Origin of the sequence: Mesorhizobium sp. M7A.F.Ca.US.002.01.1.1 (assembly GCF_004022955.1) — a bacterium.
GTDB lineage: Bacteria > Pseudomonadota > Alphaproteobacteria > Rhizobiales > Rhizobiaceae > Mesorhizobium > Mesorhizobium ciceri.
Map to the genome: position 1 here is coordinate 1 of NZ_RZQE01000005.1, position 54,552 is coordinate 54,552.

Genomic DNA, 54,552 nt, shown 5'->3' on the forward strand with positions numbered 1-54,552 from the left:
GCGGCGGCCTTGACCGCATCCTGCACCTTCTCGAAGGCGCGCACCTCGATCTGGCGCACGCGCTCGCGGCTGATGTCGAATTCGGACGAAAGCTCTTCCAGCGTCAGCGGCTCCTCGGCGAGGCGACGGGCCTCGAAGATGCGCCGCTCGCGCTCGTTGAGCACGGCAAGAGCGCCCGACAGCATGCCGCGCCGGTTTTCCAGCTCGTCCTGCTCGATCAGCATCTCTTCCTGGCTTTCGTGGTCGTCGACCAGCCAGTCCTGCCACTCGCCGGACTCACCTTCGCTCGCCCGGATCGGGGCATTGAGCGAGGCATCGCCCGACAGGCGGCGGTTCATCGACACCACTTCGGCTTCGGAAACGTTCAGCCTGGTGGCGATCTCGGCGATCTGATCGGGCTTCAAGTCGCCGTCGTCGAGCGCCTGGATCTTGCCCTTCACCTTGCGCAGGTTGAAGAACAGGCGCTTCTGGTTGGCGGTCGTGCCCATCTTGACCAGGCTCCACGAGCGCAGGATGTACTCCTGGATCGAGGCCTTGATCCACCACATGGCATAGGTCGCGAGGCGGAAGCCGCGCTCGGGTTCGAATTTCTTGACGGCCTGCATCAGGCCGACATTGCCTTCCGAGATCACTTCGCCGATCGGCAGGCCATAGCCGCGATAGCCCATGGCGATCTTGGCGACGAGCCTGAGGTGGCTGGTGACGAGCTTGTGCGCAGCGGAGGTGTCTTCATGCTCGGCATAACGCTTGGCGAGCATGTACTCTTCCTGCGGCTGCAGCATGGGAAAGCGGCGGATTTCTTCCAGGTAGCGGCTGAGGCCGCCTTCGCCGGAAACGATACTGGGTAATGACTGGGCCATGATAGCGCCCCCTCTCTATTGGAGTGATGCCCCCGAAACGCGGCGGGCATGTGACGCGAGCACCAAAAGGCTCGCCCGCGACATCGGATCTTATACAGGAACAAAACCAGAAAAGACAGGCATTTGTTCAACACGAAACAGTGTGTCACGGTGAAGTGAACAATGCCAGTCAGGTTTTTTGATGGCTTGTCGGTGACGGGTTCAGAGTTTGCGGAAGCCGCCGACGAGTTCCTCCATGTCCCTCGGTAACGGCGCCTCGAACCTCATCGTTAAATGGGTAGTGGGGTGGCGAAATGCAAGGAGCCAGGCATGCAAAGCTTGCCGGGGAAATACCTTGACCTGGCTTTTCAGCGGTTCCGGCAGCCGGTTGGCCTTGGTGCGGAAGGCCTGGCCATAATCGGGGTCGCCGATCACCGGATGACCGATATGCGCCATGTGGACACGGATCTGGTGGGTGCGGCCGGTCTCAAGCCGACATTCGACCATGCTGGCGGTGGCGAACTCCTGTTGGCTCTCGCCGAAGCGCTCCTGCACGGCAAAGTGGGTGACCGCATGGCGGGCGTCGTCGCGTCCTTCCGGCACCACGGCACGGCGCACGCGGTCGGCGGCGCGGCCGAGAGGCGCGTCGACCCTTCCGGTCGGCCTCTGCGGTATGCCCCAGACCAGCGCCAGATAGGCACGTTCGAGATCGCCGGTGAGGCCGTGATCGGCGAAAGCCTCGGAGAGTGACTTGTGGGCGCGGTCAGTCTTGGCGACCACCATGACGCCGCTGGTCTCCTTGTCGAGGCGGTGAACGATGCCTGGCCGCCGCACGCCGCCAATGCCGGAAAGGCTGTCGCCGCAATGATGGATCAGCGCGTTGACCAGCGTACCGGTCCAGTTGCCCGCTCCGGGATGCACGACAAGCCCGGCCGGCTTGTTGATGACAATCAGCTCGTCGTCCTCATAAAGCACATCGAGTGCGATGTTCTCGCCCTGCGGCTCCGCCGGCTCCGGCTCCGGCATGGTAACCGACACGCTTTCGCCCGGCGCCATCTTGCGCTTGGTCTCATCGATCAGCTTGCCGTCGACCCAGACCGCGCCCTGCCTGATCAGCATCTGCACGCGGCTGCGTGACATGTCCGGACCAAGCCTTGCCGCCAGCCACTGGTCGAGGCGCTGACCGGCCGCGTCCGCATCCGCCACCAGCACGGTCGGTACCGCCTCTATCAATTCAGGGGCCTCTTCGTTATGAGCGCTCATTGAAAAACCGTTCCGGAACTGTTTGCCATGGCCAGCCCGATCGCCGAAGAAGACCAGGATAAGCCGCTCGACCCCGAGGTCGAAAAGGTGCGCAGGAAACTCGTCCGCTTCGTCGGGATCAATCTCGGCCTGCTGTTCCTCGCCCTTATGGTGGTGATCGGCGCCCTTGTCTACAAAGCGCGCAATGCACCGCCGGCGAACCCGCCGCTGGCCGGGGATATCCAGACACCCGCCGGCGAACCGGTCAGCGGCGACATCGTGCTGCCGGTCGGGGCCAAGGTGGTCAGCCAGTCGCTGTCCGGCAACCGTGTCTCGATCGACGCCGAGCTTGCCGACGGCAGCCGGACGATCTTCGTCTACGACATCACCGAGCGACGCCTGATCGGCCGCTTTGCGATCCGCAACAAGTGACCGAGCCGCAACGATGAACGGCAGCAGGCCCATGAGCAAGCCTCGGGGATGAGCGGGTTCGCCGAACATCGTCGCGTCGCCACGGTCGCCCTGGTCGTCGCCAATTATGACGAGGCGATTGCCTGGTATGTCGAGAGGCTGGGTTTCCTGCTCGTCGAAAATGTCGATCTCGGCGGCGGCAAGCGCTGGGTCACAGTGGCGCCGGCCAACGGGCAGGGCGCCAGGCTGCTGCTGGCCGAGGCTTCCGACGAGGCGCAAAGCAAAAGTATCGGCGATCAGACCGGCGGGCGTGTCTTCCTGTTCCTGGAAACCGACGACTTTGCCCGCGACCACGCGGCGATGCTGGAGAAAGGCGTCGAATTCCGCGAAGCACCGCGCTTCGAGCCCTACGGCACGGTGGCGGTTTTCGCCGATCTGCATGGCAATCTCTGGGATCTGATCGAACCGAAACGATAGGCTGACGGCCGGCTTTTCCTCGACCGGGGAAAGCGGCCTAACCCCAGTTGCTTTTTCCCAGCGCTCAGCCTATATCGCCGGTTCTTGAACGCGCCCATCGTCTAGCGGTCAGGACACCGCCCTCTCACGGCGGGAACAGGGGTTCGATTCCCCTTGGGCGTACCAACGAAATCAAGCACTTAGAAGAAGCCCCGCGGTTTCGTTGCTGAAATCGTTGATCTTCGGCCGCCTGTGCGGCCGTTCACGTTTCCGTGATCGAGAGCGATTCAGGAAATCCAGCCACCCCGCTTGCAGCGCAATCCGTAGCCTTATGCATTCTCCAGCCGCGCACGCGCGTGGATGCGAGTATTATCAAACCCTTGTGCCAAAATGTATGTCAAATTTAGACGACATACATATTTGGCAGATTGGACAATATATCCATTGAATGGACAGAATGTCTTGTAAAGCGCCATAAGTAACTCAGAATGCTTTGTATTGCATCGATTTATTCTTGTGTGTATGTTTAATGAATGCCAATTGCACAGGAGGCAATCTTGCCGAACGGAAGAAATTCAAAGACAGGCCTCGGCGTCACGTCCGCGGCTCTGACGATCGATGAGACCGCCGACTATCTGCGCATCTGCCGATCGACGGTTTACAAGCTTTTCCGCGAGGGCCAGTTGAAGCCTGCCAAAGTCGGCGGGCGAACGCTCGTGCGCAGGGTCGACGCCGATGCCTTCCTCGAACGCTGCGTGGCTTAGTTGGCAGCCGCGCCAGTATCCCGAGCGGAACGCCGCCGCGCCGTGAAGGCTGCGTTCCGCATGAGCGCGCCTGTGATCGCGCAGCTCAGGCCAATGACCATCGATGAGATGGTGCCCGGCGAAGTGTACGACCCCGGCTATTCAATTTTCGTGATCGAGACGCTGCCCGTGTTCGGGGCGAGCGGCCGAGAAAAGTTCGGGTTCCAGTGCCAGGTTTGGCTTCCACCAGAGCACCGAGAGCCGACCGTTGCCAACACGAAGATTGCGATGGGCGTGCTGCGCAACATCGATCCGAACGCGCGGAAAATGATCGACAAGATTGCCGCTCTGTCGCGCGACCCGCGCTCGCGCCGAGAAGCTGTGCGTATCGGGATGAGGGAGGAATATATCCCGCCCGATCGTGCCGCTCCGTTCTTAAGCCGTTCTCAACTCCGCGCCTCGCCGGCAGGCTGACGCTACCAAGACGACCAAGCGACAAAGGATATGAAATGGAAAGGCCGGCCGCGTCTGTCAACGCGCACCGGCCAGAAAGAAGTCGCGCTGTGTCTATACAAGAAAAGCCCCCGGCTGTCCAATCATCTGGCATCGCGGAAGCGATCTTGAAGATCCGTCCTGCCAAGGTTGTTGAGCTATTTCCCGAAGCTGCGGCGCCGCGCCTGCAGCGCGAACTGGCCTTCTCCGTGATGGAAAGCGCCGGAGCCCTCACGAAGTCATTCAGCATCGACGCCGCTGGAAAGCCGATCAGTTCCCGTAGCCCTGGGATGGCAACCGGCATGGTCCGGCGCGTTTCTCTGGCCGGCACTGCGCCGCAGATCGTTGCGGCCTTTTCGACGGTCCTGGCCTCTCTGAAGTCGACCGAAGCCCTGGTCTTGGTCCCGCCGCCTGATGGCAAGGAATCAGCGACCGTCGTCACGGAAGCAATGCTCCCCGAAGTTCCTGATGCGATTAGTCGCGGCAAGGCCTTCTTTGCGCACCAGGCAACCACGTCGGTGCTCGGGCTCGACTTCGATGTGAAGGACTGGCCGGAGGACATCATACAGCGCGTGCGCGATACGCCAGGTGAAATCACCGGCGCGCTTGCCAGCGTGTTTGCCGCTTTCGCCGACGTCTGCACGGTGATGCGGCCATCATCCTCCACCGGTGTTCGCAACAAGGCTGGCGGCCAGTCGACCGGCGCCAATTCGGGGCAGCACCGCTATGTGTTCGTTTTGGACGGTTCCGATATTGCAGCATTTGCCGATCGCTTGTTCGACCGGCTGATTTTGGCAGGGTACGGCTTCCCGTTCATCACCAAGAGCGGCGCAGTGTCCGTGCGAACGCTCATCGACAAGATCGCAACCAAAGGCCCAGAACGGCTGTGGTACGAAGCCGACGCCATTCTCGATGACAGCCGGCTGGCCTACTCGCCGGGCGCGCGGGATCCGCGGATCATCAATCCCGACGGCGGTTTCTGCGATACCCGCCATCTCCCGCCTCTGTCGGATCTCGAGCAGTCGCAACTGGCGGGCCGCATCGAAGCTATCAAGCTTTCATGCGCCGACCGGGCAGCCGCGATCTCGGCCGCATATCGGCAGACCGAGGTCGCGAAGCATACCGCGAAAGGGCGGAGCCATGCCGACGCCGAAGACATCGTCGCGGCGGCCGTTGAACGGTCAGAACTGAAAGGCGGATTTGAAATCCGGCTCGATGATGGCCGCTGGGTGACGGTCGACGAGATCCTGGCCGACAAGGCGGCGTTTCACCGCAAGACATGCGCGGACCCGATCGAGCCGGAGTACGGCGGCGGCCGAAACAAGGCGATCATCTACACCGACGGCTCATACCCGCACATCGCCAGCCAGGCGCACGGCGGCGCCGATTACAAGTTGGTCGAAGACTTCGCCACCAAGTATCACGAGAAGATCGTTTCAACGGGCCTGCATGTCGTCACGGGCCTCATCAATCCGAAGTCGCTTCCTGTCCGGGAAATGCTGATCGAGCCACGGCTGCCGATCGGTGACGTCACGCAATGCGTCGGTGAACCTGGCATCAGCAAGTCGACGTTCGCGATCCGCGACGCACTGATCATCGCCACCGGCCGGCGCGAGTTGCTGCGCGGTGCCAACGGGCACGGTTTTGAAGAGCTTCACCGCACCGGGTCGGTCATCATCTACAATGCCGAGGACAAGCTCGACGAAATGCAGCGGCGGCTTTCCGCCTACCAGCAATATCTTCGGCTCGAGCCCGCGGACATGAAGCACGCAATCATCCTGTGGTCTGGCGTCGATGACGAAACGCTGACGATTATGCACCGGCCGGACACGCGGAAGCCGCTGGTGCGCGCCGACGGCGCCAAGCTGTTGGAAAGCCGGATCAGGGAATATCAGCCGGTGCTGGTCATCCTGGATCCGCAAATCAGCCTGATGGCTGGCGGCGTCGAGAACAGCAACGACGATATGAACGCCCTCCTGCAGGAGATCGCGAACATCGCCGCCCGCAACCGGGTAGCGATCGAGATCATCCATCACACATCGAAGGGCAGCCGAGACCAGCGCGGCGACATGGGCGCCGGCCGCGGCGCGTTCGCGACCGTGGGCAAGGTTCGCAGCGCGTTCACGCTCTGCAACGTCACCGGGACCGACGACGAGAAGGATTGGGGTGTCTCTGCGGCCGACCATATGCTGCGGCTCGACTATGCCAAGGTTAGCCACAGCAAGAAGCCGACAACCCCGATCGTCATGCAGCGCATCGCCGTGCCGGTGAACAACGGCAGCGGGCTCCCGCGTGGCGTAGCCAGCGCTCTTTTCGATGAGGATCCGGCAGAACGTCTGAAAGCTGAAGGGGACTTTGCGCCTGTGCTCGAGCTGGTCGACATTAAAAGCCGGATGAAGGTTACGTCGGCGCGCGAGGTTGACGAAGAGAAGGCCCGCGACATCGCCCGCATTGTCGATGCGATCATGGGCGAATTCGACGAATGCGAACTTCCGGGGATCATCGAGACCGTTGCGGAAAAGTTGCGCCAAGACGGTCTTACGACCGCGAAACATCGCCCCGCGATCACCGGGCTCGTCTCAACATCCCTGCACGGTGACGGCAAGTCAATCGAGCGCGGCGGACAAACTGTCCGTATACGGGCGTTCAAAAAAGCCGGGCACTCGACCGCGCCTTGGTTCTTAAGCCGGGAAATCAGCTTGCCGGTGGTGGAGAGCGAAAATGCTTGACGGGCTTGTCGGTCAGCTTGTCGGCGACAAGCAAAAAACAACGCAGAATCATGGGCTTGCCGTGTATGTCGGTCGAGCTTGTCGGCTTGTCGGTCGAAAACAAGCGACAAGCTCGAAAAAAACTCAATGTTTTCAGTGCTTGTCGGCTTGTCGGTCTTGTCGCTACTACGTAGGGGCTGTCGGACCGACAAGCCCGACCCCCAACGTAGACGGCCGGGTTAGCTGGATACCTCACGAACGCCTATTCAGGAAACGGCCGTGAGAGGCGCCGGCAGCAACAAGCGGCCCGGTGGGTGGCGCGGCAGCGCAGCGCAGATAGCCGTCGGCCGCGCCGCTATCATCAAATGGAACCGCACCCGTCATCTGCAGCCGAAATGTGGTGCCGCCAGGAAGCGAGACGGCGAGCCTTGCCAAAACCTCGGGATGGCCAACGGACGCTGCCACAAACACGGCGGCAAGACGCCAAAGGGAGACAACTGGCATCGGCCACTCTGGCCGCATCGGGATGCACCCGGCGCCAACACGAAGCTGAACCGTAAACTCAACGATCTCCAGCGGACAGCGGTAAAGCGCGAGAAGCGGGTGGCCCGAATGTCTCCGGAAGAGCGTGCCGCGCATGAGCAGTGGCAGCGAACCCACAAGCCTGGCAGCGCGGCCGCGCGCGAACGTCAACGGGAATATCGTCGGCAGGCCAAAGAGACACGCTTGCTGCTGTCGACCGAACCGTCACCACTTTCGCCAGAAGCCCAGGCCCTTCAGGCCGAGATCGACGAATTGAAAGCCGAACTGCTCGAATTGGAGTACAAGAAAGGGGTTTTCGCATGAGCAAGAAAGACGAGGAACGCGAAGCCTTCGCGCGTGTGAGCCACAAGCTGAAGACGATCGGCATCGAAGTCGCGGTCGATTCCTTGATCGCGGTAGCTGGCGACCCGAAGGCCCCGGCTCCGGCTCGCTCGACCGCCGGGACGTCGTTGCTGCGCGCCGCCGGCATGATCTCGACGGGCAGCAAGGACGCCACTCGGTCCGACAAGTCCCCGGCCGAGATGTCCCCGGAAGAACTGGACGAAGCCCTTACGGCGCTGCGCCAGGATCTCGCAGGTCGGCGATCTGGAGAGGATGCCGACGGCGTCTTCAATTGACCCGCTAGATGTGCAAATCGCTATCGTCGCCGGTCGGTCGCCACTCAGTCGAAATCTTCTCGACCGCGTCGAGTAGATCAGCGGCCGTATGGTGCCCGTAAACCCGTTCAATCATCTGGACCGAATTCCCAAGGATCTTCGCGACCTTCCAAAGGCTCACGCCGTTTCGCACCATGTTTGTTGCGCATGTGTGGCGGAAGGTGTGCGGCCCAATCCCGGTGGCTGGCGGCTTGGTGCCAGCAGGCACCGCAACCGGGTTTCCTATGAAAAGCCCTGCTTTCATTGCGATGTGCTGGATTGGCGCCCAAACGCCACCTCCGTTGTCGAGAACCAGGTTGCTAATCCGCTCCCGAAAGGCCCTCAGCAGCACACGCCGTAGAAGCGACGATATAGGGACCGCCGCGCGCCGCTTCTTTGTCCTGCGGCGTCCAGGCACGTCGAAATAGATGACCCCGATTTTGAAATCGACGCGGTCCCAACTCAAATCCAGAATCGCTTGCTTTCTCGCGCCGGTTTCCAGCGCGATATAGGCGAACCGTTCGACGCGGCTTAGGCGGGGCGTATCGCCGAATTGGCTGGACCGGGTCCGGTTCCTGGCCGCAGTGGCGAAGAACGCTTTCAGTTCGTAGTCTCTCAACCATCGTTCGCGCGGCATGCTCGCCGGTGGCAGATCGAAGGCCGGCACATCTTCGGGCGGGATCAGCCTTCGTTTCCGGTTTGCGCAAAATCGAATGGCGGCAAGCAAAAGCGCAAGTTCGCGGCGCATAGTTGCGGTGGCCGACGGCTTGCCGATCGCGCCACTGGTACGCGCCGCCACATATTCGTCGACCAGATTTTGGTCGACCTTGCCCACCGGGACTTTGCCGAATTTCTGGCCGAGATTTTTCCAGTTGTAATCCTGGGTTTCAGGGTGCGCGGCATAAACGGCGGTATGCCGTGCGGTGTAGATCGCCCATGCGTCTGCACAGGTGAATCTCTTCAAAGGGGCGTTCATGTGGGGGCTCCGTTTCACAACGGGCCGAGTGCCACAATAAGACGAGTCTCTGCAATAGGCGTTGAGCGATATAGTCAAAGTACAAAATGACGTTTGACTTTCTTTACCAAAATAATAACAGCGCCACTGTTGACATGTGTCGTTGAAGTGCTATGTATGGTGACGGTTTGAAACACCGTTTTACAGCTATCTCCAAAGATAGTCATAGTCCGGGGGTCACGCGCGCATGTCCAAGGCGCGAGCCCAAAGGTGCGTGAAGGCCGAGCTGTCGGTCGTTTCACCCCCGGACGCAGACGCCAGTTGAAACCTGGCAGAAGGACAGCACATGACAAACGAATTTAGGTCGCTCGAGGTAACGGCATTCTGGATCGCCAGTTCAGCACTCCGCAAGGCGATTAGGTGCGGGGAAGCGGGCGTCGAAGCGCTCGAGCAGGTGGTCGAAAACCACGCCAGGTATGGCGTGCAGCCGGCGATCAAGGCTCGCGCGAAAGAGCTTCTCGGTGAAAGAAGACGCTCGAGCAAGGCCGGATGACCATCAAAGCCGTAGAAGACGAAGGGGCGCCAGGGCGCCCCTTTTTCGTGTCTGGAAGTCTGTTTTCGGGCGATTTTGGCCACTTGCTTGCAAGACGCTACCAAGCGCCATGGCTAAGCGCCTGAAAACGTTCGCCTGCTAACTGTGTAAGTAACACTGTGGCCGCACTTCCGCCTGCCTCAAAGCACAATCAAAAAAACGCCAAGTGGGGTGCGCAAGGTCGTCGCGGGCGCGCCGTTCAGGCATGGGCGGTGTCCGTTCGTGCCGCGCTGGCGACCGCCAGCAACGACCGACCGCCACCCCGGCAGCACCATGGCCGGGGCCGGGGCCACCCCCCGGTATAGTCCGGTGCGCGCGGCGGAAACCTCGGCGGACATCGCTAGGAATTTGCGCCGCCGTGGAACTTTTGGACGTTCGACCAACCACATAGTCGCTGGCGTTTCAATCGGAGTTTTGATAGGTTAGCTAGGCCGGAAAAACTGCGGAACTCGGGCTGCCGCTCCATCGCCGACTGAACAGTCGGTCCCTCTCAACGAACCTCTTTCGCGCCTGAACGGCGCTGTGGTTCTTGAAGTCTGGAGCGCCCCATGCCAGCCGACGCGAAACAAGATCGCCTGCCCGCTGCCGGCCCCTGGACGAAGTATCAGTCGCGCGATATTCCGCCGGGTTTTCGTATCGTGCAGCAGCCCCCCGCCAACGTTTTCGATCAGTTCGACCCTCCCGCGGCTAACGTCTTCGACCAGTCTGATACTCCAGCAGGGAAACAGGGCCCGTGGACCAGATACGAATCAAGCGAAATCCCGTCCGGCTTTCGGGTCGTGCAGCAGCCACCGCCGGCCTCTGATCCTTGGTCAGCGTTTCCTGACGCGCCACCCGTGAAAAGGCCGCCGGCCAGTCCCGTCGGGCCGTTTCCCGGCATGCTGCAGCCGGGCAACATCGATCTGGAGCACCGACCGATCGCCAAGAACGCCGACGGCTCGTACAGCACGGTTCGATCGATGTCGTTTGGCGACGACAGCGGGAAAGAAATTCTCGTCCCGACCGTCTCGCCGGACGGCAAGATACTGCCCGACCAAGCCGCGATCGACGCCCACGGCAAGACTGGTCAGACGCTCGGCGTGTTCGACACTCCCGCGCATGCCGACATGTACGCGGGCGCGCTCCACAAGAGCCAGGAACAGTTCTACGGCGCGCAGCCGAAGAAGCCGCGGTTTGCGGGCGTGCCGGCGGACGCCGCGCCGGGCGCCGGTGGCCCGTGGGCTGCGTTTCCAGACACGAGCCCAGCGGCGCCGATCTCAACCGGGCTGGACGTCGCCGAATCCGCAGCGTCAGGCGTTCCGCGCGGCATGGCCGAGACTGCCATGGCGCCGATTACTCTCAATCGCTTGGGCGAAGATGTCGGCGGCTGGCTGTTTGACAAGGCCGAAGGGCCGGTTCGTTCCATGCTCGGCATGGACCCGGCAACGCCCGGTCCCGAGCGCGACCGCTTCAAGGACATGCTCATCAACCCGCTCACCGGCGCCGTGAACTTCGCCATTCAAAAGGCCACGGGCGATAACGACGCCGATATCAGGAGCGGCGTCTATGGCGCCCAGGATAAGACTCGCGAGATTATGGACGCCGTGCTGCATAAGCCGCAGACGACGCCTGGCAAATTCGTAGGCACGATCGCTGAATTCGCGGCTCCTGGTGGCATTCCTAGCCGAGCCGTTCGCGCTGCGCCCGGTGCTGCCAGCAAAGCCGGTCGCTACCTCGAGGAAGCGCTTGGTAACGTCGTCGCGCCGGCGCTCGCGTCGGAAGCGTCGGGCCAGGCGACTGAAGGCACACAATATGAAGGACTGTCGCGTTTTCTCGGCGCACTGTTCGGCAACGCGGGGGCCGCAGCCAGTCGCGCCCACAACGCGCCGGAAGCAGTTATCCGCCGGGCCACGGAAGGCACTACTGAGGCTGAGTGGCAAGCCGCTCGGCAACTCCAAGACAACAGCCTCGGTATCGATTTATCGAGCCCGGAGTCTTTGGCCCAGGCGCGCGGCGGTGCCAGCAAGTTGCGCGATATTCTGCGTGTCGTCGAAGGGTCCACGACCGGCGGAAATATCACGGCGCCTTTCTTTGCGGCTCGCCCTGCCCAGGTCGACAGCGCCGTCGGCGGCGTGCTGGACCTGATCGCACCGCAGCATCCCCAGCCGTCTATTCTTGGGCCGCGTGCTGCGGAGGCTGCTGGCGCAGTGGTCGATCAGACCCGACAAGGTATCAACGCGCAGACGCGGCCGCTCTACCAGGCCGCAGAACAGCAGCTTATCCCCCACTCCGATTTCGCACCGATCGAAGCTGACCCGCGATTCGCCGCGGCGCTCGAGCGGCTGCGCGGGAATGCCGAGTTGGCGCCCGATTACGCGGGCATGCCGGACAATTCGATTGCTGTTGTCGACGCGGTGACCAAAGACATGGCTGCCCGCGGTGAAGCGCTGTCGAATTCGGCCAACCCGCTTTACGGTCCGGAACTCGCCGGTCGCCAGCGTACCGGTGCCGCCGATGCGCGCAACGTAGCCACACAGCGGTCGCCCGAGTACGCCCAAGCGCTCGCCGAGCAGGAACGGCTGCGACGCACTGATTTGAACCCGCTTGTACAAGGCCCGGTCGGACGTCTGGCTGCGGCCAAGGACACGGTCACCGCCGGCAATGCCCTTCTGCCGCAGAACCCGCTCTCAGGCTCGGCACCGGAAGCCGCGGACGCCGTCCAGCGCCTTGTGCGGCAAGATCCCGAAACGACGACCGCTCTCGTTCGCCAGAACCTGGCGGACCGGTATTCAACCGCGCAGACCGAGACACAGGGTGGTAGTCGGGAATCGGCCGGTGCGAAGTTCCATCGCAGTGTGGCCGGCAACGACCAACGCCAGGCGGTGCTCGACGCGGTGCTGCGCAATCTGCCCGGCGGGCAAGCTGGCGCCGCCATGCCTGAATTGCTCGACGTGCTGCAGGCGACGATGCGGCGCGATGCGCCCGGCAGCAGCACAGCCGCCAATCAGTTGATACACGGTGATTTAGGCGCGAGGTCGCCCATCGGTACGGTCATCGACCTCACCAAGTCGCTCGGCGCCAGCTTCCTGACGCAAGCCGGCGATGCGGCGAAGCGGGCGCAATTGCGAGGCAACCTGGCGCATTTGGGCGATATCCTGACAGGGCCGGAGGCGGTCCAGCGCACGCGCGCAGCTCGCGATCGGCGGCCGACGGTCAGCTATCCCGAAGCGGGGCTGCGCACGCTCTTCGAAAGCGGGCAGACGCTTCAGGATCCGCGAGGCGCGCGCTGATGTTGCGCCTTCCGTTGCTCAATACGCTTCAGACGTCGGCGGCTTCGCGCATCTTCCCTCGCGTCCCCGAACATCGAAAACACGACGTTCGCTAGGCCGACGCAAATCAGGATGCCAACAATAGCCAGAATGATTTCCAACTTCTTCTCCTGAAAGACTGCATAGCATGGCACTGCATCAATAAGCTACGGTCCCTGAAAGTGAGCATCGTTTCCAGCCTTCGACGCGTACGGATCGCCCCCTGTGAGTGCGTCAGGAACAGCGCCGCGGCGGGCTCTGCCCACAAGAAACTCAGTCGATAACGCCTTAGGACATCATCACTCTGGCCTGGCTGTGCAACGAAGACTTGTCCAATCGCCAAATAGACCAAGGTACCGTCCTGGCAAAATCCGAAGTCGGCAGTGCGATCGGTCGGCGATCGCCGACTCTTTCGCAGAGATGGCGCCGCCTGAATCAAGCCCAAGTTCAAAAAGTGGGGGCGTCTGGATCATTATCGTTGCCCTTATGGAATCCACCAAGTAGTTGTTGCGTAGTGGAGGCTGAATACATCATGCAAATAGAATCACTGGCCGGATCACGGCTCGCTACGTGATCGTGCTTCGTCGACGAAAGCTATCATTGGACCGCGGCTTCCTGCCGGGCCGGTTATTATCCGTGCTCGAAGCGTCTTCGCTGGTCTATGCGGTGGGCAAATTGGCTCAAATTGGATCCGATCCTTTGGCCGAGCTTCGAGGAGACAGCTCGTCTTGGGGGTTGAGACATCCGTGAACCGCCTGATCAACGTGACCATCCGTGTTGAACGAAAGCCTTAAGCCGGTGCCGGAAGCCAGATGCGGCCTTCCAGGCAGCTCTGATGTCAGGATAAAGTTTAGAAGGGGTCTAACTATCCCTAGGCCAATTACGCTGCGAGGAATGGCCCTAGCGCACGATGGCATAATGGGTGCTGTCGCGATGCTACTAGCATTTGTGTTGCGACTGGATTTTGATGGCTTCCTGCTGAATTGGCCGGTATTGCTTGGAGCAGCTACCCTCTTCGGAGTCATGGTCAGTACGGCGGGGTTCTTGCTGGGACTAAACCGTGGAATATGGCGCTATGCGTCGCTTCCTGACTTGGTAGCGATCGCTGGCGCCACTAGCGTGGCCATCGCGCTCTTTATTGTCGCTGAGTTCCTTCTGATTCGGCTGAATGCGATCCCACGCTCTTCTGTTGTCATAGCCTGGGCGTTCACCGTCGTGCTGTTGGCCGGACCTCGCGCTGCGTATCGAGTTTACCGCAATCACCATGACAGCAAACGAAGAAGAAAGGCCGAACCTGCCGGGGGAAGAAACGTGCTCTTGATCGGAGCTACCGACAATGCGGAAGCTTTCCTGAGGGCTATAAAGGAAAGGGATCGTACCTCATTTGAGGTGCTGGCAATCATTGACGAGAGAGGACGAAGAACAGGCCGATCTATCCGCGGAGTTCCAGTTATGGGGCCTTTGGAACGGCTACCCCAGATTCTCTCCCGGTTTGAGGCTCGGGGGCGCCGCCCAGAGGCGATAATCCTCACGCGATCACGTGATGATTATGAACGTCATGCCAGCATTGAAGCGCTGGTCGAAATTGCCGCAACTCAGAAGCTAGAAATCCTTCGGCTGCCAAATCTGCTCGATATGCAAAGCATCGATGCGGAGATCGAACTGCGGCCTATCAAGCTGGAGGACCTCCTGCAACGAGCCCCCGTCCGACTGGACGTGCCCAAGATCCAGTCGATGATTCAGGGTAAGACCATCATGATTACAGGGGCCGGTGGCTCCATTGGATCTGAGTTGGCACGACAGATTGCTGACCTGATGCCCGGAAGCCTAATTCTTCTCGATGCCAGCGAATTCGCGCTCTACACAATCAAGTCCGAGCTGTCTCAGAGATGGCAAAATATCGATATCCAAGCCGCTCTTTGCAACGTGCGGGAAAAAGAGGCAGTGCGCACGATCGTTGAACGCTTCAAACCTGATGTGCTGTTCCATGCTGCGGCACTGAAGCATGTGCCGATGGTTGAGGCTCAGCCGCTCGAAGGCATTTTCACCAATGCAATCGGAACACGAAATGTCGCCGATGCGGCGCTCAGTGCAAATGTATCCAGGATGATCATGGTGTCGACCGACAAGGCGGTAAATCCCGCCAATGTTATGGGGGCAACCAAGCGAATGGCGGAGATGTATTGTCAGGCGTTGGACCTCGCCCCGGAGGTCATCGGCACGCGATTCATCACAGTTCGGTTTGGGAACGTCTTGGGCTCAGCTGGCTCTGTGGTCCCTCTTTTCGAACAGCAGATCAAGGCTGGTGGTCCTGTGACCGTTACTCATGCCGACATGGAACGTTTCTTCATGACGATTCCCGAGGCCTGTCTGCTCGTACTGCAGGCGGCGGCATACACACCCGCGCCACATCACGAGCGAGGCCGGATTTTCGTGCTCGATATGGGTCCTCCTGTGAAAATCGTAGACTTGGCGCGAAATCTGATCCGTCTCTCGGGGCGCCGTCCGGACGAGGATATCCAGATCACCTACACGGGGCTTCGGCCCGGTGAAAAACTCTTTGAGGAACTATTTGACAGCAACGAGACATTGAGTGAGACCGGCGCTCAAGGCATTTTGGCCGCATCGTCGCGGTCGATCGAACGTGAAGTGATCGTGCGCATTTTTGATGAAATGCAGTGCGTAGTCGGCGCCCGAGATCTGCAAGGCGCCTTGAAGCTTCTCAAGTCGACTGTTCCGGAGTTCACTCCCGATTGTGAAGATCACCTCCTGATGAGCACAAAGCGCTCGGCAATGTCATGAACCTTGCGTCCGCGGCTTGGTCCGGCGCCGCCTCACCGGTCCTAAACCAGAACCTGCGAGTGCTGGTGGTGAGTCAGCATTTTTGGCCAGAGACCTTCAGAATAAACGAGGTAGTCGAGTCGCTCCGCTCGTGTGGTTGCGACGTTGAGGTTTTGGCTGGTCAGCCCAACTATCCGCATGGCCAAATATTTGAAGGATACCGAGCTCTTGGCGCCGGCACGCAAATTCACCCCTCCGGGTACTTGATACACCGGGTGCCGGTAGCGACGCGAGGCAGAGGCGGGGGGTTACGCCGAGTGTTGAATTACCTCTCATTCGTCGCGTCTGGGAGTATCATTGGTCCATATCTAACGCGATCCAAGCGATACGACATTGTGTTCGTATACGCGAACTCCCCAATCCTGCAAGGCTTGGTAGGGGCCGCTTTCAGGCAGTTTAAAGGTGCCGCACATGTGATTTGGGTGCAGGACCTGTGGCCCGACAATCTGGAAGAAACCGGGTTTGTTCGCAGTCGGCAGGTGCTTGCTGCTGTCGAGACAGTCACTCGCTTCATCTACCAACGTTCGGACCTTATTCTGGCCCAGTCACGCGGTTTCATCGCAAAGATCCGCAACGTCGCAGGCGATGCCGTACCAATTGCGTATCACCCCAATCCAGGCGACCTTGATCTGACAGAGCACATAAGCGCCACAGTTTCGCCCTTGGATCTTTCGCGCGGGTTCAACGTCGTATTCGCGGGCAATCTGGGGTCAGCTCAGGCGCTGGAAACGATACTAGATGCGGCAACAAGCATCAAAGATCCCGAAGTCAAGATCGTGCTTGTCGGGAGTGGGAGCCGCTCGGAGTGGCTCCGAGCCGAAATCGAGCGACTTGCTCTCACAAACGTCATGCTGGTGGGTCGTTTTTCGCCAGAGAAGATGCCGGGGATCTTTTCACAGGCCTCTGCCCTGCTTGTTACACTTAACAGAGCCAAGGGTTTAGCTTTGACCGTGCCGAGCAAAATTCCGACATATTTGGCGGCAGGACGTCCTATCCTGGCGTGCCTTGATGGCGAGGCGGCCGATATAATACGGGATGCCAAAGCTGGCCTAACTGTGCCTGCCGAAGACAGCATCGCCCTCGCCCAAGCAATCATGCAATTGAAGGGTCTTCCAGCTGAAGCCAGGGAGGCGATGGGTACGGCAGGACGCGCGTTTTTTAATCAGCATTTTGCACCTGGGCCTCTCGCGCTCGAGCTAGTCGAACATTTTCGGCGGGCTTTAAGGGAGCGACGAGCATCACGGAGATAGCGAGAGATACGATGGCTCAATCGACGCACCCCAGAATCCTTGTCCTCGGTGCCTCGGGCATGCTGGGCAATGCAGTTTTCAGATTCTTTGCGAACAGCGAAGGCTACGTAGTTTTTGGCTCCACCCGTTCAAATAATCTGCATCCTGTTTTTCCAGAAAGCCGGGCGACGCTGATCGACACCGGTGACGTCGAGAATTTTGATGGACTAAGCAAGATTTTCGCGGTGGCAAACCCGGATGTGGTCATAAATTGCATTGGGCTTGTCAAGCAGATGTCATCTGTGAATGACCCTCTCGCCGCAATTCCAATTAATGCAGTTTTGCCGCATCGGCTGGCACGCCTCTGCGCAGTCGCGAGGGCTCGTCTCGTTCATATCAGTACCGATTGTGTCTTTGACGGTGCGGCCGGCAACTACAGCGAAAGTGCCCGGCCCAATGCTGATGATTTATACGGGCGGAGCAAGCTGCTGGGCGAAGTGGTTTGTGAGAACGCGATAACCCTTCGGACTTCGATAATCGGCCGGGAGTTGAACACTTCACACGGCTTGGTCGACTGGTTTTTGAGCCAACAAGCTGACGTTAAAGGATTCACCCGAGCCATATTTTCCGGACTGCCTACCGTGGAACTCGCCAGGATCATTCGCGATTTCGTCCTGCCAAATATCAAACTCACCGGCATGTACCATGTGTCGTCAGATCCAATCAGCAAATATGATCTCCTCAGAATCATAGCCGAAATCTACGGCAAAAAGACCCAAATCGTCCCGGACGACCAGTTGGTGATTGACCGGTCATTAAATTCATCTCGTTTCCAGAACGCTACCGGCTACCGCCCTCCCGACTGGCCCGTTCTAATCCGATCCATGTATGACTTTGGCTAAAACATCCTCGAGCGAGACGTTAATGTTTTCCAACAAGACCCTTTTGATTACTGGGGGCACCGGCTCTTTTGGCAACGCTGTGCTGGCTCGATTCCTCAAAACGGACTTCGCAGAAATCCGTATCTTTAGCCGGGACGAAAAAAAGCAGGAGGATATGCGCCTGTCGTTGCCGGACGATCGCTTAAAATTTTATATTGGTGATGTCCGCGATTATCACGCTGTCGACGATGCAGTTCGCGGAGCCGACTACATCTTCCACGCTGCGGCGCTCAAGCAAGTGCCGTCTTGCGAATTTTACCCAATGGAGGCGATCAAAACGAATGTTCTCGGCGCTGAAAACGTGCTTCGCGCCGCGATCAGCCATCGCGTGCAGCGTTGCGTGGTGCTTAGCACTGACAAGGCGGTATATCCTGTGAACGCAATGGGTATGTCAAAGGCGATGATGGAAAAAGTCATGATTGCGAAATCGCGGGTCAGCGATTCTGTTCGCACCGTCGTCTGCGCCACCCGTTACGGCAACGTTATGGCGTCCCGCGGCTCAGTGATTCCCCTCTTCCTTGACCAGCTGCTACGCGGAAAGCCCCTGACATTAACCGATCCCAACATGACGCGCTTCTTGATGTCGCTCGATGAATCAGTCGACCTAGTGCTCTATGCATTCGAGCACGCACGGTCGGGCGATATATTTGTCCAGAAGGCACCCGCTTCTACCGTGGGGGTTCTGGCTGAGGCAATGCAGGTACTCTTCGAACGGGCCAATCCGGTGAAAATCATTGGGACTCGTCACGGTGAGAAGCTTTTCGAAACTCTAGTGTCGCGCGAGGAAATGGTGCGCGCGGAGGATCTAGGCAACTATTACCGGGTTCCAGCCGATTCTCGGGATCTGAACTACGATAAATATTTCGTTGAAGGCGAGCGAAGGGTTTCAGAGCTGGAGGATTACACGTCTCACAATACCGTTCGCCTCGGGATCGATCAGGTCAAGGAATTGCTATCGCAGTTGGACATCGTGAAAGAGGCCCTCCGTGCTTAAGGTCATGACCATTGTTGGGACGCGGCCAGAGATTATTCGGCTGTCCAGGGTCATTGAAAAGTTCGATGCCAATTTCGATCACGTGCTCGTTCATACTGGCCAGAACTATGATTATGAGCTGAATGAGGTTTTCTTTTCGCAGTTGGGCATTCGGCCGCCCGACGTCTTCCTCCAAGCGGCAGGAGATTCTGCCGCGGAGACAATCGGGAAAATTATCATCGCGGCTGATCAAGCGCTGGAGACGCATCGCCCCGACGCATTGCTGATATTGGGTGACACGAATAGCTGTTTGGCGGCGATTGCCGCCAAACGGCGGAAGGTGCCCATATTCCACATGGAGGCCGGAAATCGTTGCTTCGATTTCCGTGTTCCAGAGGAGATTAACCGCCGAATTGTGGATCATACCGCGGATGTCAATCTGACCTATAGCCAGATTGCTCGTGACTACCTACTGCGAGAGGGACTCCCGCCCGACCAGGTGATTGTTACCGGAAGTCCGATGCGCGAGGTGCTTGAGCATTACCGAAGTGCAATCGAAACCTCGGCGGTAGTTGCCAATCTTGGTTTGACGGCGGAAAGATTCTTCGTAGTCAGTGCTCATCGCGAGGAGAACGTGGATTCGCCCGAGCGGCTAAGGAAGCTGCTTGACGTCCTCAATGGGGTTGCCGAACGATATCAGGAGCCGGTCGTCGTTTCGACCCATCCTCGCACGAGAAAAAGATTGGACGCGCTTCGCGCTAGATGCCATGAAAATGTCAGGTTTGAAAAACCGTTTGGGTTCTTCGACTATATCAGGCTCCAGTGTTCGGCTCGAGCCGTGCTTTCGGATAGCGGCACGATAACTGAGGAAAGCGCGATCCTGAATTTTCCCGCCCTTAATCTCCGCGAGGTACATGAGCGCCCGGAAGGCTTCGAAGAGACCTCAGTGATGATGGTTGGCTTGGACATTGAGCGCGTTTTTGACGGGCTTAAGGTCTTGGAGCGTCAGTCACGGGGCGAGATGCGGAGCTTGCGATTGCCGAGCGACTATAGCAGCGTCAATGTGTCCGAAAAAGTGCTGCGGATCGTCCTAAGCTACACTGATTTTATAAACAGGCGAGTTTGGCGAAAAAGCGAGGGTAAGAACCTTCCCGCCTAGCGCATATGCAGCCCTTGCCAGCGGATATAGGACAGGCGGCGCGTTTTTACGTCAACTCGACCGCGGGTCAAGTAGCCCTCATCCGCACGGTCAGCCGATTCGACAGAGCGTCTCGAACAGGATTCGCAGGTCGCGCCAGAACGACGCGGTCCTAAGATAGTATGCGTCTACTTCGGCTAGAAGTGCCGGATTCGACATGTCGATACCCTTGGCTTGGGCCAGACCGGTCAGGCCAGGAAGCGCTGCCAATACCCCTAGCCGTTTCCTGCACTCGATCAGAGTGATCTGGTTCGGAAGGCAGGGGCGCGGCCCGACCAAGCTCATTTCACCCTTCAGCACGTTCAGCAATTGTGGCAGTTCATCGAGCTTGGACTTACGCAGGAGCATTCCGACCGATGTCACGGCGTTAGCGGGAACCTCATGCGAGGGTAAGGACGGGGTTCCCTCGTACATAGTCCTCAACTTATGACAGCGAAACAGAATGCCATTCCGGCCGATTCTGACTTGGGAAAAAAATGCCGGCCCCGGCGAGGAAGCCCGGATCGCAAAGGTAGCGAGCAACAAAAGAGGCGCGGTAGCCACTAGCAATAACGCCGCAGAGGCGAGATCGAAAACCCGTTTGCGTGAAGTCATGACACCCTGTTCCCGACACTCTGCGGACATCGACGCGCACACACTTCGCAAGCACGCCGCCACGACGAGTCACCGCTCACCCACTTATTCTCTCTGGCGGTAACAAGCCTTAGACATCGGCGGTCACTTGGCCACGACGGCTAGCAAGCCAATTTACGATGTACCAGACGGCACCGAGGAAAAGGACCGAAAGGGCGAGTTCAATCGCATATATGAACAAGGTCCAGGGGAAACCCATTTGGACAAGCAGGTATGCTAACGACACGCCGGTCACCGCTGCAGAGGCTACATTTCGAGTAGTCCGCGCAGCCATCCATTCGACTGAGTGGCCAACTATTGTTAGAAGGAACATGAATACCGAAACCACGACTAACGATCCGGACAGGCTGGCCACGCCAATTGGGCCGGGCAACGTGAGAAAAGTATAATATTGGACCTTGCCGTACCGGTCACCGGACATCTTTTGGTAAATTGCTTGGGCGCCAGCGGCCGGATCTTCTCTGATGACCTTCACGAAAAGATCGGTTCCGAGACGGTCAACATTTGCGGCAGATGTCATCGTCCCTTCAAGCCCAACCCAGCGCATAATCGCGAGGTTGCGGAGTTGCCGATAAAGACCGTCGAGAGCGAATCGGTCACCTCTGACTGCCTCGACTTTGTCCATCATCGTCGTAGCCGAGGGCGTCGGGGGCTCGCTTGGTGCTTGTGAAGCCGGAGGAAGGGGAGACGGCTCTAGACTCTCGGGCTTTACTCGCTCTCTAAGTTGGCCCGAAACCGATGGGACTTCTAAACCAGTCGAGGATTCCGGCGCGGCCGGGTTTTGAGTTCTTTCGATGCCTGTTGGCTGCTGTGATGCAGTTTGCGTTTGCGCGGCGCTAATCGAAAAATCGAAAGTGCGTTCGAGACTAACTACTGCAAGCGAGCCTGCGAAAACAAGCGCACCGAATCCCATAGCAACAGCGATTGCAATCCAACCACTCACATCGCGATGCCGTAGGACAATCACCGCGAACGCGGCGAGGACATAAAGAAGGAGCTGGATACGGCTGCCCATCGAGACTGATGCGAGCAGGCCGAGGAAGACAGCAACGTAGATCAACACTGAATACGACCAGTTGCGTAATTCAACCAGCCACAGCGTCAAGGTCAGGCCTCCCAAGAGAGCACCCCATGCGATCACGAAGGCCGCGACCGCATACAGGCGAGGGTTGATGTCAATGCCGAGGGGGTAACCGATGCGCAAAATATGAAATGAGTAGTTGGCCCAATAGAGTCCGCTGGAAACGGCGATCAATAGCCCGAACGCCAAAATGATCCATTTCGACACCAGAGGAGGCGCTACTGCTACCCGCACCTCTTTAAACGCGGGATAAAGCGCAGCAATCAACCCAGCCGCACACACCCCCGAAAAGCCGCTTGCCGCGAAGGCAAGCGCTTGATCCCACTCAGTGGTGAACGTGCTGATAGGTTCGATGAGCGCGACGCCAAAGACGAAGTTAGCGATCGCCTTTGCAATGAATCCTACAAACAGAAATGACGACAGGAGAAACACGAAAAAGGAGGATGGACGCCAAAGCGAGATGAAGACGGCAACGCAGCCCGAGGCATAAAACCAGAGAACTGCCAGTTTTGAGTGACCGGGATAGGTCATCAGAAGGGCGGTGCCCATTGCGGCAACAAGAAGCGCTGATGCAAGGGCGAGTAAACTTCTACCCACATTCATCCCGAAAGGTTTGGGAGTTTGAGATTTGCTCATGTCGACCCCTATAGTCCAAACCTTGCGGCGACCCAACAGCGAGATGTCGCGTTCGTGAACTGAAACCATGCAGACACGCGAATCGCCTGTTGTCCCCTACGATACACGCAGCCATCAGTGCAATTAGTTGCGTGAGAAACAATCCCCATGATATAGCCCGAGGACTTGCGAATTGGCTTGTTCCATGTTTCCAGGGCGGCTCTTTCGATACTCCTTCCTTTTCGAAGAACGCCCGAATGAACTACGAGCAATGTGACAAAGTTTCTCGCGTAGTAGTGCTCGGGGGAACGGGTTTCGTAGGGGAGGCTCTGGCCCGACAGCTGGCCAATACGGCCCTGCCGCCCAGCCGATTCATTGTGCATCGTTCGCAACCAGAATGGCTCGATGTTGTCGGCGTTGAGGTCAAAAAAGTCGACCTGAGCGACTCTGCAGAGGTGCTGGCCGCTTTGAGGGGCCACGACATCCTTATCAACTTATTGCGCCCCGACGGCACCGGTTGGTACCCTACCTTGATGCGAAGCTTGCAGCCGACGTTTCGGGAAACCGGCATTTCCCGCTGTCTTCATGCCAGCAGCATCGACGTCTACGCAGGGGTGCTAGAGCGTCAAATCGACGAAGGCACTTTACCTTGCCCCTTGTCAGCTTATGAGCAAGAGCACCTCATAGCGGAGGAAATTCTGACAGGCTCGTTCAGTGAGACGATTGTGTTGCGACTGGGGGCTATTTTCGGATCTGGCGGACGCAATCTCGTCAGCTTGGCCGAGGAGATGAAGCAGGCTCCATCATGGAAGATTGCGCTCCGCCGTGTTCTTTACGGCGAAAGACGCATGCACCTCGTGAGTGTGGAGACTGTCGCACAGGCACTTGTCAAACTGGCGTTCGACCGGAAAATCCATGGCTCACAGATCGTCCTAGTTACCGATGATTCCGATCCGAATAACAATTTCGCGTTTGTCCAGGATCGCTTCGCCCAGGCATTCGGCCGAGAATTCCCGAAATTTGGACCAACCTCACCAAGATTCTTTCTTAGATTCTTGTTACGTTTGAGGGGGCTTCCGGCGCAGGCTATTGACCGGCGCTTCTCTGCAATCAGGGCCACGGAATTAGGGCTAGTCTCTGAGGCGTTCACCAGCAGGCTGGACAATTACGCCAGTGATCTTGCTAGGGTGACTCGGAAGTCGGGCGCATGAATATCCTCCTGACTACAGTTTCACTCGATTCCCAAAAAGGAGGAGGCACAGCAGAGCGAACAAGGCGGCTTGCTACCCATCTGACGCAAAGAGGACATCGTTGCGAGATCGTCACTATGCAAGGCGGGGATCTCGTCAAGCGACTGCACGGTAGGAATATGCATGTTTATGTCACGGGTGCGATGCGTCTCCGCTTCTCGATTCCGACAATCAATCCGCTTAGGCTAATGCGCAGCGTTCGAAACGCAGATGTCATCCATATTCTCGGGTACTGGAACTTCCTGTCGGTCGCTACGGCGTTTCTCGCGCGATGGCTGGGGAAGCCTTATACTTTCAGCGCTGCGGGGGAGTTCGTCGGTCTCAATCATCCTAGGCCGATCCCGTATCTCTTCCACATCGCCTTTGGAAAGCGGATGGTCCGGAATGCGGCGACGCTGATTGCGGTCACCCCCCTGGAGCGCCGTCAGATACTGGAGCGGTTCAAATCGCCAGAAGACAATGTCATCGTGGTTCCAAACGGGGTTGAAGAACAACCTTTAGCAGCTGAAGAGATGGAGACTGGACCAAGTGGGCCGTATGTCCTTTTCGTCGGCCGACTAGCCGAAGTGAAAGGCCCCGATCTTCTTGTAAGCGCGTTTGAGAAGATGAGCCAGGAATATCCGGATATCGGGTTGGTAGTAGCAGGTCCAGACTTTGGCATGCGCCGATCGTTGGAATCCTTTGTTAATGCGCACCACCTCGCCGACCGGGTTGTCTTCACGGGGCATCTAAGCGAGAGCGCACGGAGCGAGGCATATAGACGCGCGCTTTTCCTGGTCGTGCCTTCCCGAGCTGAGGCGATGTCACTCGTAGCGCTGGAAGCTGGTATCGTTGGCACGCCTGTTCTTCTCACTGACCAGTGTGGGTTTGATGAAGTTGAGACGGTGGGTGGTGGATACGTCGTACCGGCTACTGTTGAGGGCTTGTATGGAGGGCTTCACTCGATGCTGGCCGAGCGTGGTGATCTACCGTCGAAGGGACGAGCGCTTAGATCTTTTATAGTGGAGACTTTTGCCTGGCCTTCGATTGTAGACAAGCTGATTTCTCGCTTTGAAGAATTAATCGCAAAAAGGGAGGCTCCCGCAAACGTCGTCGTAGATGCGCCACCAAAGCAACCGGCGATCAAGGTACTATCGACGACGATCAAGCGCAACGGAGAGGACTGTTGATAAGAGGTCCCCAAGTATCGCTCGTGGTCCCAGCATATAATGCGACAGACTACATCGCGGAAACAATCGAAAGCCTCTTGGCCCAAGATTATCCAAATTTGGACGTCATAGTTGTAGACGACGGTTCAACTGACGGCACAAGCGATCTCGTCTCCAACTACGGTCCTAAAATTAAATTGCACCGTCAAGTGAACGCTGGCCAGAGTGCGGCTATGACCACAGGATGGGCAATGAGCACTGGGGATATCCTCGGATATCTAAGCGCAGACGATCGTCTGCGCCCAACAGCTGTTCGGCGCTGCGTGGAGGAATTGTCGGCTCGCACTGATGTAGTTTTGGTTTATCCCGACTTCGACATTATCGACGAGCATTCAACTCTCAGGTCGACCTTGCAGCCCCCGGAGTTTTCGCGTCGTGCTCTCTATGCACACCTGCACTGCCTGCCGGGCCCTGGGGCCTTTTTTCGACGTGAGGCCTATGAACGGGCTGGTTACTGGCGAGAGGACCTTCGGCAGATTCCCGACCTCGACTTTTTCCTGCGCTTGGCATTGGAAGGTAATTTTTACCATGTGAAAGAGGTTCTCGCGGAATTTCGCATGCACAGCGCGTCGACCACCTACCGAGCTGTGCCATTTGAACGCGGAGAAGAACCGCAGCGCATGATCGAGACGTTCTTTCGACGGAAGGATCTTCCCGATGAACTCCGCAAATGGGAGCGTGAGACTAGGGCGCACGCTAATTTACTGTCGGCTGCGATCCATGGGCGTTCGGGACGAGTAGCGGTTGCCGTTCAACGATTATTAGCAGCGGCCGGGCACCCGCGGACACTGCTATCTCGCAAAGCAGTAAACCACGCTCTCCTGATAGCCCGGTGCGCGTTTGCCCCAGTATCGGTGCGTATGCGGGAAAGGCGGAATCCAGCCAACAGAGACTAGTTCCATGTCTCGGGATCGAGGGACAAAAGGTTGGCATCCTGTCCAAGGTGCTCGCATAGACCTGCGACTGCGAGGTTATGGTCACTGCGTTGGCTAAGGCCAGACACCGCAATCGCTCCGATCACGCCCACCCCTTTGACCCGGATTGGAAAAGCCCCGCCGGCTAGAACGAAATCCTGTGGATCCAGACCGTATCCGGGAGGGAAAGTGCGATCCTCACGTTGCTGCTGTAGGGCTAAGAGATAGCTGCTCTTGTGAAAGAGCTTGACTACGTTAAGCTTGCGCCGCGCCCATTCACCATTCGACGCCGTTGATGTCGGAAGCGCGGCGTAGAATAATTGACGATCCCAGAGCCGAATGTCGATAACGATCCCGGCCTGTTCGCGCACTGCGATGGAACGAAGCGCGCAGCCTAGCTTAAAGGCTGCTGTTTCTTCAAAAGATTCGAAGACGAGCACGGATTCCTGTTGAGCGAGTTTCCGGACATCACTCGCATCCCCCTCTGAAGCCGAACTGCCCGTCATCTCTCCCGTCTTATCCGTCATGTCGAACTGTCCGCGTGCTTTTGCAATGGTGCCAAGGAGTCGGAATACAGGCGGTTAATGGGTCTAGGCAGCGCGTAAGACGTGCGGCCACGCGGCCTTATCGGCGAGTTCCTCGCTAATAGCTTCCGCCGTTGCCAATAGAGGCACTGGGTTTCTGATTTGATGTGCAAAATATCCATCCAATCATCCTACGCCCTGTCAAATACTCGGGATGGTGCTAGACGTCTAGGATGAATGGGCCTTTGAACGGAGTAGCAATTATCTGCCAATGACTGATCATACATTTTTCGCGATTTTGTTTGTGGGAAGACAGGGGTCCAGCTATCTCCAGGCTTTGCTTGACTCTCACCCAGATGCAACGTGCGAAGGCGAGCTATTCTCACCGACGGCTCGCTTAATCGCCGACTTGGTCAGGCGGCGCACGGTATCTTTCAGAAACTCCCGTCAGAAGGACGTGGCTAGCTATCTTGAGAAGATGCTCCACAAAAAGGGTAGCAGGGTCACCGGTTTCAAAATGCCCTACCTGTCTCTGCTCGAGCATACCGACGCGGTAGAAGCATTCAAGAGATTCGGATACAAGATTGTCCGCCTGTCACGCGACAACCTGTTGGATCAATATATTTCGTACAGACTTGCGGCTTTAAATAATTCCTGGAGATCGGATTACGGGCCGACAAAAATAAATGTTTTTTACGCAGATCCAACGGATGTATTGACCGCATTTGAGAAATGGACAAGCGACAACTCCGCTTTGCACCGGATAGCGAGCGAATTCCCTAATTTGCATTTAACATATGAACAGCTGGTCGACGGCTCTGGCGTATTGCGCTGCCTCGAATTTCTGAATTTGCGCGATGCGCCTCTCGAAAGCCGTTTCAAAAGGCAGAGAGCCGGCGCCCAATCTGAGATCATCTCGAACTACGCCGAACTGAAGGGTCACTTTATCCAGACAGAGTGGGCGCGCCATTTTCTGGACTAACCCTGGTTCCAATTCACTGCAATTGGGCGCCCAATCATGCAGACGCCACAATTACTCCCAACTGTTCGTCCCTTTGTCCCCGGGATAGCCGAGCGCCTCCCAATGAGCGACCCCATCTCCGTTGATCTTCCGGTCGCTTCCGCGCCCTCGATATGGCGTGCTAGTGGCGCCGCTGCCGCCGGCCGCGTTGGCATATTGGCTGCAGGTCTTGCGAGCTCCTTGCTCCTTCCTCTTGCCTTGCCTCCAGACAAAGTCGGCATCTATTTCATTGCTCAGATCCTCACCTCAGGATTTGCGATCCTGGTTCAATTGGGCCTCACATTCACCGTGCCGGCGCTTGTCTCGGCCGCGACCGCGAAAGGAGACTTTGGACGAGCGCGGGATCTTATAGTTAGGATTCAGGGACTGGTTGTCTCTTTCGGCCTCATCACAGCGCTGGCATTCTGGCTTGCAGAACATTGGATAGGAAGCGGCGGAGGCAACGAATGGGGAGAAATTTTGCCAATAGTCGCCGTGGCCATTCCCTGCGCAGCTTTGGGGTCTGTCCAAGTCGAACTGCTTCGAGCGGTTCACTCGATTCGGAGTTCGGCTTTTCTCATGGCGTTCCCCAGTGCCATTGTGGCCCTCTTCCTCGCGTTTGCCCTCGTGACACATAGCAGTGTCACACTTCATCAAGTCCTATTGTGTAGTTTAGTCGGCTTCGCGATGGCAGCGGGTTTCGGCGCTTTTAGCATTTTTGTGATGTCGCGCCGCTGGACTGAGCCAGCAAAGGTAGAGACAAACTTAAGAGCGATTATCCTTCGGACTCTGCCGAATCTCGCGACAACCTTGATGTTGTTCGGTCTATCTCAGGTCGACATGGTTCTGCTGACGCTCTTCACCAGCTTCTCAGAAGTTGCGCAATATGGTGTCGCTTTGAGGATTTCGACGGTACTGATCATGCCGCTCAGCATCGCAAATTCCGCCTTTGCCCCTTCTGCGGTACAGCATTGGACGCTGGGTGACCGCGTGGGACTTCAGCGATCTCTCAGGACATTGGTCTGTGTTTCGACGATCCTGACCTGCCTAATGTATTTTGGGTTGGTGACTCTTGGCTATGCCGCTGTTCAGATTTGGAACCCACACTATGAAAGTTCTTTATGGATAGCACTAATCTTAGGCTGCGGCCAAGTTTGCCATGTTCTCGGCGGATCGTCAGGAGTTTTGTTGATGGTGTTAGGCGACGAAAAGTTTGCTTTTCGCATTACCTTGGGTACCGGCCTCGCAACCGTCGTATTGTGTACGGCTGGCGTTCTGATGGGGGGCCCGCTTTTACTCGCGTCGGCCGCGGCGGTTTGCAATGCGCTTCAGGTAGGTTTCTTCTCAGCGCGGGCCCGCAAGATATTCGATGTCGATCCAACAATCTTGTCGATCGTTAAAAGTAAGTAGCACGGGAAGCTGACTTAGCTAGTTCGGCTGGTCCTTGCTGGACTTGAATCTGTGAGCACCGGCGTCGCCCACGAGGCCACTGAGAGCCAAGAGGCCAACCAAGACCATAATAAACGCCGCCCCGGCAAACAACATTACCCAGTACATATGAGCCCCCACCATTGGATATCCCAGCCAAGGCCGATCCGCAAGAGGTTCCTAATGTAGGTAGTGGTTAGACGGTTCTCCGGCGACTGCGTTGCTCGCCGTGCCCAGCCTGTGGGTAAGGTGACACCCCTAAGCGTTGCATGACGGAGATACGAAGCCCCAGCTTCGCTCTACGCGTTCCTAGTGAGATTGCGCTTTGCGCCTTTAGCCTTGATACCCTTTGGGGCTGGCTTCTTGGCCGGCGCTTTCTTGGCGGGATCCTTCGTGGCAGGCTTTAGCCCTAGCCCTATCGACTTTGCCAACTTCGATCGCTGTGCTGCATAGCTTGGCGCCACCATGGGGTAGTCGCGAGGCAAACCCCATTTCGTGCGGTATTGTTCGGGCGTCATCCCAAGCAAACCTAGATGGCGCTTCATCGACTTGAATTTGCGCCCGTCTTCCAAACTTATGATGTAATCCGGAAATATCGACTTCTTCGGGTTTACGGCCGGCGTCAGCGGCGGTAGCTCCGCGACCGGCGTCGGGCCCAATTTCGAAAGCGCCGCGTTGACCGAAGAAATAAGATCCGGCAGCCCAGCCACTGGCACGGCGTTATTTTGGACAAACGCTGCGACAATATCGGCCGTCAGCTCAATCAGAGCTGTGTTTCGTTCAATTTCATCGGTCAATTGTTCGCTCCTGAATTGGGAGTGCGAACCTAATGTAAATTGTAGCTTTCCGCAATGTTGGCGTGAGGTAGATCAATAAAACTGGCGCGCTAATCCTGAAGTAAGGGTGGTCAGAGCTCGTCATGCTGTGCTATCATTCCACGGCCGGAACAACTGCGAATCTCGGGCAGTCGCATCACCCGCCTTGGTCAACCAAGGCTTCGATCAACTAGCTTCCCCTCGATCTCATCATTGTTGAGAAATTGTCGTCCCCAAGCGGGTGGCATCGATCGGGTAGCCGTGTTGCGAGTGATGCAAAATGGCCTCTCCCGAAAAGCCCGTCATCGATTTCAGCTACCTGTACTCCTTTCCGGATGGCGCGCAGCTCGACAACGACCTGGCTGAGTTAGTCCGAGCAGCCGACGACACGATCGACGCGCTGGCCGACGTGCGCCGTTCCGATGGCAAACTGGTCAACGAGATTGTCACGCCTGACGCGCTGTCGCCGGCCACGCGGGCGCTGATCACCGGCGAAGGCGCGACCGGCCCCACGGGGCCGTCTGGTCCTGCCGGCACCGGTGCGACCGGCCCCACAGGGCCTAGCGGGGCCGTTGGGGCTGCGGGCGCCACCGGACCGACAGGCATTACAGGCGGTATTGGCGCGACTGGCCCGACCGGCATCACCGGTCCAACGGGACCGAGCGGCGCCACCGGGCCGACAGGTGTCGGTGCGACCGGTGTTGCCGGGCTCACGGGCGCGACCGGCCCCACAGGCGCGACAGGCCCCACAGGGCCGACTGCTGCGCTCGCCAACCAGGCAGAAGCGGAAGGTCTTACAGAGAACACCAAGCCGATGACGTCGCTGAGAGCGGCGCAGTCGATCCAGAACGGCAACCATTTTGCCAACGCATTCACCGGCGCTGTTGCCCGACCGTTCATAGCCAAGATCAACGATGGTCCTGTTTCACTCGAGGATTTCGGCTATGTCTCAGGGAACGCATTGGCGGCGCTGGACAATGCTATCGCTTGCGGCCAACCAATTCGTCTCGGGCCGAAAGTCTATGACGTAAACGGTGTCTTGAGCGTTCCCACCAACCGGGACTTTTTCCTTGCCGGTTGGGGCTACGGCGCATCTGCGCTGCGCTTCACGGGTGCCACGCGCGGGCTGGAAATTACGCAGGATGATTACAACCACTCAACGCACATCCGGGATTTTGGCATCTTAACGACCGGACAGGAGCCCGGGACAGGGCTCAAGGTCACTTACGCCAAAGCCGACAGCATCACCAACCGGAGCCTGCGGCGCTGCGCTATCGTTGACGTCGATGTTCGCGGCGAGAACGATCAAACGCAAGGCTGGGCCGTCGGAATGCAGCTTGTCGACGTCCACGCTGCCGACATCATCCGCCCGTTGGTCACTGGCCGGCGTAACGCATCCGTCATCGACAGAAACAGCTTCAACAAGATGGCTGCCGGGATCAAGATCACGGGTTCCGATACGCCGACTCTAAGTTCCGTTCCCTCCGGCATTCTCATTGACCATCCAAGAATTGATGTCGGGCAGATAGGCATTTATTCGGAAGGCGAAGTGGAGGGGCTGATCGTTGAAACGCCAATCATGGTTGGCGTCATCAATGGCGTGGTCGCCCGGTACACAACGACACGGCCGTGGACCAAGGTGAGCGGCGGCCACATCAACTTCTTTGACGCCGGTGTGGACCTGCAGAACAGCCCACAATCTGAAGTCGGGGGCATGACCCTCTACAAATACCAGGAGGCCGACGCCATTAGCGTAGGGGTTATTCTCCGCACCTGCGATGACAGCGACGTGAGCAGGCTCAAATTGCTAAATCAGGCCACATCTGTTGCACTTAACGGGGACTGGGGCGGCGTTCAGATCATCGACAGTTTGCGGGTCAACGTCAGCGGCGTTCAGCACAACCGGCCCTCCACAACCGTATTTCTATCAGGCACGTCAGACAAATGCACCGTTCGGGGACTAGACGCCCAAGGCACCTTTACCGGGGCGACCGCGAAGCTGTTCGATGATCAATCCAGTGGCGCGAACATACTGGAAGGGGGAAACAAATCCATCGACAAACGTTCGAATTCGGGCTCCGTCACAGCAACGAGCGGCGGCGTAGATGGGGTCGCGTATTCGTTCCCGTTCGTCTCAAAGGGTGAGCGCTTCCTGATCACAGTAAACGTAAATATGGTTACGGGTGGGACTGCTGGGGACCGGCTAGTTTCCCTTCACAAGATAACTGGTACCGCAACAGTGGTGTTTGGCAGCAATTCTGCTTCGGGCGTCACCAGAACGACGCAAGGCACAACCGGCGAAATCAACATGCCCATTGCGGTAGAAATGACAGTAACCGCCAGTGGCTCTTTGCAGATTGGCCCCCTGTGTCAGTCGACCGGCGCGAACTCGACCATACCGATCAATGGTTGTCAGATGACGATATCAAGGATTTAGGTCGTCTCGATGATTGCCGTGAACTTGGTATGGCAGGCTAGGAGCCGGCTACGTTGGCTTCCCGTCGCGATTGCGCGCCCGCCGTTGGCCTTGGTAGCCAAGAATGCACGTGAAGAAGACCGGACGGCGGTCGCGTCCCGCAGCCTTGCAATCCGAGCGAGCATGCGAACAGCCACACTAAGTCCCAATGCATCGAGCCGTGGCCAGGGCCAAGCCTGCCTATCAGCGCCGAGATGTCGAGCCTTGTTGATTTGCAGCACATCGCATGCCCGCAATTCACATAGACGGTTTCGCGGGCGGCCAAGGTGTCGGCGAGTGTCTTAGTCACCCCCGGAAGCGCTCGGTGTACCAAGTGACCTTGCCATCGATCTTCATGGGCTTGTGGATCACTAGGCGCTTCGGCAAATGCTCCGGATGCACCTCCACCAGCGTGATCTTGATCTGCGGCTTGCAGCGACTGCAATCAAACTTCAGCGTCTGCGGATCGACGCCACCGCCGTAGACCATCATCAAGTCGGCCGATCGGCAGTAGCGGACATTGCCGCAACTGCATTCTGCTTTCACAAGCATGTTGTGCCGGGTCGCCTTGCCCAGGGTGTCGATCGGTTCGTGTGCCATCCCTTTAAAAAGGAACATATTCCTCTCAGGTCAAGAGGGGATTGACTCTCAGGTTCTCATTTTGTTCACTGTCGGCAGGATAGCCACAGGAGGCGAATAATGCAGCTTCGCTTGGAGATCAAAGGCGCTTCGCCGGAGGAGCAGGAGCGCGGCGTCGAGGCGGCTAAGGCCGTGTTCACTGCGGCTGGCATTTCGGCCCAGCAAGCCGCAGGTGGATTGTTTGCCTTGGAGGGCTGGGACGACGCCGGCTTTGCTGCCGATGAAGAGCCCACAGCGGAAGAGGACGATGCCGCAAGTGTTTGGATGGCGGCCAACAGGGCCGCTATAGCTGCATGTTGCGCCAATTGGCCTCCTGATGCCGTGCCGGACAATTATCTCCTGCTTGAACTGGTCGATTGAACATGTGCGGCCGCTTCACCCGATACCTCACTTGGTCCGAGATCCACCGGCTCTATCGCCTGACGGCGCCGGCCGAGACCGGCCGCAATGACGCCCCTCGCTACAACATCGCGCCGACCGAGGAAGTCCCGTTTGTCACTGCCGGCGAGGACGGCAATCACAAACTCCGTGAGGGTCGCTGGTGGCTCGTGCCGTTCTGGGCGAAAGAGATGCCCAAGGCGGCAATGTTCAACGCCAGGATCGAAGGCGTCGACTCAGCCCCGGCCTTCCGTGACGCGTTCAAGTCGAAGCGCTGTCTGATCCCGGCCGACGGCTTCTACGAATGGACCATCTCGCCGGCCGACGGCAAGAAAGACCCTTGGCATATCTACCTGCCCGACCACGCGCCGTTCTCGTTTACAGGTCTGTGGGCCTACAACTCCAATCTAGACATCACCAGTTGTACCATCATCACCGAGCCGGCCGGCGACCCGATGAAAAACCTGCACGATCGGCAGCCAGTCATCCTCGACCAAGCCCACTATGACGCATGGCTGGATCCGGCGACGCCCAAGGACGATTTGAAAGATATCCTCAGCCACGACATCGGCGGCCAACTTCAGTTCAATCGCGTAGGTCGCGACGTCAACTCGACCCTCATCAACAAGCAGCCCAACGACCATCCCGCATTGGTCGGGCCGATCAATCCGCTATGAGTGACGAACCCGCCAGACTTGCCGAAGGCATGGCAGCCGCACCGCGCGAACGCCAGCGGATTGAGAACCACGCGTGCGAGCACGCTAAATGCGGCCACCGCGCGCCGTTCGGCTTCGCGCGACCGAAGGGCCCATCACATTGGTTCTGTCGCGGGCATCGCGCCGACGGCGATCAATATCTCTTGGGAGGACGGCACCAATGACCCGCTCGACCTTCGCCGATGAATTGCAGCAGGCGTCCGACCGCATCGCAGACGTTCCGCGCGCTGATCTTCAAATCATGCTGCGACGCGCCGCGCTGATAATCCGAAACACCGGGGGCATCGATCTCGATCCTGGCGTTCAGGATACTCTCTCTGGCATCTCAGTAGACATGGGGTTGGCGGAATCGGATCTGATCAAGACCATCATTGACGATTGGCTCATTGCCAATGCCTATCTCCCGGTGCCGCGTCTGTTCGATGAGGAAAGCGAGACCGAGGGCTCGGCCTAATTCCCTGCATCCTTGAGAGTTGACTACCAAGGATGGCCGGCACGGATTACAAAATTGGGGTGACAGGACCGCGCCGGCCAGGCCGGGCACTAGGGGTGGGACTAATGACCAGCCTTGTCACGCTACCGGCACGATAAGAATCCAGCAATTAAGCCTGATGGTCTAGAACGCGAATGCGCCGGTTCTCGCGCGCTTGGGGCAACGGGCCGGACTCCTGGCTTTTGCCGCAGGCATTATTCCTCCTCCCGGTAATCCAGCAGCTTGGCATGACGAAGCTCCTCCTCACCTTTCAGGAACTTCACGCGGCCAACAAGACCCGGCTTCAGCCATTCCGCCTTGTCCTTCTTCAAGCCCTTCGGCGCCGGGCCGCCGACCTTGCCCTGCACGCGGTCCCATAGGCGCTTGCGTTTGTCGAACTTGAAGTTGACGTTCGCAGCGCCAACGTAGCGGCCTCCCTCTGCCATGAGAACTCTTGCCGCCTGCCCCGGATCGCGCTGGACGCCAATGATGTCCATCTCCTTCTCATCATAGCATTTGATCTTGCGCCAGTTCATCGTCGGGCCGCTGCGATAGAGACTGTCCCTGCGTTTCGAGACGATACCTTCCTGTCCGGTCTGGTCGGCCAGGTAATACACAGCGTCACCGGTCCCAGGCATCGCCTCGCTGAATTGAATGCGGCCCCCGGCCCCAAACATTCCCTGTAGGATCTCGCGCCGGTCCTCCAGCGGCATACTGCGCAGGTCGTGCCCGTTTACGTGCAGCAAATCGAAGGCGATGAGATAATAGTCCTGATAGGTCTCGCGGCTGCTGACGGCTGACTGCAGCGCATGAAAATCGGAGCGTCCAGCCTCATCAACCACGATGGCTTCACCTTCAATGATGAAGTCGTCGGCTTCAATCGCGGCGGCCTGGTCGGCAAGAACCTTGTACCGTGCAGTCCAGTTGTACCCTCTCCTGGTCAGCAGGCGAATGCCGTCTTCGTCCTTGATGATCTGCGTTCGGTACCCGTCGAATTTGATCTCGTGAATCCATTCCTCGCCCTGGGGCGGGGTGTCGACCAGCTCCGGCTGCATCGGCGGGATGAACTTCAAACGCATGCACGGAACTCACATTGCGATTCAAGGCACAAGGCCCCGATCGGTTCCGGAACATTTTAGCTAAGTTGAATGTTTCGGTCATCACCGCACGCGAAAGCTGCAAAGGCGGGACTGGTGAGCGTGGATGTCGATAGCCATCACTAATGTCTCACCGACATCGAGGGTGGATGTCCTCAAATAGGTTCGTGGAACCCGGCGCCACTTTCGCTGTTCTTCACTCAGGAGGAACAACTATGCCAGACGACAAAGCCAAGCGTGATTTTCGCGACCGCGACCGGGTATCGGGCGACGAGGAATATGAGGTCGGCTATTTCGCCAGCAAGTTCCAGCTTACCATCCCTGAAGTGCGGGAACTGATCAAAAAGCACGGCAACGACCAGGAAACGCTGGAGCGCGAGGCAAAGGAACTGGGCAGACGATGACGAGGTTATCCGACCTTGGTCCGCCGATCATTGGCAAGCAGCACGGCGGCGAGCCTGCCGACGTGCGCGACAACTTCATGACTTGTCCGGTGTGCGGTCAGCAGTTCGACATGCGCGACTTCCGCCAGGTTGCTTGGCACGATCTGCCTCAGCATGAGCCGCTGGAGTTGGAGCTTGTGCCAGCGGCCGGAACGCGAAATGGTTGCGGATGCGATCATTGAAATAGCGGCCCTTGGCGAAAGCAGATTTGAAATCCGCAAAGGTCTCCGGGGGCACGTCCAGAAATTCATATTGCCTGCCGCTCGCTACAAACCACACTGAGAGAACCCTGGTGTTCGGGTCATATTCGAATTTGAGTATCGAGGTCGACGGCATGGCGCACCAGATGCTGCTAGTGAGCGTAACTCCCGATATGGCCCGCCCACTGGGGAAGTACGTCCATCACCGCCTCCACGGAAGGGGACGCGGACGGTATTCCAACTTGCCCCATCGTTTTCGGTTCCGGACAAACAAAAGGCCGGTCCCTTTCGGAGGCGACCTTTCCAAAAGCTGTAACTGTCTTGATTAATCATAAGCCCCGAAACCCCCGGATGAGCTGGGCTCCGCGTTCCGGCCGCCAATCCAGTTCCTGCCTCTGCATCATGCCGAAATAATCGTGGTTCGCGGACTCAGCGACTACTATCGCGGGCCGCGCGGTCGTCAGGGATCGATCTGACGCTCTTCGGCGGCGACATCCTTGGCCTGCTTGGCGCCAACGGCTCGGCAAACCGACCTTGCTCAGGGCAATCACGGGCCGATGCAAGCGCTGTTACGGTCAGCTTGCGTCTAGCATTCGCGATCGATCGATCCAATCCGCCGAGCGGAGCTTGCTGTATTTTCGACTTCCCCAACCCTGCGCTGAGCTCAGCGACTCGGCCCCGGACTCGCGGCGTTCTTAGCCTGATCCACCAGTCGAGCAGCCTTTGCCGCCAAATGCGCTCGGCGGGTTGGCCCTTCTTCCGGTTCAGGCATCTCCAAAAATAGGAATCCTCCCCGTCTCAATTCGTCCTTGACTTTTTTGTTCCCTATTTGTTCACTGCGACCACAGTCGAAGAATGAACGTGCACAACGGCCCTCTCAAGGTGCGACTTGATATCGCTCACTGCACCGCCCGTATGCACGCATGGTGGACCGCGGTGGTAACGATGTACTTGGAGGCCGAGGCCAAAGCCAAAGCCGAGATGCACTCTGAAGCTGAGAAGCTCATCGTCCGCTACGATGGCCCGTTTGAGATCGTGAAGGCGCTAATGGCTTACAACTGCGAGCTAGAGACACAGATACTCGCCTCAGCCCGCAGGCATCCGGGGCGCAGTCTCCATTGGCTACGACGATGCGCCCTCTGTCGTGGCATGCCTGGCGTAAACTTGCGAACTGTTCCAGTCTCCCGCCTTACGGCTACATAGCGCGAATGAACGAAACGACATCTGAGGAAGCTTGTCTTGACGCACTTGCGGCGCTCCGCACGGCCGGGGAGGCCGGAGGACGAAGTTGCCCATAAACTGGCTGGATGCGACTTGGTATTACGATCCCTCGTGCGACCGTCGGCAGGTTGAATTGTTCCCGGTGTGACAGGAGTGCTTATTGGCCATGCATGACCTTATAGCGTTCATTCAAAGCAACTCTGCACTGGTGGCGGCTAACCCGCTGGCCTTTGCTACGTCTGCCGTATTGTTCGGCGGCGGTGGATTTGCCGTTGGGCGTTATTTCCTTGCGGAGCGTATTGCCAATCTGGAAAGTCGGATTGCGAGGCGCGACGAGGAGATCACAAACCTGAAGGCCAAGCAGAAAGCACCGGAGCCGGAAAACCATGTGCCTCTATTCGAGATGACAGAAATTCTTCCCCCTGCGCCGCCCAACTTCAACCGGCTGTTGGTCCAGCGGAAAGATACCCACCTTCAAACAATTTACTCTCCCAACAGAACGCACCCAGGCTGATCGTAGTCACGGCCTTCGACCGTCATGAGACCGGTGACCTCCAACCCGTCGACCGGCAGAGCAGACGACTGGACAGAGCGATGGTGTTGCGAGGAGACTGGTGGGCAAGCATGCTGGCGTCATTGCGCGGTCGCGAGGGTAACCCTTCGGTGGGTGAGTATGGCGAGTCGACAACTACTCTGTTTGTGGGTGTCGACGTGCCGGACATGGAATAGCGTTCGCTTGGCCTGGGAGCATGCATGAGGACATGGTTTCATCCTTGGCAGCTACTTTGAATGCGTTCCGGGATTTTCGGGGTTGGCATTCGTCGGCGACTGCAGCGATGCAAACGCGAATCGCGCAATCCACCTGCTTTGGAATGCGGGACAACGAAAAAGATCAGGCAGGAATGCCAACCCCTACTCCACGATCTTCCAGTATGAGTCCTTGCGGATCACCTTTCCGTCACGAAATGTGTAGAAGTCGCAACCTTGAACTTCGTTTCTAACGCCCTCGCGGGTGGTGCCGGTTAGGGTCCATTTCGACATGCCGGTGTTGGCAGCCTCGTCCGCAAAGTGCTGCCCATTGCCGTAATGCACATCGGGCAAACCCTCAAAGCGTGTGGCAAGCGCGTCTCGTACGCTGCGCTTGCCCTCGCAGCGCGTTCCCCAAGGCTCGGTCCCCCTCGGCATCTCCAGAACGCAGTCGTCGGCAAAGTACGCCATAATCCGCTCGAGATCGTGCGCGTTGAAGGCCTCGCATAGCTCCGTCAATGTGGCTCGAATGTCCATTCGCAAACGCCTCCTCGAATTCGAAATAGGTCACTGGCGGCGGATCCGGTCAAGTGTCCAGCCAAACTCCCTGGCCATCACCACGATGGAGCGCGGCTTCCGCCACTCATCCCTTCTTGGCGAACGCCCAGACCATCAGCGGGTATTCCTCGTCGTTGCTGAGATCGCGCCACAGGCCGTAGGCGCGAACGGGGCCGCCGATATGGGCCCTGGCGCAGGCCTTGTTGCCCCAGCTGTGGACTTTGACATTGGCTTCCGCGAAGCCGCCCTCAACCATCAGCTGTTTGAGGCCTGCGGGCGTCCATCTGTTGTAGTCGTGCGGCCTGGCGTGCACGCGAAACAGGAAGGGCGTCGCAACCATCGCCCAACCGCCGGGTCGGGTCATGGCGTGGATGTTTTCCACCGCTGCATGCGGACGCTGCACATGTTCAAGCACCTGGTCGGCGATGACGATCGAATACTGCTCGTCGGTGCGGTCCCTGCAGATGTCGAAGCCGGGGAAATCGACAGAGCGGTAGTTGGGGCACATCGCCCGCCAATAGCGGTTCCAGCCGGGCGAGATCTCGATCACGTCGGCGGCCTTGCGGTTGCCGGCTTCGAGAAACAGCGTGAATGCCTCGATCTGGCGGATGCGCAGCCAGTTGCGGGAATCATAACCGATGAGCCGTTTTACGGCGCGTTTGCTTTGGCTTTTCAGGGCGGCAAGGCTTGTCGTCACATCGACCTCCTCCAAACCCGCCGCGAGGATCAGTCTAGCCCAAAGAAGTGGGCAAAAAATGACATCGATATACGCCGCTCCTCGAAGCGGCGCTGACTGAGTTAAGACGGGGCCGCCGATAACCGCTTAGTAATCGCCGTTGTAATAGCGGTCGTCGCAAGGGGCGGTGTAGATGCGGCCGCTGCGCTCCTGATACCGGCACATCTGTTCGCCGCGACGCTGTGGAGTGGTGGAGCTGCCTACAACCGCGCCCAGCAAAGCGCCTGCGCCCGCACCGATAAGCGTGCTTTCGGTGTTGCCGCCGATGGCCTGGCCGACGAGGGCACCGCCGGCGCCGCCGATCAGCGCCCCGGTTCCAGCCCGCTGCTGGCCTTCAGTCTGCGCGCAGCCTGCCAGTGCTGCGGTCATCAGCACGGCGGCGATGGCTTTATGAATGTTCATTTGAGGTCTCCCTTGAGGGCTGAAATCCCTATGGCTGGCCACGTGCGGTCGCATTGCGGCGGAACGGGGGCGGGAGGTCTCACGATGTAAGACATGGTTTCTCGCTCGTTGAACGATATGGTTTTTCAATTCGAAAATAAATCTGGGTCCCGTAGCAGCCATTCGACATAAACTGTCTGCAAATTGGTAACTAAACGGCAGGGCAGTCTCAGTAAACTGTCGCAGAAACTTCGTGCCGGCGCGAAAACGATGGGCAAAGATCCAGGCGTTCCCAAGGCTTCCTCGTTTAAGCCAAGAATCCGCGCGGCGCAGTATGTCCGGAGGTCGACCGACCTCCAGACCTATTCCATAGAGAATCAGAAGGACGCGATCAGCGACTACGCTGATGTCATGGGTTACGACATTGTCGCCACCTACGAAGACGCGGGTAAAAGCGGTCTGAGGATTGGCGGCCGCCCTGGGCTGCAACGCCTGCTGGCCGACATTGAAGCAAGACGCGGGGATTTTGAAACCGTCATTGTCTACGACGTGAGCCGATGGGGCCGGTTTCAGAACATCGACGAAAGTGCCTCCTACGAATATCGATGCCAGATCGCAGGCGTACGAATTGAATATTGCGCGGAGCAATTCGTCAACGACGGCAGCATCGGGTCCGATGTGCTGAAGGCAATCAAGCGCAGCATGGCGGCGGATTATAGCCGGGTGCTCTCACAGAAGGTTTTCGTTGGCCAATGCCGATTGGTTAGAATGGGTTTTTGGCAAGGAGGCATTCCTGGCCTTGGCCTCAGGCGCCTGCAGCTTGATAAAGCGGGCCAACCAAAAGGCATCCTTGCTCGCTACGAATACAAGAACCTGCAGACGGACCGGATCGTTCTCGTGCCTGGACCGCCCGAGGAGATTGCTATTGTAAGGTTGATATTCGATCAGTTCGTGAGAGCGCGGAAAACACAGCTCGAGATAGCAAGGCTCCTCAACAAGCGTGGAATTGTCACGGATCTCAACAGGGCCTGGACGCGGGAATCGGTGAACCACATCATCGGCTGCGAGAAGTATATCGGCCACAACGTCTGGAACCGGCGGTCGGCAAAACTCAAGCTGAAATGGGTTTTCAATCCGCCGTCCCAATGGGTGCGCGCAGACAACGCTTTCGACGCCATTGTCGACCCAAAGATCTTCAGCCGGGCCCAAGCCAAAGTGAGAGCCCAATCTGTGCTCATGAGTAGAGAGCAGATGTTGGCTGCTCTATCCAAGCTTCTTGAAAAGCGAGGGAAGTTAACCCGCTCCATCATCGACGCGGCGCCGGAATGCCCGCCCGCCGCCCGATACAGGGCGCGTTTTGGCGATCTACTACGAACCTATGCCATGATTGCTCACACTCCGCGACGGGACTTCACGTGGTTCGACACCAACAAACACCTTCGAGCGATGCGGGCGGGCATCATTAGGGATCTGCTGACTGCAATTGAGAATGTGGGCGGACATGCTGTGCATGATGAAGAACACGACGTTATCCGTATTAACGGTGAGATGACGGTCGCTATGGCAACCTCCCGTTGCCAAGCCACTTGTTGTGGCTATCCTCGATGGGTAACAGGAATTGAGCGAAAACCTGAGCCCGACGTTTCCGTTTTAATACGGATGAATCCCGACAACCAGACAATCAGAGATTACCTAATCGCCGCCACAAACGAAATGAAATACCTGACGGCGGGTTTGACAGCGAACAATGGGGCAAAGCTCGACGCGTTTCTTTTTAAGTCGCTCAGGCCACTTGTCGCACTGGCTGAGCGCACCGCAATCCGGGAGTTGTGCTGATGGTTTCGGCCTTGGGTAATCAAACGTTGAAAAGCAGCCGAGGAAGGCACGTCAAGTTGGCGGGTGGAAAGCCGGACGAGCCGGTCGCTGCTTTCACCACCCCGCTTTTCCTGAAAACATACAAAGCTGAATGTAAGAGGAAGCGCGCCTTCATTCGTGAGGGCGACCTGATGCGACGTAGGATCAGTAGGGTCGCCAAAATTCTTCGACCCTTGCTAGCAGACGAACAAATGCGCGACCTGCTTGTTGCGCAAAATCTCGCAACATTGCCACGAACGCTGGCCGCCAGAATTCTGCATGAGACATACGATCTGGCGACTTTCGAGGCTGATGATCGGACGCCGCCGAGTGGCGTCGGCCGAGGGGAGCTGATAGGGGGCATTGTTCCTGAGGTAATTGAACTGTTCCAGGATTGTTACCTGCCGCCTAAAATCTTTGGCGTGCTGCGAAAGCTAGCTCCCACTCGACAGCTTGAAGTCACCAAGCTCATGATCGCTATGAACAGGGTGACCTATAACTACGCAAAGATGGCCGTCGCCCTGAGTACACAATCGCAGTTGGCCGATTCATCGAATCCCGGATGGAAATTTGCCCGCCTCACCGATGCGCAATTGGCAGCGTTGAAAACCGAATTCGCAGATCTTAGCAGCCGCGTTCAAAATACACTGAGGCACTACGGAGCTTGGGCCCTAGAGCACATTTCGGCAGGACAGTATCTTAACCAACTGCTGGAAAACGTGAGCGTTGTCCGCTTCCTCGCGCGGAAATTTCCCGGGACCCTTTTTGAACTTCAGAAGCTTACAGAGCTAAGATCGGAAGATTTCAGCACATACAACGGTAGTCACAAGCCTTTGCAATCGCGGCTTCGCGTTATGGTGCACAACCACGACTCTGAAGGCTAGAGCGGTTTGCCGGCACGACGGCAACACCACAAATTGGTTTGAACCGGCGGCTTAGGCCGGCAAACCCTGCCGTGAAACCAAGGCCATCTGTGGCGCGGCTCCTGCCTGACTCTCTATCGGTGCTGCTTGCCGCCACAGAGGCGCCACCCACACTCCGGTTCTGTGTAAAATCGCTCGGTCGAGCAGATCAGCGGTCTAGCCGCTCGCATTCATCAAGTAGGCCACCAAGCTCGAGGCAGAGATCGACGCGGCCGAGGCTATTGGCGTTGTCATAAATCCCCATGCGGCGGTTGTAGGACGTGACGGTGTCTTTCAGCTGAGAAACACGACCGGCCTTATGACCGCTCGAATAAGCGAAACCAGCGATGCAAACACTTGCGGCATTGCAAGCGCGGCAGTCTTGGCGTTCATTGGTATTTTCGCCTCTCGAATCAACTTGGGGAGAATTCGTCCGTGGAAGACAGTTTGACTGAAATAGCGGCGCGGCTCCAGATGCTCTGGAAGGCTTGGGCTCCCACAATCGGCCTTGGCGTTGCCGCCGCCATCGGCATGATTTGGACCGTTTATCTGCCGATAATTGGGCTTCGCCATCTGCTCGGGTACAATTAGACCTATCGTCTTTCAAACCCACAGCCCAACTGATGGCCGAGCTGACTATCTACGGTCCTTGCTCCGGACAGCGAACTAGCGGGGACTCGGCCCCTGGGCCGCCAAGGCCGGCTGAATGCAACCCCAAAGAGCTAGCCTATGAGACCGTCCGGACCGAGATCGTCAAGATCAAAACTGCTATTGAGGCTCATCACGGAATTCAATTGGAGCGACTACGTCATCGCTGCAATTCTAGTTGCGGCAAATTATATTTTCATTTCTGCGGTCACCGGGACCTGGCCAATCGAATACGGATACATTCGGCTACTACTCGATTTTTAGCCGCACAGATCAGCACGCCCCGCCACCTTGTCCACAATTATGTCTTAGCCGATAAGGTCATTCCACCCGCAGTTGCGAGCAATTGGATCTTGTGCAACTCTTCAAGCTGGGGGACTGGGAAAATGTACTGGCGAAGTATGGTGTCTTCAGGGGCTTTGCTCCTCTTTTCAGCCTGCGCATCCGACTACTTGAACAACTATGACTCGGCGACGCTCGCGGCCGGCGATGCGAACCACGCCAACGTGCTTCTGCAGACGGTCGATCCGTTCAACCCAAACAGCAACAACACCCACATCGAAAGCGACGGGCAGCGGATAGCCGGCGTTGTTCAACGGTATCGCGGTACGACTTTGGCGCCGCCGGCATCTGGCGGCACGGTCGTGAATGTCGGCGATAGTGGCCAACATCCCTGCGATCGCCGAACCCAAACTGACAGCGCGGGAAAACCTTGCGGCGAGCGAGCTGCCGAGGCCAAGCCTGATGGTCGAACCGGCCACGAGACAGACTAGCGATGGCTCGCATTGGAAAATCCGCAAGACGAAGGAGGACCACCGTGCCGCTGCGGCTTGTCTTCGTCACGGTTGCTGCGGCAGCCGCCTTCGCCGCGCAGTTCGCGGTGCAGCACAGCGAAGGCGCCCCGGACCTCCACGTTTCGAACTGGAGCGGACGTACCCCGGAGCCGATCGCTGGCGTCGCCTCCATCATCGATGGCGATACGATCGAGATCCACGGGCAGCGGATCCGCTTCAACGGCATCGACGCTCCCGAGTCAGCCCAACAATGCGATGACGCAAAGGGCGTTCGCTACCGATGCGGCGCGAAGGCCGCGGCAGCGCTAGACAGGTTCCTGGCCGCCTCGAGGCCGGTCACATGCGCCTTCGTCGCATGGGACCGCTACAACCGCTTTGTAGGCGACTGCCATCGTGCCGATGGCACCAGCGTCGCCGTCTGGATGGTCGAGCACGGGCAGGCGCTCGACTGGCCCAAATACAGCCATGGCGCCTATGCAGCGCAGCAGGCGAAGGCCGAGGCGGCGAAGATCGGGCTGTGGGTTGGGAAGTTCCAAGCGCCGTGGGACTGGCGCGCTGCGCATGGAGACAACGCCCGGCCGGCGGTAAGCCAACCGCTCGGCATCATCAATCGCCAACAGGTAGCGCAAAGCTATTCCTGCCAGCCGCGGCGGAAATGCACGCAAATCAGCTCGTGCGACGAGGCTCAATGGTATCTCAGCAACTGCCCGTGGGGCGGCAAACTGGACCGCGATGGCGACGGGCAGGCGTGCGAGACGCTGTGTTAGGGTAAAAGGTATCGCTCGCCAGATTACCGGTAGGCCGCAAGCCAAGAGAGATCATAAGCTTGGCTCGACTTGTAGCCAGGTGAAAGAACGCTCTTAAGCTTGTCGGTGAAGGCGCTTACATCGAGGAAGTAGTTCGGAAACGCTTTCTTCAGGTCATTCACTTTGTTGACCTCTACGAGCACGGTATTTCGCTTTTGGCTGGTTCGCTCTTCCTCCACGTAGCGCGCTGCCCCCTTTTCGTAATTATAGAAGGGCTGAACATAAACCTCGCGCGTATCGTAGTCGAACTGCAGTAGGAAATACCGTGCATAGGTTTGGCCATAATTCTCTGTAAAGTTGATTGCCCGGTTGTAGGTCTCCAAAGTCGAGACCGCCTTAATCTGCTTCGAAAGATCGCGTATTTCTCTCCGGACGTCTTCGCGAGGCAAATCGGCAGTTGGTGCCAGTTCCCGATCCTCCTGATAGGCCAGTTCGGAGGACATCAGTTCAAAAAACCTGCGCCAATTGGCGTCGCCTTCGCCGCCCTTTATATTTTCGTGTCGGATCAAACCGACCGATTCAACGGCAGTCGCCCAGGCGTGCTGCAATCGGGTGCGAAGTTGCAACTCGACAGTTTGGCGGTTGAATATTTCTTCGTCACCGTTGCCGCAAAATTTTAGGATAATGTGATGGCTGCGATATCCGTCGCGCTTTGGGCGCAAAATATAATCATCTTCCGACTGGATCGAGTGCAGGGAGCCACCGTCACGATAAACAGCAACAAGCCGATCAACCTCTTTCATTGATCGCAATATCGCTCGGCAGCCGGCGATATCCTGCATTTGATAGAGAGTGATCGGTCGCTGGAGCTTTCGGCGGATTGAGGCCATACGCTTCAGTCGAGCGGCAGCAACAGCGTCCTTTTCGACGTGCTTTAACTTACGAGACAGTTCCATGCGTACCCGCAACAGCGGCAACATATGAGCATCTCGCCAACTGTGTGCGATGCCGAAAGCTTCGACGATATGAAGGCCGCGAACTTCTTGAATGGCTGGGATTGCCTCGCGAGTGAGGTTTTCGCGCAGTACCTTCCCGGCGTTTACAATCTCACTTTTTGAATACATCGGGTTGGCATGCTCAGCCGGTTACCTTTGCAAGAGATGCAACGATGTCTCTTGCAGGCAGGATCAAACGGCGATCCATCCCTTTGGTCTCCTGGAATTCAAACTTCTTGTAGAAACTCATCGCGTCATCGTCGATTGCGTGGACGATCACGCCGCGAAACGCGACGAGCTGCGCGGCTGAAACGACACTCATAAGGGCATTCTTGAGCAGCGCCGGACCTAGACCAACCCCCTGGTGCTCTTTTGTAACTGCTAGCCGCGCCAAGACAGCTACAGGCAGTTCTGCAGGCGCTTTAGATCCTTTCACGCCGCGCGAAACGTCAGTTCGATGGATCATGCCTGCGCAAAGCGAGTGGTAGCCGACGACATGATGGTGTTCATCGGCTACCACAAATGTGCGGGTATACCCCTGCGCCTGGTTGTAGAGGGCCATGTCTTTTAGCCACTCATCGAGTGGCGGCTTGCCGGAATCGAAGCCGTCAATTACGTGCTGCTCAGTGATCGGTGCCGGTTTGCGGTATGGCAAGCGTCAGTCCATCCATTCAACTTTGCTTTCGAACAGTTTGACCAACTGATCGCGAGCGGTGCCAGGAGCGGACAGCTTGTCACTTACCGCCTCAAAAACATCGGCGGACACGCCAATGAATCTCTGGTCGAGAAGCTCCTCTTGTGCCGTGTAGACGCTGGCCTCTGTCATGAACGCGGTTATGCTCTTGCCGCAGACTTCGGCCGCACGCGCAATAAGGTCATGAGCTTCGGGCTCTATACGAAGATTCACTGTTCTGGTTTTCTTTTGTGCGGACATATCATTCTCCATCCTCCCGCGCCCTCGCAACGCGAAAGGGACGCATGGTGGTACTCTCACAGTAGACAAATAGGGCTCTGTGTGGGCAATGTAAATACGTCCTTGCCAAAGCGCGAAAAAGGTGCTACGAAGCGCGTGCTTCTGTGCATAGCACTTGCTTCTTTGGCGCGTGCGAGATCCAAAATAAATTTACAATTCAGTCGATTTAATCACCCACAATAGCCTTCAGATGTCCGGCGCGAGGCGTCTGATGGTGTCGGCAACGTAGGACGGCGCCAAATGCGCATAGTGCTTCTCGGCCATTCGGGTGTCGCTGTGACCTAGCGCCTGGGCCACGATGATCAGCGGCGCGCCGTTCCGAACCATCGTGCTGGCGTAAGTGTGCCGCAGTTCGTGCAGCGTCACGGCTTGCACATTCGCAATCTTCAGAACGGCCTTCCATGATCGATTGTATGTGGACGGCGCCCAAGGTGCGCCGCTCTCCTGCCGAAGCAGGAATTCGCTAGCGCCACGATCGGCAGCGAGCCTTGCGAAGAGATCCGCACCTCCATCCGGCAATGGCACATGCCGCGGCTTCCCGCTTTTGCTTTCGGCGATGAACACCGACTTGTTCGCGACGTTATAGTCAGCCACCCGCAGTCGAGCCAGTTCACCGAACCGGGCGCCGGTCACCAACGCTGCTGATATGAGATCGCGTATCGCCCCATTGCTGGCGGCGACCAATGCCCGCTGCTCTTCTGGCGACAGAAACCGGATGCGCGCGGACGTGGTGCTCCTATACGGCTTGACCAGGCGCCACGCCGTGTCGTCGGCCGTCAGATGATTATGGAAAGCCCAATTCAGCGCGGCTTTCAAAATCGTTAGCGTGCGGTTGGCGGTGTCGCGCCGTCGGCGGATGACCTCGGGGTCCGACAGGTCGACGAGGATCTTGTTTGCCTCTTTGGCGCGTTTGGCCGTTCGAAGCCGCTTTTCGGCCGTAACCATGCCGTCCCGCCATGCGCGAATCTTTCCGATCGTCAGGTCGGCGACGCGCAGAGAGGCAAGCTTCGGCCGAATGTGGAGCGCCGCGCGCGACTTCGCGTCATCAACGGCCTTCATTCCTTCAGCCGACCGGGCTTCGAAATAGCGGTCCAGCGCGTCGTCGACGGTGAGGGACGGCGATGCGTCGGTACCGACCTTCAATCCCTTCACCCAGGCTCGAGCCGCATCCTTCGCTTGTTCATGGGTCAGCACCGTTTTGCCATCGGCCGGGAGCAGATCATCAGCTTTGCCCAGCCGCGTCTGCACTCGTTTGTTGTCCGGCGCCCGCGAGGCCGCCAGCCAGTTGCCGCCGCGCCCATAGCTGCCGCGGCCCCGCCGGTAGCCGATGCGTACCCCAGGACTGATGACTTCCCACTCTGGCGCGTCGGAAGCGGGGAGGGCGGCCCGGCTGGTCTTGCTGGAGAGCACACTTCGACGTTGAGCCATCGCTTCCACCTTTTCGTTGCCGAATTCGTTGCAACGAACCGGACAGCACACCTATGCACACGGGCGCATTGTAGCGGAAATAGCATATAAAAATCAAACGTGTACACATGTGCGTGGCTGTGCGCCACTGTCCATGAACTCGCCCTCTCACGGCGGGAACAGGGGTTCGATTCCCCTTGGGCGTACCAAGTTTTTCGACAACTTTGCAGGATGCCGTCGATTTCGTTTCTGAAGTCGCGGAGCCTCGATACTGTGGCGTCCGGGAAACCCGCTCTGCACAGGTAGCCGCAGCCTTAAAAAATGCCAGTGGCGCCAACCAGCCCGGCCTTTATTTCATTCGTCTGGCAAATGTTAACGGACGCGAAACCGAGAACCTTAACGTCCCCGCAACTCACGGCGAATATTAGTTTTCGCTTTAGTAGCTGTAGGAGGTTGAAATGCAGAAAATAGCTTATCGTTTCGCTTGGGACGAGTCTGGCGCGACCGCGATCGAGTATGGCTTGATCGCAGCTCTCATCGCGCTCGCGATCATCACCGGCGCCGGGGCGGTTGGCAATTCGCTCAACGGGATCTTCACGACCGTCGGCACTACGGTCAACAGCAGCGGCTCGTAAGTCGGTACATCAATTCGGTCGGCTATCGGCCGGATTCGCCGATCTCAGCCTCCAAAGCGCAGCGCGTACGTGCTTCCGATGCCGGGCATCGGAAGTGCGGACGGCGCACTTTCCATCAGTCGGCTTTATCCGTTGCGTCACCGCGTTCGTCGCTTCTGGCGCCGCGGAGCTGTTTGCATTAGCATCACATCATGGATCCTGGGGTACGGCTCCAGCGGCGCGCAGAACGCCGCGCTGTCCGTAAGGCCAGTTGATCCATGGGGGAGGAAGGCCAATGCAGAAGCTGCAATCGCAGGGCGTCCATCACATCACGCTGGTCGGCGCCGGGCGCCAGACCTCTATCGATTTCTGGGAAGGCGTGCTCGGCATGCCGTTCATCTTCGAACAGCCCAATCTCGACAAGCCGAGGGAAAGCCACCTCTATTTCGATCCCGGCGACGGCCGGCTGATCACTATCTTCACCGACGAGAGCCGGACGCCGGAGAAGCGGCGCACGCCGACCGATCCGGGCTGTGTTCACCACATCGCCTTTTCGGTGTCGCGCGTCACCTTCCTGCAGGCGGTCTCCCGGCTTGACGAGCGCGGCATCAAGCACAGCGGCGTCAAGGATCGCGGTTTCATGGATTCGATCTATTTCGAGGATCCGCTCGGCTTGCTGATCGAGTTGGCGTCCTACCGCTTCGAACCGCCGGCGGGCTTCACCCATGCGGATGTGCTGATGGAAGCGCACAGGCTGCGGGTCGGGCGCGGCGACTACAACATCGCCGAAGTGCATCTCGCCGATGCGATCCAGACGCTCGTAGAGCGTTCCCGTGCCACCCTGTCGGACGATCGGGCGCCGAAGAACCCATACTGAGCAGACCAGAGGGAGGAACAAGATGGCCAAGACAGCGACGAAGACTGCCGGGAAATCCGCGGCCAAAGCTGCCGCCAAGCCGGCGGCGAAAGCTGCGGCAAAGCCAAAAGCCAAGGCGGCCGCCAAGCCTGCCGTGAAGGCGACGGCAAATGCCGCGCCAAGGGCCAAGGCCAAGCCGGCCAAGAAGCCGACGCTGAAGCTCAGCATGCTGAAGCCCAGCGTCAACAACATGACCGTGCGGGTGTTTGCGCGCGCGGCGGGTTTCGACCACGCCGAGACCGATGCCTGGGGCCACACCCGTTCGCCGGAGTTCATGGCGCGAAATCCCGCCCATTTGACGCCGATGATCGAGGACAAGGGCCTGCCCAGAGGCGTGCTGTGGGAAAGCTGCGCCATCATGCAATATCTCGCCAACAAGCACGGGCTGGAGAAATTCAAGCGGGCGATGGTCGACAGTGCGATGTTCTACCTGATCGGCACGCTCTACCCCTATGTGGCGCGCGCCACCTATCCGGCGCTCGGCTTCCCGCACTATGCCGGCGAGGTCGGCCACAGCGACGCCCATCCCGACAAGAAGTCCGAAGCCCAGAAGGCGGCGATGGCGGCGATCGCCGAGCCGCTGGAGGTCTTCCACTCGTTCTTCAGGGACGGCAAGCCGTTCATCGGCGGCAAGCATCCGTCGATCGCCGATATCCGGCTGGCGGCGACGCTCGAATTTCTGGCCGTCATCGACTATGCCTTGCCCACATGGGCGAAGGACTATGTGGCGGCGATCGAGAAGAAGCTCGGCAAGGCCTATAGCGAGCCGGCCGGCGACGTGCGCGGTTATATCGCCCATGTGAAGTCCCAGGCCAAGGCCTGAGCTTAAGGGTTCGTTAACCAAAGCCCTGTCTACTGCAGGCAATTCGCTTTCGGCCCGCGACCACGGATGTACTGGCGCAGAACGTCGCAGCGATAGGAAAGGTCGGCGCAATGCCGGCCTTTTGCTTTTCGCACGCTTTGTTCGACGCAATTCCCAAGGGAAAAGCGTTATGCGCTTTTCCGGGAAAACCGTTTCACACTTAACCCGGCATTGCTTTATCGCCGGGCGCGATCGAGCAGCGATCAGACCGCGCAAGCCCAGTCAGGTGTCGCTTTTTCGGCGTCAAGTTTGCCGAGAGATATTGCCATTGCCGACGTTGGCCCTACCATCCATTGAGCGTCCCAGATGGACCGTGGTCAGGCGTGAGGGCTGGCGATGAAAAGCGTTGCGAGACGGATTGCGGTTGCGGGCGTGATGCTGGCGGGCGCTGTTCATGCGTCAAGTGCAGCTGAACTCAACACGATGGACGATGTCGGGGCCGCGATCCAGGCTTGCTGGACACCGCCGGCGGGAGCGGGAACCGCCAGCGTCACCTTGAGCTTCAGCTTCAAGCGGGACGGCACGCTGATCGGCCCACCGAGGCCGACAGCCATCAAGGTGGAAGGCGATGCCAAGGCGAAGAAGTCCTTTGTCGACGCCGCAACGACCGCCTTGCAGAATTGTCTGCCCCTGACCTTCTCAGCGAAACTGGCGCAAGGCATCGCCGGCAACGTGTTCACGTTGCAATTCGCCTCTCCCAAGTAGGCACCCGCCGCCGGCTCAATGGTGACTGCGCCTTGCCGCGGCATGCCGGGCAAGATCGGGCGTTTCGAAGACGTAGTCGTTCCAGGCCGATTCTGGAACCTGACCGGCCAGATAGCATTCCAGCAACAGGCTTTGTTCGGGATTGAGAGGCCTTGGCGCGCGCTGATCCAGCCCCAGCGAGTGAAACAGGTTTCTTGTCAGGTCCGAGACGGTGAAGTGGATCGACATCTGCGTTCTCCCTTTGGTCCTTCAACGCGGAAGACCGGGCAAAGGTTTCGAACGCCTGGCGATAATGGCGGTCCGTTTCGTTGCAGGTCCGCGGCGAGGGTCGGGCTTGCGCTTTCCTTCGAGGTTCGTCTCAATCTTGAAATAAAAATGTAATATCGAATTTACACGAGATGACATAATACAATAGACAAAAGCTTATTCGAGCTGAAGTTCTTGAGATAATTAGAGTTTACTCATATAGCTGAAGCTTGTGTAAGTTATGGACTGTAATTCCGGGTTCTCCGCAAAAAGGACCGAGTTGTCCGATGATCCGTTTCTGGCCTTCCATGATGGTCGCATTGATTTCGCTGGCGGCGGTTTTGTTCGGGACGCTTTCGTCCTACGCGGACAGCTGCGGCGCGATCAGAAGCCAGTTGCTTTCGGGTGGCCGCAGCAACGGGGCGAACCCGGAGCTTGCTCAACTGCGCCGGCAACTTGCAGCCATCCAGACTATCGAGAGACAGCGCCAGTGCACGGCGAAAAGTTCGCTTGGTGGTCTCTTCAACGCTTGCGCCGATCTCGCCAGGAGCCGCTCGGATGTGCAGCGCCGGATCGCTGCCGCCGGGAATTCAGGCCGCGACACGGCGGGTCTGCAAGCGCGCCTCGTGGCGCTTGGCTGCGCGCCTTCGGCAAAGCAACGGTCTGCGCGCGCCGCGCCCGGCACCCAATCGGCGAGCACCACGTTCGGCGGCAATGCGATGCTGTTTTGCGTGCGTCTGTCGGACGGGTATTTCTTCCCGGCGCCAAAGTCGCAATTCGCCGCCAGCGGTGATCTGAAGGAGACGGCCGATCAATGCCGTTACATCTGCGATGACCCCAGCGTCGACCTCTACACGTTGAGCGATGCCAGCCTCGAAACCGACCAGATGGTCGCGCTCGACACGCGCAAGCCTTATACCGAACTGCCGGCGGCCTTCAGATATCGCGATGATGCGAATTTCAAGGCATGCGACGTCAAGCGATACTACCAGCGGGTCACCGAACTGCGAGCCAGGACTGTGACGCCCGCCAACATGCGCAATGCCATTATTCCGCTGCCGACGGCGAAGCCGGATCTCGGCACGGTTGCGGCCGTCCCTGGAATCGATGCCGAAGCGCCAGGTGCCGCCCAGCACCTTTCGATCGAGGCCGGCAAGCGGTCGGTGCGCGTGGTCGGCCCGGCGTTTTTCCCGGCCGAATGATCGCCGGCTTCCCCAATTGGCGATCACCGGCTGCGGCGTGCCTGCTGCGATGCGGTTGCCTGATCCGGCTGGAACAGAGAGGCGCTCACGGCGTTGTGATCGACATCAGCCGGGAGAAACGCCGTGGCTACGTTCCGGGAAATGCGGGTGCTGGAGATCGTCGAAGATGACTCGCTGACCACCGAACAGAAAATCGCCGAACTGCGCGAGATCGAATCCGAGGCGCGTGGGCTGCAGCGGGCTGCCTCGGAGGGTCCGATGGACGACGATGACGGCTGGCAGGAAGATCTGCGTCAGGTTCGTCTTGCACTCGACAAGCTCGGTGCGAAGGAGCCGAAAAAGGGCGCTGCTTCACTGTGAGGCCAGGTCACCGAAGCTATCCGCGGATCGCGTCTTGATCGCATCCCATCCGAAAACCGGGTCCCGCTTTTAGGGACCCGCTCCGATCTAATCGCAGACCATGCGAGCTCTCTTGCCAGGCTCGCTGACGTTCCTGCAGGTCAGCGGTTTCGCTGGCGCCGATAGGGAAGCGGACGCAGGCAACCTCGTCTGGTGCCGTCTCGGTGCGGCATGGCTGACCTTGCGCTCGGAAAAACGCCGGTCCGGCTGCGGCGCCACAGGAAAAGCGCCGTTCTCGACCTCGGATTGCCCATAGTCGACATTCGGTGGCGGCCGATCCCAGAATCGCCGGACATCAAGCGGTCTCGGGATGACGACCGTGCCGTCATAACTGCGCGAGCAACCGCCGCCGAAAAGCAGCGCCAGCCCCATGAAAAAAGGCACAATCCGTCCAAGCATCAGCAATACCCCTGCCGTTGCTTATATAGCGGGTTCGACCCCGCCGACAACCGGGCGGAATGAAGCAGACCGCGCCGCGCAATCCTGTCCAACCGACCGTTAAGGTTAGCGGATCCTTAATGCTTCTCGGGCAGATTCCGCCGACGAACCGCGGAGGAGGGTTCGGCCTTGGTTTTCGGGGTGGGGACGGCATGGCGGAAGCGGACGAAACAATCGGCGCGCGCGGCAAGCGCGGGCCTCGCAGATCCACGGTGCATGGCGACGATGCCTCATCGTCCGCCTCTTGCATGGATTCGAACGATGCGCTTCGCCGACTCGTCGAAGCCGGTTCGGACTGGGTCTGGGAAACGGACGCCGAACTGCGCTTCTCCTGGCTTTCGCAAAATTACCAGGCCGCCACCGGCATCGATCCGGCAAACGTGCTTGGCCGGTTCCGCTTCGACTTCCTCAACCAGGTCCTGAACGGCGATCGCAGTGGCGCGGCGCATCTGGAGGATCTGCAGGCGCACCGGCCTTTTCGCGACTTCGTCTACGAGCTCAAGGCTGGCAGCGCCGACTGTCGCTGGGTTTTGACGTCAGGCTTTCCAAAGTTCGACGACGAAGGAAGATTTGCCGGCTATCGCGGCATCGGCCGCAACGTCACGGCTCTGGCCGGCGCCTTCAAAAATCTGGGGCGGGAACCATCGGGTGACGGCGAGCCCGACCAGCATCTGGCCGACCTCGAGCGGACGATGGACGCCATGCATATGGGCGTCGTGCTTCTCGATGCCAGGCTCGACACGCTGATCGTCAACAAGGCCTATCGCGACCTCTCGAGGATTCCGGACGGCGCTGTTGCCGTCGGCGCTCCGTTCAGCCTGTTGATGGAGCTCAACCGCCGCAGCGGCATCTATGGCGACATCGACGAACAGCAATGGCAGCGCTACCTCGCTACTCGCCTCGACGAGATTCGCGCCGGATCCGTCGCGCCGCGCGAATTTGTCCATGCCAACGGCAGGACGATGATGTTTTCGGTGACGGCGTTGTCCGGGGGCAAGCGGCTGCTGACCTACTATGAGGTCACCGAGATCAAGCAGCGCGATGCGGAGATCAAAAGCGCCAATGCCAGGAATGCCGAGACCTTCGCCAGTCTCCGCACAATGGTCGACCAGATGCCGATCGGTGTCCTCGTGCTCGACGCCGATATGCGCGCCGAGATCATCAACCGTGCTTTCTATGATTTCTGGCAGATCGACGCGCGGCGCGCCGAGATCGGCTGCAGCTTTCGCGATCTGATGGACGCCAGCCGCGACAT

54 protein-coding genes, 1 tRNA gene and 1 pseudogene are annotated in these 54,552 nt (G+C 58.4%); 36 read left to right on the plus strand and 20 right to left on the minus strand.

Translation table 11 applies throughout. The features are described from left to right. The coding region (gene rpoH / locus EN932_RS01400) for an RNA polymerase sigma factor RpoH (RefSeq protein ID WP_128368685.1) at nucleotides 1–860 on the minus strand (860 nt) is incomplete at its 3' end. A gap of 201 nt (nucleotides 861–1,061) precedes the next feature. Beyond that, a complete protein-coding gene (locus EN932_RS01405) occupies nucleotides 1,062–2,102 on the minus strand; it encodes an RluA family pseudouridine synthase (protein WP_127369310.1) in 1,041 nt (346 codons plus the stop codon). Between the two features lie 27 nt (nucleotides 2,103–2,129). Between EN932_RS01405 and EN932_RS01410 the strand changes: the two genes are divergently transcribed. The 8 genes from EN932_RS01410 (at nucleotide 2,130) to EN932_RS01445 (ending at nucleotide 8,051) form a co-directional block, all read left to right on the plus strand. Continuing rightward, a complete protein-coding gene (locus tag EN932_RS01410; RefSeq protein WP_013529257.1) occupies nucleotides 2,130–2,513 on the plus strand; it encodes a fimbrial protein in 384 nt (127 codons plus the stop codon). A 48-nt stretch (nucleotides 2,514–2,561) separates the two neighbouring features. Next, nucleotides 2,562–2,969 (plus strand): VOC family protein, encoded by a 408-nt coding sequence (locus EN932_RS01415; protein ID WP_063169153.1) that lies wholly within the window; start codon nucleotides 2,562–2,564, stop codon nucleotides 2,967–2,969. Between the two features lie 90 nt (nucleotides 2,970–3,059). Continuing rightward, nucleotides 3,060–3,134 (plus strand) — tRNA-Glu (locus EN932_RS01420). 371 nt (nucleotides 3,135–3,505) lie between these two features. After that, nucleotides 3,506–3,712 carry a helix-turn-helix domain-containing protein gene (locus EN932_RS01425; protein ID WP_245483246.1) on the plus strand — a complete coding sequence of 69 codons (207 nt, stop codon included), beginning with the start codon at nucleotides 3,506–3,508 and terminating at the stop codon, nucleotides 3,710–3,712. A gap of 42 nt (nucleotides 3,713–3,754) precedes the next feature. Beyond that, entirely contained in the window at nucleotides 3,755–4,165 is a 411-nt protein-coding gene (locus EN932_RS01430) for a hypothetical protein (protein WP_128368687.1), read from the plus strand. A 146-nt stretch (nucleotides 4,166–4,311) separates the two neighbouring features. Continuing rightward, complete coding sequence (locus EN932_RS01435) at nucleotides 4,312–6,912, plus strand: AAA family ATPase (RefSeq protein ID WP_164890415.1); 2,601 nt, start codon at nucleotides 4,312–4,314, stop codon at nucleotides 6,910–6,912. A 258-nt stretch (nucleotides 6,913–7,170) separates the two neighbouring features. Continuing rightward, nucleotides 7,171–7,737, plus strand: coding sequence for a hypothetical protein (locus EN932_RS01440; protein ID WP_128368689.1), 567 nt, complete (start codon nucleotides 7,171–7,173; stop codon nucleotides 7,735–7,737). Next, complete coding sequence (locus tag EN932_RS01445; RefSeq protein ID WP_128368690.1) at nucleotides 7,734–8,051, plus strand: hypothetical protein; 318 nt, start codon at nucleotides 7,734–7,736, stop codon at nucleotides 8,049–8,051. The genes EN932_RS01440 and EN932_RS01445 overlap by 4 nt, the downstream gene beginning before the upstream one ends. 4 nt (nucleotides 8,052–8,055) lie before the next feature. Here EN932_RS01445 and EN932_RS01450 read toward each other — a convergent pair whose 3' ends face one another. After that, a complete protein-coding gene (locus tag EN932_RS01450; protein ID WP_128368691.1) occupies nucleotides 8,056–9,045 on the minus strand; it encodes a site-specific integrase in 990 nt (329 codons plus the stop codon). Between the two features lie 325 nt (nucleotides 9,046–9,370). Between EN932_RS01450 and EN932_RS01455 the strand changes: the two genes are divergently transcribed. From EN932_RS01455 to wecB, 7 genes are all read left to right on the plus strand, one after another. Continuing rightward, nucleotides 9,371–9,577, plus strand: coding sequence for a hypothetical protein (locus EN932_RS01455; RefSeq protein WP_128368692.1), 207 nt, complete (start codon nucleotides 9,371–9,373; stop codon nucleotides 9,575–9,577). Between the two features lie 587 nt (nucleotides 9,578–10,164). Next, the gene (locus EN932_RS01460) at nucleotides 10,165–12,885 is read left to right on the plus strand and encodes a hypothetical protein (protein ID WP_128368693.1); all 2,721 of its coding nucleotides are present in this window, start codon (nucleotides 10,165–10,167) and stop codon (nucleotides 12,883–12,885) included. Nucleotides 12,886–13,821: 936 nt separating this feature from the next. After that, nucleotides 13,822–15,705, plus strand: coding sequence for a nucleoside-diphosphate sugar epimerase/dehydratase (locus tag EN932_RS01465; RefSeq protein ID WP_164753620.1), 1,884 nt, complete (start codon nucleotides 13,822–13,824; stop codon nucleotides 15,703–15,705). Next, complete coding sequence (locus tag EN932_RS01470; protein WP_206524269.1) at nucleotides 15,702–16,994, plus strand: glycosyltransferase family 4 protein; 1,293 nt, start codon at nucleotides 15,702–15,704, stop codon at nucleotides 16,992–16,994. The genes EN932_RS01465 and EN932_RS01470 overlap by 4 nt, the downstream gene beginning before the upstream one ends. A gap of 11 nt (nucleotides 16,995–17,005) precedes the next feature. Further along, nucleotides 17,006–17,875, plus strand: a complete 870-nt coding sequence (locus tag EN932_RS01475) for an SDR family oxidoreductase (protein ID WP_127384889.1) — start codon at nucleotides 17,006–17,008, stop codon at nucleotides 17,873–17,875. 22 nt (nucleotides 17,876–17,897) lie between these two features. Continuing rightward, nucleotides 17,898–18,908 carry a polysaccharide biosynthesis protein gene (locus tag EN932_RS01480; protein WP_127384888.1) on the plus strand — a complete coding sequence of 337 codons (1,011 nt, stop codon included), beginning with the start codon at nucleotides 17,898–17,900 and terminating at the stop codon, nucleotides 18,906–18,908. Further along, nucleotides 18,901–20,046: a UDP-N-acetylglucosamine 2-epimerase (non-hydrolyzing) gene (wecB, locus tag EN932_RS01485; protein WP_281058946.1), complete on the plus strand. Its 1,146-nt coding sequence runs from the start codon at nucleotides 18,901–18,903 to the stop codon at nucleotides 20,044–20,046. Before EN932_RS01480 ends, wecB begins: the two co-directional genes overlap by 8 nt. 90 nt (nucleotides 20,047–20,136) lie before the next feature. On the opposite strand, the gene EN932_RS01490 is transcribed toward wecB, so the two are convergent. Beyond that, nucleotides 20,137–20,679, minus strand: coding sequence for a sugar transferase (locus EN932_RS01490; protein WP_127384887.1), 543 nt, complete (start codon nucleotides 20,677–20,679; stop codon nucleotides 20,137–20,139). Between the two features lie 109 nt (nucleotides 20,680–20,788). After that, nucleotides 20,789–22,435 (minus strand): hypothetical protein, encoded by a 1,647-nt coding sequence (locus EN932_RS01495; protein WP_127384886.1) that lies wholly within the window; start codon nucleotides 22,433–22,435, stop codon nucleotides 20,789–20,791. Between the two features lie 236 nt (nucleotides 22,436–22,671). On the opposite strand from EN932_RS01495, the gene EN932_RS01500 reads away from it, so the two are divergent. Both EN932_RS01500 and EN932_RS01505 read left to right on the plus strand, forming a co-directional pair. Beyond that, nucleotides 22,672–23,625: an NAD-dependent epimerase/dehydratase family protein gene (locus EN932_RS01500; protein WP_127384885.1), complete on the plus strand. Its 954-nt coding sequence runs from the start codon at nucleotides 22,672–22,674 to the stop codon at nucleotides 23,623–23,625. Next, a complete protein-coding gene (locus EN932_RS01505) occupies nucleotides 23,622–24,833 on the plus strand; it encodes a glycosyltransferase family 4 protein (protein ID WP_128368694.1) in 1,212 nt (403 codons plus the stop codon). The genes EN932_RS01500 and EN932_RS01505 overlap by 4 nt, the downstream gene beginning before the upstream one ends. Nucleotides 24,834–25,764: 931 nt before the next feature. On the opposite strand, the gene EN932_RS01515 is transcribed toward EN932_RS01505, so the two are convergent. Continuing rightward, nucleotides 25,765–26,313, minus strand: a complete 549-nt coding sequence (locus tag EN932_RS01515; protein WP_245465036.1) for a heme-degrading domain-containing protein — start codon at nucleotides 26,311–26,313, stop codon at nucleotides 25,765–25,767. Nucleotides 26,314–26,581: 268 nt separating this feature from the next. Between EN932_RS01515 and EN932_RS01520 the strand changes: the two genes are divergently transcribed. Beyond that, nucleotides 26,582–27,292, plus strand: coding sequence for a hypothetical protein (locus tag EN932_RS01520; RefSeq protein ID WP_127384883.1), 711 nt, complete (start codon nucleotides 26,582–26,584; stop codon nucleotides 27,290–27,292). A gap of 102 nt (nucleotides 27,293–27,394) precedes the next feature. Then, nucleotides 27,395–28,720: a hypothetical protein gene (locus EN932_RS01525; protein ID WP_127384882.1), complete on the plus strand. Its 1,326-nt coding sequence runs from the start codon at nucleotides 27,395–27,397 to the stop codon at nucleotides 28,718–28,720. A 317-nt stretch (nucleotides 28,721–29,037) separates the two neighbouring features. Here EN932_RS01525 and EN932_RS01530 read toward each other — a convergent pair whose 3' ends face one another. After that, nucleotides 29,038–29,535, minus strand: coding sequence for a MucR family transcriptional regulator (locus tag EN932_RS01530; RefSeq protein ID WP_127384881.1), 498 nt, complete (start codon nucleotides 29,533–29,535; stop codon nucleotides 29,038–29,040). A gap of 298 nt (nucleotides 29,536–29,833) precedes the next feature. Here EN932_RS01530 and EN932_RS39445 point away from each other — a divergent pair, with 298 nt between their 5' ends. Further along, the gene (locus tag EN932_RS39445) at nucleotides 29,834–31,990 is read left to right on the plus strand and encodes a hypothetical protein (protein WP_281058945.1); all 2,157 of its coding nucleotides are present in this window, start codon (nucleotides 29,834–29,836) and stop codon (nucleotides 31,988–31,990) included. 324 nt (nucleotides 31,991–32,314) lie between these two features. Here EN932_RS39445 and EN932_RS01540 read toward each other — a convergent pair whose 3' ends face one another. Beyond that, nucleotides 32,315–32,626, minus strand: coding sequence for a hypothetical protein (locus EN932_RS01540; protein ID WP_245483247.1), 312 nt, complete (start codon nucleotides 32,624–32,626; stop codon nucleotides 32,315–32,317). Between the two features lie 81 nt (nucleotides 32,627–32,707). Here EN932_RS01540 and EN932_RS01545 point away from each other — a divergent pair, with 81 nt between their 5' ends. From EN932_RS01545 to EN932_RS01555, 3 genes are all read left to right on the plus strand, one after another. Further along, nucleotides 32,708–33,007 carry a hypothetical protein gene (locus tag EN932_RS01545; RefSeq protein ID WP_127384880.1) on the plus strand — a complete coding sequence of 100 codons (300 nt, stop codon included), beginning with the start codon at nucleotides 32,708–32,710 and terminating at the stop codon, nucleotides 33,005–33,007. Between the two features lie 2 nt (nucleotides 33,008–33,009). Beyond that, nucleotides 33,010–33,702 (plus strand): SOS response-associated peptidase, encoded by a 693-nt coding sequence (locus EN932_RS01550; RefSeq protein WP_127384897.1) that lies wholly within the window; start codon nucleotides 33,010–33,012, stop codon nucleotides 33,700–33,702. Between the two features lie 199 nt (nucleotides 33,703–33,901). Further along, on the plus strand, nucleotides 33,902–34,195 hold the full coding sequence (locus EN932_RS01555; RefSeq protein WP_127384879.1) for a hypothetical protein: 294 nt from the start codon (nucleotides 33,902–33,904) through the stop codon (nucleotides 34,193–34,195). A gap of 233 nt (nucleotides 34,196–34,428) precedes the next feature. Here the strand turns inward: EN932_RS01555 and EN932_RS01560 are convergent, their stop codons facing one another. Next, nucleotides 34,429–35,292 carry an RNA ligase family protein gene (locus EN932_RS01560; protein ID WP_127384878.1) on the minus strand — a complete coding sequence of 288 codons (864 nt, stop codon included), beginning with the start codon at nucleotides 35,290–35,292 and terminating at the stop codon, nucleotides 34,429–34,431. A 233-nt stretch (nucleotides 35,293–35,525) separates the two neighbouring features. Between EN932_RS01560 and EN932_RS01565 the strand changes: the two genes are divergently transcribed. Continuing rightward, on the plus strand, nucleotides 35,526–35,714 hold the full coding sequence (locus tag EN932_RS01565) for a DUF3606 domain-containing protein (protein ID WP_128368695.1): 189 nt from the start codon (nucleotides 35,526–35,528) through the stop codon (nucleotides 35,712–35,714). Between the two features lie 5 nt (nucleotides 35,715–35,719). Here the strand turns inward: EN932_RS01565 and EN932_RS38665 are convergent, their stop codons facing one another. Together EN932_RS38665 and EN932_RS38670 are read right to left on the minus strand one after the other, a co-directional pair. Next, nucleotides 35,720–35,932 (minus strand): hypothetical protein, encoded by a 213-nt coding sequence (locus tag EN932_RS38665; protein WP_245483249.1) that lies wholly within the window; start codon nucleotides 35,930–35,932, stop codon nucleotides 35,720–35,722. 37 nt (nucleotides 35,933–35,969) lie between these two features. Beyond that, nucleotides 35,970–36,089, minus strand: a pseudogene (locus EN932_RS38670) (KTSC domain-containing protein); the annotation flags it as partial. 1,251 nt (nucleotides 36,090–37,340) lie between these two features. On the opposite strand from EN932_RS38670, the gene EN932_RS01580 reads away from it, so the two are divergent. Beyond that, nucleotides 37,341–37,688 (plus strand): hypothetical protein, encoded by a 348-nt coding sequence (locus EN932_RS01580; RefSeq protein WP_164753625.1) that lies wholly within the window; start codon nucleotides 37,341–37,343, stop codon nucleotides 37,686–37,688. Nucleotides 37,689–38,086: 398 nt separating this feature from the next. Here EN932_RS01580 and EN932_RS01590 read toward each other — a convergent pair whose 3' ends face one another. The 3 genes from EN932_RS01590 to EN932_RS01600 form a co-directional block, all read right to left on the minus strand. After that, a complete protein-coding gene (locus EN932_RS01590) occupies nucleotides 38,087–38,458 on the minus strand; it encodes a nuclear transport factor 2 family protein (RefSeq protein ID WP_127384875.1) in 372 nt (123 codons plus the stop codon). A gap of 106 nt (nucleotides 38,459–38,564) precedes the next feature. Further along, nucleotides 38,565–39,176, minus strand: a complete 612-nt coding sequence (locus tag EN932_RS01595; RefSeq protein ID WP_128368697.1) for a methyltransferase domain-containing protein — start codon at nucleotides 39,174–39,176, stop codon at nucleotides 38,565–38,567. 126 nt (nucleotides 39,177–39,302) lie between these two features. Beyond that, nucleotides 39,303–39,617 (minus strand): YMGG-like glycine zipper-containing protein, encoded by a 315-nt coding sequence (locus EN932_RS01600; RefSeq protein WP_127384873.1) that lies wholly within the window; start codon nucleotides 39,615–39,617, stop codon nucleotides 39,303–39,305. Between the two features lie 249 nt (nucleotides 39,618–39,866). Here EN932_RS01600 and EN932_RS01605 point away from each other — a divergent pair, with 249 nt between their 5' ends. Next, entirely contained in the window at nucleotides 39,867–41,432 is a 1,566-nt protein-coding gene (locus EN932_RS01605; protein ID WP_127384872.1) for a recombinase family protein, read from the plus strand. Further along, on the plus strand, nucleotides 41,432–42,334 hold the full coding sequence (locus tag EN932_RS01610; protein WP_127384871.1) for a plasmid partitioning protein RepB C-terminal domain-containing protein: 903 nt from the start codon (nucleotides 41,432–41,434) through the stop codon (nucleotides 42,332–42,334). Before EN932_RS01605 ends, EN932_RS01610 begins: the two co-directional genes overlap by 1 nt. Before the next feature lie 312 nt (nucleotides 42,335–42,646). Here EN932_RS01610 and EN932_RS01615 read toward each other — a convergent pair whose 3' ends face one another. Further along, a complete protein-coding gene (locus EN932_RS01615; protein WP_128368698.1) occupies nucleotides 42,647–42,925 on the minus strand; it encodes a hypothetical protein in 279 nt (92 codons plus the stop codon). Nucleotides 42,926–43,386: 461 nt separating this feature from the next. Here EN932_RS01615 and EN932_RS01620 point away from each other — a divergent pair, with 461 nt between their 5' ends. Both EN932_RS01620 and EN932_RS01625 read left to right on the plus strand, forming a co-directional pair. Beyond that, nucleotides 43,387–43,773 carry a hypothetical protein gene (locus tag EN932_RS01620; RefSeq protein ID WP_127384869.1) on the plus strand — a complete coding sequence of 129 codons (387 nt, stop codon included), beginning with the start codon at nucleotides 43,387–43,389 and terminating at the stop codon, nucleotides 43,771–43,773. Between the two features lie 44 nt (nucleotides 43,774–43,817). Next, a complete protein-coding gene (locus tag EN932_RS01625; RefSeq protein WP_245465032.1) occupies nucleotides 43,818–44,561 on the plus strand; it encodes a thermonuclease family protein in 744 nt (247 codons plus the stop codon). Between the two features lie 23 nt (nucleotides 44,562–44,584). On the opposite strand, the gene EN932_RS01630 is transcribed toward EN932_RS01625, so the two are convergent. The 4 genes from EN932_RS01630 to EN932_RS01645 form a co-directional block, all read right to left on the minus strand. Then, on the minus strand, nucleotides 44,585–45,664 hold the full coding sequence (locus tag EN932_RS01630) for a RelA/SpoT domain-containing protein (RefSeq protein ID WP_128368699.1): 1,080 nt from the start codon (nucleotides 45,662–45,664) through the stop codon (nucleotides 44,585–44,587). A gap of 13 nt (nucleotides 45,665–45,677) precedes the next feature. Then, nucleotides 45,678–46,190, minus strand: coding sequence for a GNAT family N-acetyltransferase (locus tag EN932_RS01635; RefSeq protein WP_245483248.1), 513 nt, complete (start codon nucleotides 46,188–46,190; stop codon nucleotides 45,678–45,680). Nucleotides 46,191–46,193: 3 nt separating this feature from the next. Then, nucleotides 46,194–46,469, minus strand: a complete 276-nt coding sequence (locus EN932_RS01640) for a DUF1778 domain-containing protein (RefSeq protein ID WP_164890416.1) — start codon at nucleotides 46,467–46,469, stop codon at nucleotides 46,194–46,196. A gap of 225 nt (nucleotides 46,470–46,694) precedes the next feature. Continuing rightward, nucleotides 46,695–47,936: a site-specific integrase gene (locus EN932_RS01645; protein ID WP_128368701.1), complete on the minus strand. Its 1,242-nt coding sequence runs from the start codon at nucleotides 47,934–47,936 to the stop codon at nucleotides 46,695–46,697. 437 nt (nucleotides 47,937–48,373) lie between these two features. Here EN932_RS01645 and EN932_RS01650 point away from each other — a divergent pair, with 437 nt between their 5' ends. From EN932_RS01650 to EN932_RS01665, 4 genes are all read left to right on the plus strand, one after another. After that, complete coding sequence (locus EN932_RS01650; RefSeq protein WP_063169152.1) at nucleotides 48,374–48,550, plus strand: Flp family type IVb pilin; 177 nt, start codon at nucleotides 48,374–48,376, stop codon at nucleotides 48,548–48,550. Nucleotides 48,551–48,824: 274 nt separating this feature from the next. After that, a complete protein-coding gene (locus EN932_RS01655; RefSeq protein WP_013529260.1) occupies nucleotides 48,825–49,406 on the plus strand; it encodes a VOC family protein in 582 nt (193 codons plus the stop codon). 22 nt (nucleotides 49,407–49,428) lie between these two features. After that, entirely contained in the window at nucleotides 49,429–50,268 is an 840-nt protein-coding gene (locus tag EN932_RS01660) for a glutathione S-transferase family protein (protein ID WP_128368702.1), read from the plus strand. Nucleotides 50,269–50,682: 414 nt separating this feature from the next. Next, nucleotides 50,683–51,012 (plus strand): hypothetical protein, encoded by a 330-nt coding sequence (locus EN932_RS01665; RefSeq protein WP_224620216.1) that lies wholly within the window; start codon nucleotides 50,683–50,685, stop codon nucleotides 51,010–51,012. Between the two features lie 15 nt (nucleotides 51,013–51,027). On the opposite strand, the gene EN932_RS01670 is transcribed toward EN932_RS01665, so the two are convergent. After that, on the minus strand, nucleotides 51,028–51,240 hold the full coding sequence (locus tag EN932_RS01670; RefSeq protein ID WP_013529263.1) for a hypothetical protein: 213 nt from the start codon (nucleotides 51,238–51,240) through the stop codon (nucleotides 51,028–51,030). Between the two features lie 305 nt (nucleotides 51,241–51,545). On the opposite strand from EN932_RS01670, the gene EN932_RS01675 reads away from it, so the two are divergent. The 3 genes from EN932_RS01675 to EN932_RS01690 all read left to right on the plus strand — a co-directional run. Further along, complete coding sequence (locus tag EN932_RS01675) at nucleotides 51,546–52,460, plus strand: DUF2865 domain-containing protein (RefSeq protein WP_024503001.1); 915 nt, start codon at nucleotides 51,546–51,548, stop codon at nucleotides 52,458–52,460. 123 nt (nucleotides 52,461–52,583) lie between these two features. Continuing rightward, entirely contained in the window at nucleotides 52,584–52,820 is a 237-nt protein-coding gene (locus EN932_RS01680; protein WP_013529265.1) for a hypothetical protein, read from the plus strand. A 629-nt stretch (nucleotides 52,821–53,449) separates the two neighbouring features. Next, nucleotides 53,450–54,552, plus strand: a 1,103-nt coding sequence (locus tag EN932_RS01690) for a PAS-domain containing protein (RefSeq protein WP_164890417.1), incomplete at its 3' end; no start/stop codon positions are given.

Excerpts from the sequence above, each read along its gene's own strand:
- EN932_RS01665 (WP_224620216.1), top strand. The coding sequence starts at position 50,683 with ATGCTGGCGGGCGCTGTTCATGCGTCAAGTGCAGCTGAACTCAACACG.
- EN932_RS01600 (WP_127384873.1), bottom strand. The coding sequence starts at position 39,617 with ATGAACATTCATAAAGCCATCGCCGCCGTGCTGATGACCGCAGCACTG.
- EN932_RS01670 (WP_013529263.1), bottom strand. The coding sequence starts at position 51,240 with ATGTCGATCCACTTCACCGTCTCGGACCTGACAAGAAACCTGTTTCAC.
- EN932_RS01560 (WP_127384878.1), bottom strand. The coding sequence starts at position 35,292 with ATGCGTTTGAAGTTCATCCCGCCGATGCAGCCGGAGCTGGTCGACACC.
- EN932_RS01480 (WP_127384888.1), top strand. The coding sequence starts at position 17,898 with ATGTTTTCCAACAAGACCCTTTTGATTACTGGGGGCACCGGCTCTTTT.
- EN932_RS39445 (WP_281058945.1), top strand. The coding sequence starts at position 29,834 with ATGGCCTCTCCCGAAAAGCCCGTCATCGATTTCAGCTACCTGTACTCC.
- EN932_RS01620 (WP_127384869.1), top strand. The coding sequence starts at position 43,387 with ATGTACTGGCGAAGTATGGTGTCTTCAGGGGCTTTGCTCCTCTTTTCA.
- EN932_RS01500 (WP_127384885.1), top strand. The coding sequence starts at position 22,672 with ATGAACTACGAGCAATGTGACAAAGTTTCTCGCGTAGTAGTGCTCGGG.
- EN932_RS01655 (WP_013529260.1), top strand. The coding sequence starts at position 48,825 with ATGCAGAAGCTGCAATCGCAGGGCGTCCATCACATCACGCTGGTCGGC.
- EN932_RS01640 (WP_164890416.1), bottom strand. The coding sequence starts at position 46,469 with ATGTCCGCACAAAAGAAAACCAGAACAGTGAATCTTCGTATAGAGCCC.
- EN932_RS01630 (WP_128368699.1), bottom strand. The coding sequence starts at position 45,664 with ATGTATTCAAAAAGTGAGATTGTAAACGCCGGGAAGGTACTGCGCGAA.
- EN932_RS38665 (WP_245483249.1), bottom strand. The coding sequence starts at position 35,932 with ATGATCGCATCCGCAACCATTTCGCGTTCCGGCCGCTGGCACAAGCTC.
- EN932_RS01675 (WP_024503001.1), top strand. The coding sequence starts at position 51,546 with ATGATCCGTTTCTGGCCTTCCATGATGGTCGCATTGATTTCGCTGGCG.
- EN932_RS01450 (WP_128368691.1), bottom strand. The coding sequence starts at position 9,045 with ATGAACGCCCCTTTGAAGAGATTCACCTGTGCAGACGCATGGGCGATC.
- EN932_RS01445 (WP_128368690.1), top strand. The coding sequence starts at position 7,734 with ATGAGCAAGAAAGACGAGGAACGCGAAGCCTTCGCGCGTGTGAGCCAC.
- EN932_RS01605 (WP_127384872.1), top strand. The coding sequence starts at position 39,867 with ATGGGCAAAGATCCAGGCGTTCCCAAGGCTTCCTCGTTTAAGCCAAGA.
- EN932_RS01405 (WP_127369310.1), bottom strand. The coding sequence starts at position 2,102 with ATGAGCGCTCATAACGAAGAGGCCCCTGAATTGATAGAGGCGGTACCG.
- EN932_RS01525 (WP_127384882.1), top strand. The coding sequence starts at position 27,395 with ATGAGCGACCCCATCTCCGTTGATCTTCCGGTCGCTTCCGCGCCCTCG.
- EN932_RS01650 (WP_063169152.1), top strand. The coding sequence starts at position 48,374 with ATGCAGAAAATAGCTTATCGTTTCGCTTGGGACGAGTCTGGCGCGACC.
- EN932_RS01505 (WP_128368694.1), top strand. The coding sequence starts at position 23,622 with ATGAATATCCTCCTGACTACAGTTTCACTCGATTCCCAAAAAGGAGGA.
- EN932_RS01515 (WP_245465036.1), bottom strand. The coding sequence starts at position 26,313 with ATGACGGATAAGACGGGAGAGATGACGGGCAGTTCGGCTTCAGAGGGG.
- EN932_RS01610 (WP_127384871.1), top strand. The coding sequence starts at position 41,432 with ATGGTTTCGGCCTTGGGTAATCAAACGTTGAAAAGCAGCCGAGGAAGG.
- EN932_RS01490 (WP_127384887.1), bottom strand. The coding sequence starts at position 20,679 with ATGACTTCACGCAAACGGGTTTTCGATCTCGCCTCTGCGGCGTTATTG.
- EN932_RS01455 (WP_128368692.1), top strand. The coding sequence starts at position 9,371 with ATGACAAACGAATTTAGGTCGCTCGAGGTAACGGCATTCTGGATCGCC.
- EN932_RS01495 (WP_127384886.1), bottom strand. The coding sequence starts at position 22,435 with ATGAGCAAATCTCAAACTCCCAAACCTTTCGGGATGAATGTGGGTAGA.
- EN932_RS01645 (WP_128368701.1), bottom strand. The coding sequence starts at position 47,936 with ATGGCTCAACGTCGAAGTGTGCTCTCCAGCAAGACCAGCCGGGCCGCC.
- EN932_RS01520 (WP_127384883.1), top strand. The coding sequence starts at position 26,582 with ATGACTGATCATACATTTTTCGCGATTTTGTTTGTGGGAAGACAGGGG.
- EN932_RS01555 (WP_127384879.1), top strand. The coding sequence starts at position 33,902 with ATGACCCGCTCGACCTTCGCCGATGAATTGCAGCAGGCGTCCGACCGC.
- EN932_RS01550 (WP_127384897.1), top strand. The coding sequence starts at position 33,010 with ATGTGCGGCCGCTTCACCCGATACCTCACTTGGTCCGAGATCCACCGG.
- EN932_RS01475 (WP_127384889.1), top strand. The coding sequence starts at position 17,006 with ATGGCTCAATCGACGCACCCCAGAATCCTTGTCCTCGGTGCCTCGGGC.
- EN932_RS01465 (WP_164753620.1), top strand. The coding sequence starts at position 13,822 with ATGGGTGCTGTCGCGATGCTACTAGCATTTGTGTTGCGACTGGATTTT.
- EN932_RS01470 (WP_206524269.1), top strand. The coding sequence starts at position 15,702 with ATGAACCTTGCGTCCGCGGCTTGGTCCGGCGCCGCCTCACCGGTCCTA.
- EN932_RS01590 (WP_127384875.1), bottom strand. The coding sequence starts at position 38,458 with ATGGACATTCGAGCCACATTGACGGAGCTATGCGAGGCCTTCAACGCG.
- EN932_RS01580 (WP_164753625.1), top strand. The coding sequence starts at position 37,341 with ATGCATGACCTTATAGCGTTCATTCAAAGCAACTCTGCACTGGTGGCG.
- EN932_RS01615 (WP_128368698.1), bottom strand. The coding sequence starts at position 42,925 with ATGGCGAAGCCCAATTATCGGCAGATAAACGGTCCAAATCATGCCGAT.
- EN932_RS01545 (WP_127384880.1), top strand. The coding sequence starts at position 32,708 with ATGCAGCTTCGCTTGGAGATCAAAGGCGCTTCGCCGGAGGAGCAGGAG.
- EN932_RS01415 (WP_063169153.1), top strand. The coding sequence starts at position 2,562 with ATGAGCGGGTTCGCCGAACATCGTCGCGTCGCCACGGTCGCCCTGGTC.
- EN932_RS01540 (WP_245483247.1), bottom strand. The coding sequence starts at position 32,626 with ATGTTCCTTTTTAAAGGGATGGCACACGAACCGATCGACACCCTGGGC.
- EN932_RS01660 (WP_128368702.1), top strand. The coding sequence starts at position 49,429 with ATGGCCAAGACAGCGACGAAGACTGCCGGGAAATCCGCGGCCAAAGCT.
- EN932_RS01460 (WP_128368693.1), top strand. The coding sequence starts at position 10,165 with ATGCCAGCCGACGCGAAACAAGATCGCCTGCCCGCTGCCGGCCCCTGG.
- EN932_RS01565 (WP_128368695.1), top strand. The coding sequence starts at position 35,526 with ATGCCAGACGACAAAGCCAAGCGTGATTTTCGCGACCGCGACCGGGTA.
- EN932_RS01410 (WP_013529257.1), top strand. The coding sequence starts at position 2,130 with ATGGCCAGCCCGATCGCCGAAGAAGACCAGGATAAGCCGCTCGACCCC.